General features: G+C 71.8%; 57 protein-coding genes and 3 pseudogenes (1 of these 60 cut by a window edge). 33 read left to right on the forward strand and 27 right to left on the reverse strand.

Annotation, left to right across the window (positions count from 1 at the left end; all coding sequences use genetic code 11):
* Positions 1–57 precede the first annotated feature (57 nt).
* Positions 58–606 carry a hypothetical protein gene (locus tag ACFYVJ_RS02840; protein WP_388885929.1) on the forward strand — a complete coding sequence of 183 codons (549 nt, stop codon included), beginning with the start codon at positions 58–60 and terminating at the stop codon, positions 604–606.
* A gap of 254 nt (positions 607–860) precedes the next feature.
* Here the strand turns inward: ACFYVJ_RS02840 and ACFYVJ_RS02845 are convergent, their stop codons facing one another.
* From ACFYVJ_RS02845 to ACFYVJ_RS02870, 6 genes are all read right to left on the reverse strand, one after another.
* On the reverse strand, positions 861–2,207 hold the full coding sequence (locus ACFYVJ_RS02845; protein ID WP_388885931.1) for a dicarboxylate/amino acid:cation symporter: 1,347 nt from the start codon (positions 2,205–2,207) through the stop codon (positions 861–863).
* A gap of 343 nt (positions 2,208–2,550) precedes the next feature.
* Positions 2,551–2,862 (reverse strand): DUF4229 domain-containing protein, encoded by a 312-nt coding sequence (locus ACFYVJ_RS02850; protein WP_388885933.1) that lies wholly within the window; start codon positions 2,860–2,862, stop codon positions 2,551–2,553.
* A gap of 122 nt (positions 2,863–2,984) precedes the next feature.
* Positions 2,985–3,512, reverse strand: coding sequence for a GNAT family N-acetyltransferase (locus ACFYVJ_RS02855; RefSeq protein WP_388885935.1), 528 nt, complete (start codon positions 3,510–3,512; stop codon positions 2,985–2,987).
* A 7-nt stretch (positions 3,513–3,519) separates the two neighbouring features.
* The gene (locus tag ACFYVJ_RS02860; protein WP_388885937.1) at positions 3,520–4,137 is read right to left on the reverse strand and encodes a hypothetical protein; all 618 of its coding nucleotides are present in this window, start codon (positions 4,135–4,137) and stop codon (positions 3,520–3,522) included.
* A gap of 63 nt (positions 4,138–4,200) precedes the next feature.
* Positions 4,201–4,653: an Lrp/AsnC family transcriptional regulator gene (locus ACFYVJ_RS02865; RefSeq protein WP_018840218.1), complete on the reverse strand. Its 453-nt coding sequence runs from the start codon at positions 4,651–4,653 to the stop codon at positions 4,201–4,203.
* Positions 4,654–4,759: 106 nt separating this feature from the next.
* Positions 4,760–5,509 carry a UbiX family flavin prenyltransferase gene (locus ACFYVJ_RS02870; protein ID WP_388885940.1) on the reverse strand — a complete coding sequence of 250 codons (750 nt, stop codon included), beginning with the start codon at positions 5,507–5,509 and terminating at the stop codon, positions 4,760–4,762.
* 168 nt (positions 5,510–5,677) lie between these two features.
* Here ACFYVJ_RS02870 and ACFYVJ_RS02875 point away from each other — a divergent pair, with 168 nt between their 5' ends.
* Genes ACFYVJ_RS02875 through ACFYVJ_RS02890 form a run of 4 tightly spaced genes read left to right on the forward strand, consistent with a single transcriptional unit; the run spans position 5,678 to position 7,438 of the window.
* Positions 5,678–6,250, forward strand: a complete 573-nt coding sequence (locus ACFYVJ_RS02875; RefSeq protein ID WP_388885943.1) for a rhomboid family intramembrane serine protease — start codon at positions 5,678–5,680, stop codon at positions 6,248–6,250.
* 42 nt (positions 6,251–6,292) lie between these two features.
* On the forward strand, positions 6,293–6,901 hold the full coding sequence (locus ACFYVJ_RS02880) for a DUF4870 domain-containing protein (protein WP_388885946.1): 609 nt from the start codon (positions 6,293–6,295) through the stop codon (positions 6,899–6,901).
* 37 nt (positions 6,902–6,938) lie between these two features.
* Positions 6,939–7,190 carry a type II toxin-antitoxin system Phd/YefM family antitoxin gene (locus tag ACFYVJ_RS02885; protein WP_388885948.1) on the forward strand — a complete coding sequence of 84 codons (252 nt, stop codon included), beginning with the start codon at positions 6,939–6,941 and terminating at the stop codon, positions 7,188–7,190.
* Complete coding sequence (locus ACFYVJ_RS02890; protein WP_388885951.1) at positions 7,187–7,438, forward strand: type II toxin-antitoxin system RelE/ParE family toxin; 252 nt, start codon at positions 7,187–7,189, stop codon at positions 7,436–7,438. The genes ACFYVJ_RS02885 and ACFYVJ_RS02890 overlap by 4 nt, the downstream gene beginning before the upstream one ends.
* A gap of 10 nt (positions 7,439–7,448) precedes the next feature.
* On the opposite strand, the gene mqnP is transcribed toward ACFYVJ_RS02890, so the two are convergent.
* Positions 7,449–8,369: a menaquinone biosynthesis prenyltransferase MqnP gene (mqnP, locus tag ACFYVJ_RS02895; protein ID WP_388885954.1), complete on the reverse strand. Its 921-nt coding sequence runs from the start codon at positions 8,367–8,369 to the stop codon at positions 7,449–7,451.
* Complete coding sequence (locus ACFYVJ_RS02900; RefSeq protein WP_388885957.1) at positions 8,366–9,811, reverse strand: menaquinone biosynthesis decarboxylase; 1,446 nt, start codon at positions 9,809–9,811, stop codon at positions 8,366–8,368. Before ACFYVJ_RS02900 ends, mqnP begins: the two co-directional genes overlap by 4 nt.
* A 189-nt stretch (positions 9,812–10,000) precedes the next feature.
* Here ACFYVJ_RS02900 and ACFYVJ_RS02905 point away from each other — a divergent pair, with 189 nt between their 5' ends.
* The 5 genes from ACFYVJ_RS02905 (at position 10,001) to ACFYVJ_RS02925 (ending at position 12,775) form a co-directional block, all read left to right on the forward strand.
* A complete protein-coding gene (locus ACFYVJ_RS02905; RefSeq protein WP_388885960.1) occupies positions 10,001–10,414 on the forward strand; it encodes a PLD nuclease N-terminal domain-containing protein in 414 nt (137 codons plus the stop codon).
* Positions 10,415–10,485: 71 nt separating this feature from the next.
* On the forward strand, positions 10,486–10,890 hold the full coding sequence (locus ACFYVJ_RS02910; protein ID WP_388885963.1) for a PLD nuclease N-terminal domain-containing protein: 405 nt from the start codon (positions 10,486–10,488) through the stop codon (positions 10,888–10,890).
* Positions 10,891–11,086: 196 nt separating this feature from the next.
* Complete coding sequence (locus ACFYVJ_RS02915) at positions 11,087–11,455, forward strand: hypothetical protein (protein WP_388885966.1); 369 nt, start codon at positions 11,087–11,089, stop codon at positions 11,453–11,455.
* Positions 11,452–11,877: a MerR family transcriptional regulator gene (locus ACFYVJ_RS02920; RefSeq protein WP_388885969.1), complete on the forward strand. Its 426-nt coding sequence runs from the start codon at positions 11,452–11,454 to the stop codon at positions 11,875–11,877. The genes ACFYVJ_RS02915 and ACFYVJ_RS02920 overlap by 4 nt, the downstream gene beginning before the upstream one ends.
* A 73-nt stretch (positions 11,878–11,950) precedes the next feature.
* On the forward strand, positions 11,951–12,775 hold the full coding sequence (locus tag ACFYVJ_RS02925; RefSeq protein WP_388885971.1) for an SAM-dependent methyltransferase: 825 nt from the start codon (positions 11,951–11,953) through the stop codon (positions 12,773–12,775).
* Between the two features lie 22 nt (positions 12,776–12,797).
* Here ACFYVJ_RS02925 and ACFYVJ_RS02930 read toward each other — a convergent pair whose 3' ends face one another.
* Both ACFYVJ_RS02930 and ACFYVJ_RS02935 read right to left on the reverse strand, forming a co-directional pair.
* Positions 12,798–13,604: a DUF5995 family protein gene (locus ACFYVJ_RS02930; protein ID WP_388885974.1), complete on the reverse strand. Its 807-nt coding sequence runs from the start codon at positions 13,602–13,604 to the stop codon at positions 12,798–12,800.
* A 322-nt stretch (positions 13,605–13,926) separates the two neighbouring features.
* On the reverse strand, positions 13,927–14,760 hold the full coding sequence (locus tag ACFYVJ_RS02935; protein ID WP_388885977.1) for an SDR family NAD(P)-dependent oxidoreductase: 834 nt from the start codon (positions 14,758–14,760) through the stop codon (positions 13,927–13,929).
* Between the two features lie 74 nt (positions 14,761–14,834).
* On the opposite strand from ACFYVJ_RS02935, the gene ACFYVJ_RS02940 reads away from it, so the two are divergent.
* The gene (locus ACFYVJ_RS02940) at positions 14,835–15,086 is read left to right on the forward strand and encodes a winged helix-turn-helix transcriptional regulator (protein ID WP_388885980.1); all 252 of its coding nucleotides are present in this window, start codon (positions 14,835–14,837) and stop codon (positions 15,084–15,086) included.
* Between the two features lie 121 nt (positions 15,087–15,207).
* Here ACFYVJ_RS02940 and ACFYVJ_RS02945 read toward each other — a convergent pair whose 3' ends face one another.
* From ACFYVJ_RS02945 to ACFYVJ_RS02955, 3 genes are all read right to left on the reverse strand, one after another.
* Positions 15,208–16,164, reverse strand: coding sequence for an endo alpha-1,4 polygalactosaminidase (locus tag ACFYVJ_RS02945; RefSeq protein ID WP_388885983.1), 957 nt, complete (start codon positions 16,162–16,164; stop codon positions 15,208–15,210).
* A gap of 72 nt (positions 16,165–16,236) precedes the next feature.
* A complete protein-coding gene (locus tag ACFYVJ_RS02950; RefSeq protein ID WP_388885986.1) occupies positions 16,237–19,299 on the reverse strand; it encodes a glycosyl hydrolase in 3,063 nt (1,020 codons plus the stop codon).
* A 17-nt stretch (positions 19,300–19,316) separates the two neighbouring features.
* The gene (locus tag ACFYVJ_RS02955) at positions 19,317–20,423 is read right to left on the reverse strand and encodes an abortive infection protein (RefSeq protein WP_388885989.1); all 1,107 of its coding nucleotides are present in this window, start codon (positions 20,421–20,423) and stop codon (positions 19,317–19,319) included.
* Positions 20,424–20,701: 278 nt separating this feature from the next.
* Between ACFYVJ_RS02955 and ACFYVJ_RS02960 the strand changes: the two genes are divergently transcribed.
* The 5 genes and pseudogenes from ACFYVJ_RS02960 to ACFYVJ_RS02980 all read left to right on the forward strand — a co-directional run bounded on the left by ACFYVJ_RS02960 (position 20,702) and on the right by ACFYVJ_RS02980 (position 26,149).
* Positions 20,702–22,813: an esterase-like activity of phytase family protein gene (locus ACFYVJ_RS02960; RefSeq protein ID WP_388885992.1), complete on the forward strand. Its 2,112-nt coding sequence runs from the start codon at positions 20,702–20,704 to the stop codon at positions 22,811–22,813.
* Positions 22,814–22,838: 25 nt separating this feature from the next.
* A complete protein-coding gene (locus tag ACFYVJ_RS02965; RefSeq protein ID WP_388885995.1) occupies positions 22,839–23,924 on the forward strand; it encodes an esterase-like activity of phytase family protein in 1,086 nt (361 codons plus the stop codon).
* Positions 23,925–24,430: 506 nt separating this feature from the next.
* Positions 24,431–24,685 (forward strand): annotated as a pseudogene (locus ACFYVJ_RS02970) (hypothetical protein); the annotation flags it as partial.
* Positions 24,686–24,711: 26 nt separating this feature from the next.
* The gene (locus ACFYVJ_RS02975) at positions 24,712–25,527 is read left to right on the forward strand and encodes a DUF317 domain-containing protein (protein WP_388886160.1); all 816 of its coding nucleotides are present in this window, start codon (positions 24,712–24,714) and stop codon (positions 25,525–25,527) included.
* 46 nt (positions 25,528–25,573) lie between these two features.
* Positions 25,574–26,149, forward strand: a complete 576-nt coding sequence (locus tag ACFYVJ_RS02980; RefSeq protein ID WP_388885997.1) for a hypothetical protein — start codon at positions 25,574–25,576, stop codon at positions 26,147–26,149.
* Between the two features lie 323 nt (positions 26,150–26,472).
* Here ACFYVJ_RS02980 and ACFYVJ_RS02985 read toward each other — a convergent pair whose 3' ends face one another.
* The 6 genes from ACFYVJ_RS02985 to ACFYVJ_RS03010 form a co-directional block, all read right to left on the reverse strand.
* Positions 26,473–26,787, reverse strand: a complete 315-nt coding sequence (locus ACFYVJ_RS02985) for a MazG-like family protein (protein WP_388885999.1) — start codon at positions 26,785–26,787, stop codon at positions 26,473–26,475.
* Between the two features lie 48 nt (positions 26,788–26,835).
* Positions 26,836–27,492 (reverse strand): dTMP kinase, encoded by a 657-nt coding sequence (gene tmk, locus ACFYVJ_RS02990; RefSeq protein ID WP_388886001.1) that lies wholly within the window; start codon positions 27,490–27,492, stop codon positions 26,836–26,838.
* Positions 27,489–28,997, reverse strand: coding sequence for a B12-binding domain-containing radical SAM protein (locus ACFYVJ_RS02995; RefSeq protein ID WP_388886003.1), 1,509 nt, complete (start codon positions 28,995–28,997; stop codon positions 27,489–27,491). Before ACFYVJ_RS02995 ends, tmk begins: the two co-directional genes overlap by 4 nt.
* On the reverse strand, positions 28,921–29,790 hold the full coding sequence (locus tag ACFYVJ_RS03000; protein ID WP_388886005.1) for a hypothetical protein: 870 nt from the start codon (positions 29,788–29,790) through the stop codon (positions 28,921–28,923). The genes ACFYVJ_RS02995 and ACFYVJ_RS03000 overlap by 77 nt, the downstream gene beginning before the upstream one ends.
* Positions 29,791–30,070: 280 nt before the next feature.
* Complete coding sequence (locus tag ACFYVJ_RS03005) at positions 30,071–30,616, reverse strand: GNAT family N-acetyltransferase (RefSeq protein ID WP_388886007.1); 546 nt, start codon at positions 30,614–30,616, stop codon at positions 30,071–30,073.
* Between the two features lie 20 nt (positions 30,617–30,636).
* The gene (locus tag ACFYVJ_RS03010) at positions 30,637–31,989 is read right to left on the reverse strand and encodes a hypothetical protein (protein WP_388886009.1); all 1,353 of its coding nucleotides are present in this window, start codon (positions 31,987–31,989) and stop codon (positions 30,637–30,639) included.
* A gap of 336 nt (positions 31,990–32,325) precedes the next feature.
* On the opposite strand from ACFYVJ_RS03010, the gene ACFYVJ_RS03015 reads away from it, so the two are divergent.
* From ACFYVJ_RS03015 to ACFYVJ_RS03025, 3 genes are read left to right on the forward strand one after another with little or no spacing between them, the layout of a single operon-like run.
* Positions 32,326–32,640: a hypothetical protein gene (locus tag ACFYVJ_RS03015; protein ID WP_388886011.1), complete on the forward strand. Its 315-nt coding sequence runs from the start codon at positions 32,326–32,328 to the stop codon at positions 32,638–32,640.
* Entirely contained in the window at positions 32,633–32,824 is a 192-nt protein-coding gene (locus ACFYVJ_RS03020) for a DUF5999 family protein (protein WP_388886013.1), read from the forward strand. Before ACFYVJ_RS03015 ends, ACFYVJ_RS03020 begins: the two co-directional genes overlap by 8 nt.
* Positions 32,821–33,531, forward strand: a complete 711-nt coding sequence (locus ACFYVJ_RS03025) for a hypothetical protein (RefSeq protein WP_388886015.1) — start codon at positions 32,821–32,823, stop codon at positions 33,529–33,531. The genes ACFYVJ_RS03020 and ACFYVJ_RS03025 overlap by 4 nt, the downstream gene beginning before the upstream one ends.
* 494 nt (positions 33,532–34,025) lie before the next feature.
* Here the strand turns inward: ACFYVJ_RS03025 and ACFYVJ_RS03030 are convergent, their stop codons facing one another.
* The 4 genes from ACFYVJ_RS03030 to ACFYVJ_RS03045 form a co-directional block, all read right to left on the reverse strand.
* Complete coding sequence (locus ACFYVJ_RS03030; RefSeq protein WP_388886017.1) at positions 34,026–35,216, reverse strand: relaxase/mobilization nuclease domain-containing protein; 1,191 nt, start codon at positions 35,214–35,216, stop codon at positions 34,026–34,028.
* Positions 35,216–35,737 carry a plasmid mobilization relaxosome protein MobC gene (gene mobC, locus ACFYVJ_RS03035; protein ID WP_388886019.1) on the reverse strand — a complete coding sequence of 174 codons (522 nt, stop codon included), beginning with the start codon at positions 35,735–35,737 and terminating at the stop codon, positions 35,216–35,218. The genes ACFYVJ_RS03030 and mobC overlap by 1 nt, the downstream gene beginning before the upstream one ends.
* A gap of 552 nt (positions 35,738–36,289) precedes the next feature.
* The gene (locus tag ACFYVJ_RS03040) at positions 36,290–37,510 is read right to left on the reverse strand and encodes a DUF3631 domain-containing protein (protein ID WP_388886021.1); all 1,221 of its coding nucleotides are present in this window, start codon (positions 37,508–37,510) and stop codon (positions 36,290–36,292) included.
* A gap of 654 nt (positions 37,511–38,164) precedes the next feature.
* Complete coding sequence (locus tag ACFYVJ_RS03045) at positions 38,165–38,416, reverse strand: helix-turn-helix transcriptional regulator (RefSeq protein ID WP_388886023.1); 252 nt, start codon at positions 38,414–38,416, stop codon at positions 38,165–38,167.
* A gap of 282 nt (positions 38,417–38,698) precedes the next feature.
* On the opposite strand from ACFYVJ_RS03045, the gene ACFYVJ_RS03050 reads away from it, so the two are divergent.
* The 3 genes from ACFYVJ_RS03050 to ACFYVJ_RS03060 are packed head-to-tail and all read left to right on the forward strand — an operon-like array spanning position 38,699 to position 40,543.
* On the forward strand, positions 38,699–39,217 hold the full coding sequence (locus tag ACFYVJ_RS03050; protein ID WP_388886025.1) for a helix-turn-helix domain-containing protein: 519 nt from the start codon (positions 38,699–38,701) through the stop codon (positions 39,215–39,217).
* Complete coding sequence (xerC, locus tag ACFYVJ_RS03055; protein WP_388886026.1) at positions 39,210–40,052, forward strand: tyrosine recombinase XerC; 843 nt, start codon at positions 39,210–39,212, stop codon at positions 40,050–40,052. Before ACFYVJ_RS03050 ends, xerC begins: the two co-directional genes overlap by 8 nt.
* Positions 39,941–40,543: a tyrosine-type recombinase/integrase gene (locus tag ACFYVJ_RS03060; RefSeq protein ID WP_388886162.1), complete on the forward strand. Its 603-nt coding sequence runs from the start codon at positions 39,941–39,943 to the stop codon at positions 40,541–40,543. Before xerC ends, ACFYVJ_RS03060 begins: the two co-directional genes overlap by 112 nt.
* 66 nt (positions 40,544–40,609) lie before the next feature.
* Here ACFYVJ_RS03060 and ACFYVJ_RS03065 read toward each other — a convergent pair whose 3' ends face one another.
* Entirely contained in the window at positions 40,610–41,170 is a 561-nt protein-coding gene (locus tag ACFYVJ_RS03065) for a hypothetical protein (protein ID WP_199784250.1), read from the reverse strand.
* A gap of 126 nt (positions 41,171–41,296) precedes the next feature.
* Here ACFYVJ_RS03065 and hemL point away from each other — a divergent pair, with 126 nt between their 5' ends.
* The 9 genes from hemL (at position 41,297) to ACFYVJ_RS03110 (ending at position 49,570) form a co-directional block, all read left to right on the forward strand.
* The gene (hemL, locus tag ACFYVJ_RS03070) at positions 41,297–42,667 is read left to right on the forward strand and encodes a glutamate-1-semialdehyde 2,1-aminomutase (protein WP_388886028.1); all 1,371 of its coding nucleotides are present in this window, start codon (positions 41,297–41,299) and stop codon (positions 42,665–42,667) included.
* 1 nt (position 42,668) lies between these two features.
* A complete protein-coding gene (locus tag ACFYVJ_RS03075) occupies positions 42,669–43,379 on the forward strand; it encodes a histidine phosphatase family protein (RefSeq protein ID WP_388886030.1) in 711 nt (236 codons plus the stop codon).
* A gap of 206 nt (positions 43,380–43,585) precedes the next feature.
* Entirely contained in the window at positions 43,586–44,185 is a 600-nt protein-coding gene (locus tag ACFYVJ_RS03080; protein WP_388886032.1) for a TlpA family protein disulfide reductase, read from the forward strand.
* Between the two features lie 9 nt (positions 44,186–44,194).
* Complete coding sequence (locus tag ACFYVJ_RS03085) at positions 44,195–44,950, forward strand: cytochrome c biogenesis CcdA family protein (RefSeq protein WP_388886033.1); 756 nt, start codon at positions 44,195–44,197, stop codon at positions 44,948–44,950.
* A 3-nt stretch (positions 44,951–44,953) separates the two neighbouring features.
* Positions 44,954–46,849, forward strand: coding sequence for a cytochrome c biogenesis protein ResB (locus ACFYVJ_RS03090; RefSeq protein WP_388886035.1), 1,896 nt, complete (start codon positions 44,954–44,956; stop codon positions 46,847–46,849).
* The gene (ccsB, locus tag ACFYVJ_RS03095) at positions 46,846–47,943 is read left to right on the forward strand and encodes a c-type cytochrome biogenesis protein CcsB (RefSeq protein ID WP_388886037.1); all 1,098 of its coding nucleotides are present in this window, start codon (positions 46,846–46,848) and stop codon (positions 47,941–47,943) included. Before ACFYVJ_RS03090 ends, ccsB begins: the two co-directional genes overlap by 4 nt.
* 83 nt (positions 47,944–48,026) lie before the next feature.
* On the forward strand, positions 48,027–48,386 hold the full coding sequence (locus ACFYVJ_RS03100) for a cupin domain-containing protein (RefSeq protein ID WP_388886039.1): 360 nt from the start codon (positions 48,027–48,029) through the stop codon (positions 48,384–48,386).
* Positions 48,387–48,391: 5 nt separating this feature from the next.
* Positions 48,392–48,685 carry a hypothetical protein gene (locus ACFYVJ_RS03105; protein ID WP_388886041.1) on the forward strand — a complete coding sequence of 98 codons (294 nt, stop codon included), beginning with the start codon at positions 48,392–48,394 and terminating at the stop codon, positions 48,683–48,685.
* Between the two features lie 93 nt (positions 48,686–48,778).
* The gene (locus tag ACFYVJ_RS03110) at positions 48,779–49,570 is read left to right on the forward strand and encodes a phytanoyl-CoA dioxygenase family protein (protein WP_388886042.1); all 792 of its coding nucleotides are present in this window, start codon (positions 48,779–48,781) and stop codon (positions 49,568–49,570) included.
* Here the strand turns inward: ACFYVJ_RS03110 and thrS are convergent, their stop codons facing one another.
* A complete protein-coding gene (thrS, locus tag ACFYVJ_RS03115; protein ID WP_388886044.1) occupies positions 49,571–50,830 on the reverse strand; it encodes a threonine--tRNA ligase in 1,260 nt (419 codons plus the stop codon).
* Between the two features lie 163 nt (positions 50,831–50,993).
* Positions 50,994–51,813: pseudogene (locus ACFYVJ_RS03120) on the reverse strand (GlxA family transcriptional regulator); the annotation flags it as partial.
* A 16-nt stretch (positions 51,814–51,829) separates the two neighbouring features.
* Here ACFYVJ_RS03120 and ACFYVJ_RS03125 point away from each other — a divergent pair.
* Positions 51,830–52,000: pseudogene (locus ACFYVJ_RS03125) on the forward strand (cupin); the annotation flags it as partial.
* A 9-nt stretch (positions 52,001–52,009) separates the two neighbouring features.
* On the opposite strand, the gene ACFYVJ_RS03130 reads toward ACFYVJ_RS03125, so the two are convergent.
* Complete coding sequence (locus ACFYVJ_RS03130) at positions 52,010–52,624, reverse strand: TIGR03086 family metal-binding protein (RefSeq protein WP_388886046.1); 615 nt, start codon at positions 52,622–52,624, stop codon at positions 52,010–52,012.
* Between the two features lie 64 nt (positions 52,625–52,688).
* Between ACFYVJ_RS03130 and ACFYVJ_RS03135 the strand changes: the two genes are divergently transcribed.
* A protein-coding gene (locus ACFYVJ_RS03135; RefSeq protein ID WP_388886047.1) for a DUF6597 domain-containing transcriptional factor crosses the window boundary here: on the forward strand, positions 52,689–53,453 show its 5' portion. 45 nt of this gene lie beyond the right edge of the window; only the first 765 of its 810 coding nucleotides appear in the window; the start codon lies at positions 52,689–52,691; its stop codon lies off the right edge, out of view.

Below are 53,453 nucleotides of genomic sequence, written 5' to 3' on the forward strand. Positions count from 1 at the left end.
AGGATTTCATCCCCCGAGCCACCGGCCAGTCCGGATGACAAGAACATCACATGGACGATGCGAGCCACACTGATTTCGGCACTGGTCGCTGCGCTTGCCCTCGTGTTCACCGGGGCGAGTACCTACTACGGCGCCCTGGTGGCCCGGGACCAGTTAGAACAGTCACGAAACGACGCGAAAGCCAAGGAAAAGAGCCAAGCGTCGAAGGTGTCGTACTGGTTGACCCGGGAAGGCGGAAAGAGCCGTTGGGTCATCAGCAACAGATCCCTCGACCCCGTTTACAGCGTCATCTTCTCCCCCACCCACAGCAAGTCCATTGGATTCCAGTCCCTGGAACCATGCACCAAAGTCACCTTCCCCTCACGAGCGCTATCCAAGAACGACGAAATGGGGAACTCCGATTTTCGGGGGATCATATTCACGGACACGGTCGGTGAATTATGGATCCGAACCTTCACTCAGGTCAAGAAAGCCAATGAGCCGGAACCCGGAGAAGTCGCCGACGGCGAAGCGGAAGTGAGATATTTTGTCGGCTTGGACACGATCCGCGATGAGGGGAATCAAGATTTCATCATCCCCCGGACTCCGTTGAAACAGTGTGGATAGCGAGGCATTTCACCCCGGACGAAATCCGCCGAATCATGCAGCCGGCGCCATAGGGCCGAACGAGAAATAATCAACGATGCAACGAAGTATGGGCGGCGACCTTGTACGACTCCAGCCGTTAGACAAAGGCTGCGTGTTATTCGTCTGCCTGCCAGCCGATGCTGTGGTCATCCACGAGCCGCAGGGCTGACGAGGGTGCGCATGCGGACGCCCGCAGCCCCGGGCTGCGGGCGTCGCGTTGGGAGCGGTGGCGGTCAGGCCACTGCTGTGACCGGGGTCTTGGACGGGGTGGGGTCTGCCGGGTCCGGGTCGTCGAGGTCGAAGCTGGTGGCGTTGTCGTACATGTCGCGGTCCAGGATCTTCTCCTGCGACGCGACCAGCACCGGGATCACCGCCTGACCCGCGACGTTCGTCGCCGTGCGGACCATGTCCAGGATCGGGTCGATCGCCAGCAGCAGGCCCACGCCCTCCAGGGGGAGGCCCAGGGTGGAGAGGGTCAGGGTGGTCATGATGGTGGCGCCCGTGAGGCCCGCGGTGGCGGCGGAGCCGATGACCGAGACGAAGGCGATCAGGATGTAGTCCTGGAGGCCCAGGCTGACGTCGAAGATCTCGGCGATGAAGATGGCCGCCAGGGCCGGGTAGATCGCGGCGCAGCCGTCCATCTTCGTCGTCGCGCCGAAGGGGACCGCGAAGGAGGTGTACTCCTTGGGGACGCCGAGGCGTTCGGTGACCTTCTTGGTGACCGGCATCGTGCCGACCGAGGAGCGGGAGACGAAGGCGAGCTGGATCGCAGGCCAGGCGCCGCGGAAGAACTGCAGGGGGTTGACCTTGGCGACCGTGGCCAGCAGCAGCGGGTAGACGCCGAAGAGGACCAGGGCGCAGCCGATGTAGACGTCGGCGGTGAAGGTCGCGTACTTGCTGATCAGGTTCCAGCCGTAGTCGGCGATCGCGAAGCCGATGAGGCCCACGGTGCCGAGGGGGGCGAGGCGGATGACCCACCACAGCGCCTTCTGCAGCAGCTCCAGAATCGTTTCGCTGAACGCGATGATCGGCTGGGCCTTCTCGCCGAGCTTCAGGGCGGCGACGCCGAGGGCGGCGGCCATGAAGACGATCTGCAGCACGTTCAGTTCGGTGAAGGGCGTGATGACGTCCGTCGGGATGATCCCGGTGAGGAAGTCGATCCACGAGCCGCTGTCCTCGGGGGCCGCGCCGTCCTTCGGGGAGAGGTCGGTGCCGGCGCCGGGGTTGGTGAGCAGGCCGATGGCCAGGCCGATGGCGACCGCGATCAGCGAGGTGGCGAAGAACCACAGCAGGGTACGGGTCGCGAGGCGGGCGGCGTTGTTGACGTTCCGCAGGTTGGTGATCGACACCAGGATGGCGAAGAACACCAGCGGGGCGACCGCCAGCTTGAGCAGTTGGACGAAGATGGTGCCGATCTGGTCCAGGGTGTCCTTCAGCCAGGCGACGTCGCCGGTACGGGCGGCCCAGCCGAGGAGCACGCCGAGGACGAGGCCGGCGAGGATCTGGGCCCAGAAGGGCACCTTGGGTATCCGGAAGCCGCTGCGCGGCTGCGCGGTGGGGGCGGGGGTGGGTGTGGACACGGGCGTCTCCGTGACTGGGCGCGCCGGGCCGCCTCGTCCGGGCACGGTGGTGCCGGGACCGGGACGACGGGCGCGCGTCTGCTACTTGGGGAATGTGGTGCGTGACCGGTCAGAGCGCGGGGACTAGCGGCTCTGACATGCCGCCGACAGGCAGCGGCACAGATCGACGTGCAGGCGCGCCACGAGCAGAGGGCTCGTAGGCATGCGTAGCGCAGGCACCGTCGTCGTCATGACGAGAAGACTAACACTCCTGCTTTGACATTCCCATAGTGCGGCTTTGGGGGTGACGGTGACGCCCCTCACGTTCCCCTGCGCCGCGCCTACGCCGTCCTCGCGCCGCGCCCTACGCGGTGCCGCGGGCCTCGTCGTCCGCCTCGTCCTCGCGGCTGCGGTTCGCCGCCAGCCGCTCCTTCGACTTCTGCACCCGGCCCACGATCTGCTCCGACATCTCGTCCCGCTGCCGGCGCAGCAGGATGAAGCTCAGCGGTGCGGAGACGACGATCGACAGCAGCATGACCCACAGGTAGTTCGAGTCGCCCAGGCCCGCCGGGAGCGCGCCGACCCGGACCAGGACGGCCAGGATCACGAACGACGCGGCGAAGACGCCGAGGCGCATGGCGGTGTAGCGGACGGCGGGGTTCGGTTTGGGGGTCACGGCTGACAACTTCTCTCTGCTCTCTGCTCCGTCGGTCAGGGTGGTGCTGTGTGCGGGTGGTGCTCCGTGCGGGATGCGCGCGAGGTGCGCGCGGGTCGTACGGGACGCGCGTGCGGTCGTACTCAAGTATGCAGCGGCAGCCACATCGTGATGTCGTCGCGGTAGTCGTCCTCCGCGACCCGTATCGCGTCGGGTACGCGGCCGACCTCCTTGTAGCCGCAGGACGCGTAGAACGTGTCGACCCCCGTCCCGCCCCGGCACGTCAGCCGGATCCCCCGCATCCCCGGCAGCCCGCGCGCCGCGTCCGCCGCGGCGGCCATCAGGCGGCGGCCCTCGCCCGTGCCCTGCCGGCCGGGGTGGACCATCACGGTGTAGAGCCAGCACCAATGCCGCATCAGGCGGTGGGTGTTGAGCGTCAGGAAGGCGGTGGCGGCCGGGCGGCCCGCCGCGTCGAGGGCGGCGATCAGATGGGTGCGGCCCTCCGCCATGGCCGCGAGGTGCCTGACCAGCTCCGGGCGGATGTCCGCGGGCGTCACCGGGGGTACGAAGCCCACAGCGCCGCCCGCGTTGCTGACGTCGGCCCAGAGCGTGCATATGCCGTCCCGCAGGGCAGGGGTGACCGGCGGGTCCAGCTCGTAGCGCAGGGTCATCGCGGCCTCAGAAGCGCATCGGCTGCGGCGCCTCGCGCCGCTCCGGGTCCGGTCCCGCGTGCTCGCGGACGGCGTCGTAGCGCGCGTCGCGCTCGACCGGGTGCAGGCCCGCGTCCTGGATCAGCTCGACGAGTTCCGCGACCGGGAGGATCCCGGCCGCGCCCGGGGCCGGGGCGAAGTCGTCCGCGCCGTGCTGGAGCGCGAGCTGCGCCGTCTGCGTGCCGTACGCGGTCCACGCGGCCCGTACGTGCGGCACGTTGTCCAGCAGCAGCCGCGCCACCGCGAACGTCTTCAGCGCCGCCGCGCCCGTGACCCGCCCCGCCGCCAGCGGCGCGACGGCCAGCAGGCCGGCGCCTGCGTCCTGCCGGTCGCGGAGCGCCAGGAGCGCGTCGACGGTCTGCCCGGGGTCCTCCTCGCCGTACGGGACCTCCGCCACCGGCTCCGCGGCGTCCGCGGCCGCCGCGAAGTACCCGCGCTCCCCGTGCCGCCGCGTCCGCGCCTCGTGCGCGAGCCCGCCGAGCCACGCCAGGTCACCGCACCCGTACAGCGCGACACCGTCCGCCCGGCTCAGCCGTGCGCCCGCGCGCGCCTTCTCCGCCAGCTCGCGCCTGAGCCCTGCGTCCACGCGCCGCCTCCCAGCCCGTAAGTCACGTTCCTGCGCATCTGCGCGTATCCGAGCCTACGCGGCCTACTCCTCCGCGATCTCGCCCACCCTGCTCTCCCACATCGTGGACAGCACCACGGTGGTCGCCGTGTGCGAGACGCCCTTGATCCGCGACATCCGCCGGACCGTCTTGCCCAGCCCGTCCACGTCCGGCGCCCGCACCTTGAGCATGAACGAGTCCGCCCCGGCGATGAAGAAGCAGTCCTCGATCTCCGGCAGGTCCCGCAGCCGGTCCGCGACGTCGTCGTGGTCCACCGCCTCGGAGAGCGAGATCCCGACGAGCGCGGTGACGCCGCGGCCCAGCAGGGCGGCGTCGACGGTGGCGCGGTAGCCGGTGATCACCCCGGCGGCCTCCAGGCGGTTGATCCGGTCCGTGACGCTGGGTCCTGAGAGCCCCACGAGCCGGCCCAGCTCGGCGTACGAGGCCCGGCCGTTCTCCCGCAGTGCCTGGATGAGCTGCCTGTCGACGGCGTCCATGTGCGATCTCAAGCCTTCCGTGCTGCGGTGCCGGCTGCCCCGGCTGTCTGCTGCGTGCTGCGTGCTGCGTGCTGCGTGCTGCGTGCTGTCTACGGTGTCAGCGGTATCAGCGAGAGCGCCCCAGCTCCCCTTCCCATCTGCGATAGAGCTTGTGCGCCACGCCCGCGGCGTCGAGGGCGCGGCCGGCGACGAAGTCCACTAGGTCCTGGATGCCGGTGGCCCCGGCGTAGAAGGCGGGTGCGGCCGGGAGGACCACGGCGCCCGCCTCGTCCAGGGCGACCATCTGCCGCAGCGTCGGACCGGGCAGCGGCGTCTCCCGTACGACGACGACGAGCGGCCTGCCCTCCTTCAGCGTCACGCTCGCCGCGCGCTGGAGGAGGTCCTTGGAGAGCCCGAGCGCGATGCCGGCCACCGCGGCGGTCGACGCCGGGACGACGATCATGCCCTTCGCGGCGTACGAACCGGAGGAGGGGCCGGCCGCCAGATCGCCGGCCGCCCAGTGCCGTACGGCGGACAGGTCCATCGCCGGGTCGAAGGCGTCCGGGCTGCCGTCGGCGCCGGCGGCGAGCCAGCGCCGCAGGTCGTCGCGCCAGTGCGCGTCGCGGAACGGGCCGCCCGTCTCGTCCAGCAGCGTCAGCCGCGCGGCCCTGCTGACGACGAGGTCGACCGCCTCCCCGGCCTGCAGCAGCGCGCGCAGCACGGCGGCGGCGTAGGGGGTGCCGGAGGCGCCGGAGACGCCGACGACCCAGGGCCGGCGCCGGTCGCGGCCCGGCTGCCCGGCGTGCGGCTCGGCGTGCGGCTCCCCGGACGGCGGCCCGTCCGGGTCCTCGTACGGCGTCTGGTGCGGCGGCTCCACCCGGCGAGCCTATCCGGCGCCGGGAACCGCGACGCAGGCCGCCTGCGTTTCCCCCAGGGAGGACACACTGGTCCGAAGGGGGCTCGGGTGATGTACGAACCTTACGGGCGCGGCACCCCCGCCGCGCGACCCGCACGGGCGGCCCGGCCGCCGCGCGGGCGAATATACGTGAAGCGCGCCGCGGTGGTCATGCTCGCCTGGGTGGCGCTGCTGTGGGTGCTGGAGGCGGTCGACCAGGCCGGCGGCAACAAGCTGGACACGTACGCGATCACGCCGCGCGACTTCGGCGAGCTGCGGGACGTGATCCCGGCGTCGTTCATGCACTTCGGCTGGGACCACCTGTCGGCGAACACGGGGCCGCTGCTGGTGCTGGGCTTCATAGCGGCGATGCGCGGGATCGGGCGGTTCGTGGGCGTGGTCGCGGTGATCATGCTGGTGAGCGGGCTCGGGGTGTGGCTGGTCTCGCCCACGGGCACGGCCACGGCGGGCGCGTCGGGCGTCGTCTTCGGCCTCTTCGGCTACGTGGCGGTGCGCGGCTTCGTCGACCGGCGGATGTCCGACGTGCTGATCGGCATCGTGGTCGCCCTGGTCTACGGCTCGATGGTGTGGGGCGCGCTGCCGACGGACCAGGTCCTGGAGCAGTCGATCTCCTGGCAGGCCCACCTCTTCGGCCTCCTGGGCGGCGTCCTGGCGGCCTTCTACTTCAGCGACCGCAGGAGGGGTGCGCTTCAGGCGGGCTAGGGTCTGCGTCCGCAGCGGACGATCGCCTGGGGGATGGGACGCATGACCGAGCAGGACCGGAACGACGACCGGGCGGCCGGACAGCCGCCCGGAGACCCGGCCGGGCAGCAGCCACCGCTGTTGCCGCCGTACGCACCGCCGGGTGCCCCGACGCCGTACGCACCGCAGGGCGCCCCCGTCCCCTCCCCGCGTCCGGGCCCCGCCGTCCCGTACCCGCCGCAGCTCTACCCGCACGGCCCGCCCGGCAAGCCGCCGCCCGACGCGGCGATGTGGGCGCACCTTTCCGCCCTGCTCATCTTCATCGCCGGTACCGGCGCCTGCTGCATCGGCTTCCTGGTCGCCTGGATCGGGCCGCTCAACATCCGCGGCAAGTCCGGGGACCCGTTCGTCCGCCACCACGGCACCGAGGGCCTGAACTGGGGCATCACCCAGATCGTCGCGGTCGTCGTCTTCGGCGCGCTGACGGGCGGAAGCATCTACCTGGCCGAGGAACAGGGCTGGCCGGAGTGGGTGCCGGCGGTGCCGATGACGGCGTGGGGGGTGCACCTGGCGACGTCCTTCGCCTTCGCGATCGTCGGCTGCAGGCGGGCCAAGAACGGTGTGCTGTGGTCGTACCCGCGACCGGTCGCGCTCCCGTTCACCAAGCCCTGAGGGCAGACAAGACATATATCTTCTGTACAGTTGATGCATGAGTGAGACGCTGCCCATCGCGCAAGCACGCAGCCGGTTCGGCGCGCTCGTTCGCCGTGCCGCTCTCGGCCGCGAGCGCACCATCATCACCGACCACGGTGAGCCGGCCGCGATGATCGTCGGCATAGGGGACATCGAGGACCTGGAAGACGCCCTTGCCGTCGCGCAGTACGAAGCCCGCAAGGCCCGCGGCGAGGACACGTACGTGCCGCACGACGAGGTACGCAGGCGACTGGGACTCGGCGGGTGAGCCACGAAGTCGTCTGGGAGACCGATGCCGTGAACGCGGCCGCCGGCTTCCTCGACGACGACCCCGCCGGGCTGCGGGCGCTCGTCGACGGCATCGACACGCTCGCCACGGAGCAGCGCCCGAAGAACTCGGCTCCCTGGGGCACCGACAAGCGCCGCCTGCGGGTCGGCCGCTACCGGGCGATCTACCGGATCGACGACGGCAGGGTCACCGTGCTGGTACTCCACGTCGGCCGCCGGGCGGCATGACCCCGCCGGGTCAGAGGCTCAGGTCACGGACGAAGAGGTCGGCGGCGGCGCAGCAGAAGAGGATGATGCCGATCACGCCGTTGAGGGTGAAGAACGCGCGGTTCAGGCGGCTCAGGTCGTCCGGGCGGACGATGCTGTGCTCGTACGCGAACACGCCCGCCACCACCGCCAGGCCGACCCAGAACAGCGCGCCCGCGTCCGTCGCCAGGGCGTACCAGACGAACAGCGCCATCGTCACGACGTGCGCCACCCGCGCCCCGTACAGCGCGCCGGCGATGCCGAAGCGGGCCGGGACCGAGCGGATGCCCTGGGCGCGGTCGGTGTCGACGTCCTGGCAGGCGTAGATCAGGTCGAAGCCGCCGATCCACACGCCCACCGCGAGCCCCAGCAGCACCGCCGGCCACGACCACTCCCCCGTGACCGCCAGCCACGCGCCGATCGGGCCGATCGACTGGGCCAGGCCGAGGATCGCGTGCGGGTACGTGGTGAACCGCTTGCCGTACGGATAGACCACCATCGGCACCGCCGCGACCGGCGCCAGCACCAGGCACAGCGGGTTCAGCAGCGCCGCGGCGCCCAGGAAGATCGCCAGCGCGATCAGCGCGCCCGTCCACGCCGAGCGTACGGAGACCGCGCCGGTGACCAGTTCGCGGTGGGCGGTGCGCGGGTTGCGGCCGTCGATCTCGCGGTCGATGATCCGGTTCGCGGCCATCGCGAAGGTCCGCAGCGCCACCATCGCGACGGTGACGAGCAGCAGCGTCCCCCACTCGATCGCCCCGTCGCCGTCGACCAGCATGGCCGTCAGCGCGGCGATGTACGCGAACGGCAGCGCGAAGATCGAGTGCTCGATCATCACCAGCCGCAAGAACGCCCGTACCCCGCTGCCCGACCGGGCGGGGCCGGGACCGACGACGCTCCCCGCGGCCGTCACAGGCCGTACTCCCGCCACCGGGCGTCGACCTTCGCCGCCGTGTCCGGATCGGAGACGACCATCTCCGGCCAGCCGCGGGTGTAGCCCTCCTCGGGCAGCTTCGCGGTGGCGTCGATGCCCGCCTTGCCGCCCCAGAACTGCTGGTACGAGGCGTGGTCGAGGTGGTCGACCGGGCCTTCGACGACGGACAGGTCGCGGGTGTAGTCGGTGTTGCCGAGCGCCCGCCAGGCGACCTCGTGGAGATCGTGCACGTCGCAGTCGGCGTCGACCACGATGATCAGCTTGGTCAGCGACATCATGTGCGCGCCCCAGATCGCGGACATGACCTTCTGCGCGTGCTTCGGGTACTTCTTGTCGATCGAGACGATCGCGCAGTTGTGGAAGCCGCCCGCCTCCGGCAGGTGGTAGTCCACGATGTCCGGCACGATCACCTTCAGCAGCGGCAGGAAGAACCGCTCGGTGGCCCGGCCCAGCGGCCCGTCCTCGGTCGGCGGGCGGCCGACGACGATGGACTGCAGCAGCGGGCGGCGGCGCATGGTGACGGCGTCGATGGTCAGCGCGGGGAACGGCTCCTGCGGGGTGTAGAAGCCGGTGTGGTCGCCGAACGGGCCCTCGGGTAGCTCCTTGCCGGGCTCCAGCCAGCCTTCGAGCACCACCTCGGCGTGCGCGGGGACCTGGAGCGGCACGGTCTTGCAGTCGACCATCTCGACGCGCTTGCCGCCGATGAAGCCGGCGAGCATGTACTCGTCCATGTCGCCGGGCAGCGGCGCGGTCGCCGCGTACGTCACGGCCGGCGGGCAGCCGAAGGCGATGGCCACGGGCAGCTTCTCGCCCCGGCGGGCGGCGACCTGGTAGTGGTTGCGGCTGTCCTTGTGGATCTGCCAGTGCATGCCGATGGTGCGGCGGTCGTGGCGCTGGAGGCGGTAGAGGCCGAGGTTGCGGACGCCGGTCTCGGGGTCCTTGGTGTGGGTGAGGCCCAGGTTGTAGAAGGACCCGCCGTCCTGGGGCCAGGTGAAGAGCGCGGGGATCGTGTCGAGGTCGACGTCGTCGCCGGTGAGCACGACCTCCTGGACCGGGCCGTCCTTCGCCTTCCGCGGCGGTACGTGCGCCATGGTGCCGAGCTTGCCGAACGCCTCGCGTACGCCCGTGAAGCCCTGCGGCAGTTCGGGCTTGAGCAGCCCGCCGATGCGCTCGCCGATCTCCGCGTACGAGCCGAGGCCGAGGGCTTTGAGGAGCCGGCGGTCGGTGCCGTAGACGTTCATCGCCAGCGGCATGGCGGAGCCCTTGACGTTCTCGAAGAGCAGCGCGGGTCCGCCGGCCTTGTTCACGCGGTCGGTGATCTCGCCGACTTCGAGGTACGGATCGACCTCGGCCGTGATGCGCTTGAGGTCGCCGTCGCGCTCCAGAGCCCGCAGCAGCGAGCGGAGATCGTCGTAAGCCATGCGCCCCAGTATCCGCCAGGCCCCGGGCGCGATCCGCGAAGGGGGTACGGGGCGGGGCGCGGGCGGGGTCGCGGGGGTGTCTCCGGCACGGATTACCCTGGACGGACCGCGCGGTCCGTACGGGAGCCGCACCGAACCCGGCGAGGAGACCGCCGCGCCGCCGCTGCACCGCACGTCGAAGGGCCCCACATGCTCAGGTATCTGCCGTTTCTCCTGGTCCTGGCGGTGTGGATCTATGCGTTCATCGACTGTCTGAACACCCCGGAGAAGGACGTACGGAACCTGCCCAAGCTGGTCTGGGTGGCGATCATCGTGCTCTTCGGCTCGGTGCTCTTCGGCCCGCTGGCGTGGTTCATCGGCGGCCGGCCGCGGGGCCGTCCCGTGATCGCCGGCGAGGGCGCGGGCGGCGGCGGACGCCGGCCGGGCCGGGGCGGCTGGGTGGCCCCTGACGACAACCCGGACTTCCTCCGCTCGCTGGGCGAGGACCGGCCGAAGGACGAGCCGCGCGAGGAGCCGCCGCTGGAGCCGGAGGACGAGCGCGGCCGCGAGCGGGACGAGGAAGGCCCGGAAGGACGCCAGGGGCCCGACGAGGACCGGCGCTGAGACGTTAACCTGACGCGGAGACGCAGCGGGGGCCGAGGCCGTAGCCCCGCGACATTCAGGGGGTTTGCCGCGTGCTCCGCTACCTGCCGTTGTTCGTCCTCCTCGGCGTGGTGATCTACGCGCTGATCGACTGCGCGACCACGAAGAAGGAAGACGCCAAGCACCTCCCCAAGATCGCCTGGATCATCCTCATCGTCCTGTTCCCGCTGCTGGGTTCGATCGGCTGGCTGATCGCCGGGCGCAACCGCCGCCGCTCGCCGGGCGGCGGCTCGGGCGGGGGCGGCGGCACCGGCGGGGGGCGGCGCTCGACGTGGGTCGCGCCGGACGACAACCCGGAGTTCCTGAAGAAACTCGGCGACGAGAACGCGAAGGGCGACGAGGGCAAGACCGGCGAAGGGGACGACGGAGACGGCGGGAACGACGAGGGCGACGGCGACGCTGACGGCAAGCGGGACGGCGACCCGCGCACGAAGTGATCCCCGCCTCCCCCGAGCCCCCGGGGCGATCCGGCGTCGGTCCCCGGCTCTCCTCCCGGGTCGGTTTCCGAACCTCAGTGCACGGACCGCGTGCCGCGGACTCGTCGGTCGTCCGCGCTTGCAACCGGTACCCGGGTACAGGGTTACCGTCGAGAGCGTCCCCGCCCGCGGGGACGTGACGACGGGAGTGAGCGCCATGAGTGACCTTGCGTGGGTGCCGCGGTCCTGCACGCTGCCCACCGCGGAGCGGCCCCTGCGGGTGGCCGAGTGGGACGCACTGTTCGCGGCGGGGCCGGTCTCGCTGTCCCGGCCGGAGCCGCTGCGGCTGCGGCTGGTGCTGGCGGACGGTCCCGGAGTCGCGGAGCGGGTACGCGAGCTGGCGGCGCGGGAGGGCGGCTGCTGCTCGTTCTTCACCTTCACCACCGGCCCGGGCGCGGGCGGCACCGCCGGTCGCGGCGGAGGGCGCACGGCCGGGACGCTGTGGCTGGACGTCGCCGTGGACCCGGCGCACGCGGCCGTCCTCGACGCCCTCGCCGCACGGATCGACGCGGTGGCGGCACGGTGAGCGGGGCCCTGCGCAGCGGGCAGGTCGCCGCCGCGGCCGGCGTGCACGTGCAGACGCTGCGCTACTACGAGCGCCGCGGCCTGCTCCCCGCGCCCGCGCGCAGCAACGGCGGCCACCGGCTGTACGGCGAGGACGCGGTGACCGCGCTCCGCGTGATCAAGGCGGCCCAGCGGCTCGGGTTCACGCTGGCCGAGGTCGCCGACCTGCTGGCCGCCGGACGGCGCCGCCGCGGCGGGACCGCCGCGGGGCTCGGGGACCGGGCGGCGGCGAAGCTCGCGGAGGTCGACGCGAGGATCGCCGGCCTGACCACGGTCCGTACCGCCCTCGCCGCCGCCATGGAAGCGGGCTGCGACGACCTCGCCGCCTGCGCCGCCTCCCCCCGCTGCCCCCTCCCCTTCACCGCCGCCGACGCGGACCGCTGACGCGCCCCGGCACGGCGCCCGGGCCCGCGCCGCGCACAATGGGGCGGCAGGTTCGGGCGGCGAAGGGCGGAAGATGGTCGCGGGTCGGAAGTCGGTCTGGCCGGTGGACGCCTCCGTGGCGCACAACGCGCGGGTGTGGAACCACTGGCTCGGCGGCAGGGACAACTACGCCGTGGACCGGCAGGTGGGCGATCACGTGGCGGGCCTCTTCCCGGTGATACGTGACGTGGCCCGCGCCGACCGGGAGTTCCTGGGGCGCGCGGTGCGGTACCTCGCGGGCGAGGCGGGGATACGGCAGTTCCTCGACGTCGGCACCGGGCTGCCGACCGCGGAGAACACCCACGAGGTGGCCCAGCGGGTGGCGCCCGCGGCCCGGATCGTCTACGTCGACAACGACCCCCTCGTCCTCACCCACGCCCGCGCCCTGCTGACCGGCAGCCGGGAGGGCGCTACCGCGTACGTCGCCGCCGACGCCCACGACCCCGAGGCGATCCTGCTCGGCGCGAAGCGCACCCTGGACTTCGAGCAGCCGGTGGCGGTCATGATGCTGGGGATCCTCAACTTCGTCCTGGACACCGGCGAGGCGCGCAGGGTCGTACGCCGGCTGATGGCCGCCGTACCGCCCGGCAGCTACCTCGCGCTCACCCACCCCACGGTGGAACTGGGCGGCGAGGGCAACGCGGCGGCGATGCGCTTCTGGAACGAGCACGCCACCCCGCCGATCACCGCCCGCAACCGGACCGAGGTCGCGAGCTTCCTCGACGACCTGGACCCGCTCTCCCCCGGCCTGGTCTCCTGCACCCACTGGCGCCCGTCCCCGGACGAGACGGCCGGCACCGCCGGCACCGCCGGGCTCCCGGAGGTACCGCAGTTCGGCGCCCTGGCCCGCAAGGTCTGACCCCCGGGCCCGGGCGCCGCGGTCAACGCGCCGTCGGCGCCGGTGCCGTTGCCGTTGCCGTTGCCGTTGCCGGCGGGTCCATGGCCCGGTCCAGGTGGGCGATGTTCGCCGGTACGTCGCCGCTCTCCGTGCTGCGGATCAGTTGCAGGGCCGGCTGGACGAGGCCGCCCGGGCGGGCGATCAGGCGGGCGAGCACGGCGGCCCGGATGTCGAGGCGGTCGATCGTGGCGGAGCGCTGCTCTTCGTCCTGGCCGGCGAGGAGGACGGCGTTGTGCCACGCCTCCTCCCGGGACTGGCGGACGCTGAAGTCGAGGATCTGCTCGTCCGTTCGGGCGCCGACCTCGTCCAGCAGCGACAGCAGCGGCGACAGCGCGCCGACCGAGTCCTCCACGGCCAGGACCACGCTCGCGAGGATGTCGTTGATCAGGAGGAAGTCGCGCCGCAGCGACCGGATGTCCTCGCCGGGAGAGGTCCGCGCGGCGGCGACGGCGAGGTCGAGGTTGATGTGCGCGTTCACCCCGAGGATCAGGTGCTGGACGATGACCGTGCGGTCGTCGGCCAGCAGCCCGAACGTCTCCCGCCAGCAGCGCGGGCCGCCGCGGTCGCGGCGCCAGGCGTCGTACGCCTCGAAGTAGCGGTTGCCGAAGAGCGTGTCGAAGCGGTCCATCCGGGCCCCGTCGTCGAACCGCCCCTCGCGGATGGCCCCGCGGACCTCGACCGTCACCTGCCGGTACAGCGCCGCGAAGTACCCGGCCCGGTCACCGTCCCGCCGGGCGTCCCGTACGATCCCCGCCAGCCCGTCCACGACCTCGTCGATGTTCTCCGCCACCGCGACCCACTCCCCTCCGCGAACCCCTCGTCCGGCCACGAACCGTCCTATCACCGCCCGCCGGGGAGGGGCCCCGGGCCGCAGGTGAGGAGCGTCCGGCGTGCGTCAGGTGGTGGCGCACGCCCTCCGCGGGGCGGGGCGGGAGGGGCAGACGGTGCGGAAGAGCCGGAGCCGGCGGCCGGGTCGCCGCCTGCGGTTCGGGACGCCGCCGCGTCCCCTCCGGCGAATTCCTCGCGCGCCGGGTCGGCGGCCCCTCGCCGCGGTTGCTGCCAGGCGCCGTCCCCGTCGAGACGCTCCGGCACCGCGTCCACGAACCCGGCTGTCAGCGGAGCGACCGCAGCAGGTCCTCCGTGTACGCCGCCAGGCGCTCGGCGTCCGCGGGGCGGAGGGTCTTGAGGGACGGGTCGACCTGCCTGCCCCTGTCGACGGCCGTATGCGCATCGGGGGGCGGGTGGTCGATCCAGTCGACGATCGGCCGGACGGACTCGGCCACGGGGCGGGCGAAGAACCGGGCGAGGAACCTGAGGGAGCCGCGGATCAGGGGGATGTCGTGGCTGTCGATGCCGCTGCGGGTGAAACCGGGGTGGTAGGCGACGTAGCGCGTTCTGGTCGTGGCGCCGTCCGCGAAGGCGACGCCGAGCAGGTCGTTGGCCCGGCCGGCCTGGAGCTGGGCGCGTACGGGACCGTAGCGCCGGGTCATCTGGGGGTCGTCCCAGCGGATTCCGCCCGCGGTGTTGCCGACGCCCGCGACGTTGACGACGACGGGGGCGGGGGCCGCGTCGAGGAGCGGGAGCAGGCGGTGGCTGAGCAGGTAGCGGCTCAGGTAGTAGAGGGCGAAGGTGGACTCCAGGCCGTCGGCCGTCTCCTTCCGCCTGCGGCTGACCCGGTTGGCGAAGAGGGCGAGCGCGTCGACCGCCTCGTACTCCGCGGCGATGCCGGCGACGACCCGCTCGACCTCGGCGATCGAGGACAGGTCCGCGCGTACGAAGCGCAGGTGCGGGTCGGCGGCGTGCGCGAGCAGGGCACGTCCCTTGTCCTCGCTGCTGCCGATGACGGTGACGCGGTCGCCGCGGGCGAGCCGTTCCAGGGCGACCGCGCGGCCCATGCCGTCGGTACCGCCGCTGATGATCACGGTCTTCTTCGGTGTGCCCGGCACGGTGTGCTCCCTAGGATCGGCATCGACCGACCCATCGTGAACGGCAGCGCCACAGGCGGAAAGAAGGCAGTTTGATGTCCGGTACGCACACGGATGTGCCCTCGGTACTCGCCTATGAGCTGCCCCGCCCGGTGCCGGCCGGCGAACTCGCCGCGTGCCCGGTCGGGGACGTGCTCCGGCGCGTGGGCGACAAGTGGAGCATGCTGCTGGTGATCCTGCTCGGCGGCCGTCCGCACCGGTACAACGAGCTGCACCGCGCCGTCGAAGGCATCAGCCATGCCGCCGCACGGGACACTCCCGCGACGCCGGGCGGCACCACGGCCTGAAGCCGCCGGCGGGCGGCGGACCACGCGCCGGCCTTCCGGCGGCCGCGGGCGACGGGACGGGACGGGACGGGCAGACCGTCGCCGAGGAGCCCGCGGGACGTACGCGGCGCCTTCCGGCCGGTCATCGGCATTGCACCCGGTGCTCGCCGGTCGGCGGCGCCGTCTTGATCAGGCCGTCGAAGTTCTCGGCGCGGTGGGCGCGGCAGCCGGTGCGGCGGTCCACCCCGGGTGCGTAGTCCACGGCGAAGACGGCCTTGCCCGCCTCGACGAACGGGCGGAGCCGGGCGCATTCGCCGTACTGCGCGCACTCCTCGGGCAGCGCCCAGTCGAAGTGGTCGACGAGTTCGGCGACGGCACCGGGCTGGTCGTGGCCGTTCTTCATGCCGACCGACAGGCCGCGGGCGTGGGCCTGTTCCGCGACCTCGCGGTACCAGGAGACCTGGTCGTCGCGGGTGATGGGGAACCCGGGGCGGTTGCCCAGCGGGTTGTTCTGGTCGGGCTCGACGCCGTCGCAGCCCATGCGGGCGGCGAGGTCGAGGCGGGCCCAGATGATCTCGGCGAACGCCTCGCGCCGCCCCTCGCGGATGTCGAGCCAGCGCTCGCCCTCCCAGCCGGTGTTCCAGCCGATGACCGAGCCGTCCTCGGGGGGTTCGCCGTCGTCCGGGATGGCGGCGACGGCGGGGCGGTGGCCGGGGAAGCGGGCCGCGTCGGGGCGGTAGTGCTCGTAGGCGCCGGTGTCGAGGTAGCAGATGACGACGGTGCCGCGGGCCTGGAGCTTCCCGATGGTGCCGGCCAGGGCGCCGCGGGGGACCTTGACGACGTCGCCGCCGGGGTAGCGCAGTTCGGAGCCGGCCGGGGCCAGCTCGAACAGGTCGAGGTCGTACATCGCCCGGTGCTCGTCCAGGTCGTACGGCGCGTCGATCTGCCAGTCCCAGTCGGCCGCCTCGCCGGGCCGCGGCTGCCACCGGTCTTCGTCCCGGCCGTCCGGCCGGGTCATGCAGGCGGTGGCGAGTACGGCGACGACGGCGAAGGTGAGCACGCGCCGCGCCGTGGACGCGAGCGCGGGAAGGTCTGTCATGCCGGTACACACGCCGGCCGCGGCCGGGCCGTTCCCGCCGCGGCCCGGCGGCGGACCGCCGGGTGGCGGTCCTCACGCCTCGACGTCACGCTCGGCGTACGGGACGAGGCGCACCGGCCCGATCAGTCCGTACGGCTGCGTCTTCACGGGGCGGTTGAGGAAGCGGGAGTAGCCGGGCACGCCCTGCTCGGCGAGCGCGGTCAGCCGGTTCTTGAGGGTCGTGGCGACCTCGATCTCCAGCACGTTCCGGCCCCGCCGCAGGTGGGGCCCGACGTCCGTACGGGGCGGCGCCACACACGCCGGGTGGACGCGCCGCCCGTTGACGCGGATACGGACGCCGCCCTCGACCCGGCCGAGTTCGAGGTAGGCGCCGCGGCCCTGCCCGGTCCAGCGTTCGTCCAGCTCGAACTCCGTGCGGTAGGTGCCGGTCCCGGACGTGTCCCGGAGCCGGGGGATCCGCCGCCAGTCCACCAGCCGGTCGAGGCGGAGCACGTGGCGCTCCTCCCCGTCCGGTACGGCGCCCTCCACCCGCAGGTGCCAGCCCGCCGGCTCCAGCGGGGGCGGCAGCGCCCCGACGTCGACGGCGACCGTGCGCCCGTCGCCGAGCCTGGCGGACACGGTGCCCGGTGTGGTCGCGCGCAGCCGCAGCCCGCCCGCGCGGACGGCGACCGACTCCGCCGTGGTGGACTCGGCGTGCGCCCCGGCCGGGCGCTCGAAGCCGATCACCGTGCTCTCGCCCGGCGCCAGTTCGACCGGCACCTCGACCCGCTCCCCGGCGACCCGGAACCGGCCGGCGGGTCGTATCTCGCCGGTCCACAGGTCCCAGACGTCGGGAGCCCGGGCGCCGGCTGCGAACGAGGCCGTGAAGCGCGCGGTCACGCCGCCGGCGAGGCGGAGGGTCTCGTCGAGGGCGCCGGAGATGTTGCACAGGAACCAGTAGTCGCCGGCGGGGGTCCGCCGGTGCACGCCGTGCACCTGCGGGTGCGGACCTTCGTACGTCACGTCGGGGCGGACGCCGAGCCGCCCGAGCGCCGCGGGGACGCCGGCCTCGTCGCGTACCAGCAGGACGCGCGGCGAGTGCCGGAGTTCCGCCACCGCCCGGCGGACCGCCGCGTCCTCACGTGCGGCGTCGAGATAGCTCACGCCGCGCTCGGGGAAGCGGCCGACGAACACGATCGGCAGGCCCGCGCGCGCGAACGACACCAGCCGCCGGGCCACGGACGCGGACATGGCGTCGCTGCCGTCGACCACGCCCTGGTGCCGGGACGCGGCCGGTTCGACGACCAGGGCGCGGTAGCCCGGCTCCCGTACGAGCAGCCGCCCGTTGCGTACCGAGGTCCGCGGGTGGGCAAGGGTGCCGGGGTCGATGATGTCGAAGGTGTGGCCGGCCCCGGTCAGGGCGGCGTCCAGCAGCGGCTCGCCGCGCTCGTCCGTGTGCGGGTCGGCGACCCGGCCGTACCCCTGGACATCGCGGTGGACGGCGAGGTCGGTGACCGGGCGGCCCGCACGGAGCACCGTCTGAGCCCGGGCGAAGTAGTCGGCGAGCGGCCGGAGATGACGCCACATCGGGAGCGCGGGCGTGAAACCCTCGCCGAACCCGTAGTCCCGTCCGGAGACGTCGTGCTCGGACGACCACGGCCACCACGACGGCCAGCCGGCCCCGTGCGCGTCCTTGTACGGATACCCGTGGAGGACCAGTTCGTTCGCCCCGCCGGCGAAGCCCTTGTCGGCGAGGTACTTCAGCGCCTCCGGGGTGATCATGTAGTCGCCGTGGGTGACGTCGCCGATCTCCAGCGAGGCGATCCCGTGTCCGGCCAGCCGGCCGCCGGAGGTGATCGTCCGGGTGAAGCCGACGGGGCCGTCGAACGGGTCGGCGTCCGGGGCCGCGTACGCCTTGTTGACCGCGACCACGTCCATGCTCAGCATGTGCCCGCGGCCCTGGAAGTCCAGGCCGTGGCCGCGGGCCCAGGCACGCGCGGGGCGTACGTGGTGGTCCACCCACAGCTCCGTCAGCGTCTCGTTGTAGTCGTGCCGGATGCGGCGGCCGGCGCTGCCGGAGAAGTCGTAGACCTGCTCGGCGGCCTCCGTGTCGTCGGAGTGCCAGTCGACCACGGCCAGCGCCGGGAGGAAGGCCGTCAGGTCGTATCCCCTGCGGGCCCGGAACTCCACCGGGAACCGGCCCGTCCACAGCAGGCCGGGGAACCCGAACTCCAGCGAGTCCTCGTGGAAGCGGTCGGCCACCTCGGCGGCGAGCGGCCCCAGGCGGTCGAGGAGGCGCCGGTCGAGATCGGCGGTCGCCGCCCTGGTCGCGTCCGGGTCGAGCTGGTCCAGGATCAGCGGGTCGCGCGGGCCCGTGCTGTCGTTCGACCGCTGGCCCGTGGGCGTCTGCCAGAACCCGAACACGACCCATCGCCCCTCGGGCACCGCCCAGTCCACCCTGCCCCGCCCGTCCAGGGTGGGCGTCAGGTCGGTGGTACGCCCCGGGTCGAGCACCGCCGCCGCCTCCAGCCGGGCGGCGACGACGGCGACGAGCCGCGCACCGCCGCCCATGTCCGCGCCGCCGGGCCGGGGCGGGGCGCCCCTGAACCTGGCGGGGCCCGCCACCTCCCGGTGGCCGAATACCAACTGCTGCTGCGCCAGGGCGGCGTGCTCGCCCGACGCGGCCGGGCTGTTCCACGGCCAGCCCGAGCTGACCTGGAAGTCGATGCGGAAGTCGTGGTCCCGCGCCGCCCGCAGCGCTGTCTCGATCCGGCGCGCCCAGTGCCGCGTACCCCACAGGAACCGCTCGGGCGGCCGGAGGTCGCCGGCCGGGTGGGCGAGCCCCGGCGTCTCGAAGAGCTGCGCCCCGCCGAAGCCGGCGGCCACCATCTCCCGAACCTCGGCGCGAAGTTCGGCGTCCACGACGGCCGGACCCGGCCACCACCAGGTGAACCGCGGGCGCAGCCGCGGGCCCGGGTCCCGGAAGGCCGTGGCCAGGTCCCCGTCCGCGCCGGCGGCCGCGTGCCCTCCGGTGGCCGCGGCACCCGCGGGCAGTGCCAGGGCCCCGCCGAGGGCACCAAAGCCGCCGACGAAGGCGCGCCGCCCGACCCCGGAGGCTCGCGGGCCGATCGCCCGACGCTCTCGATTGCCGTCCATCCGTTCCTCCTCCGCGGTCAGCGATAGTGGCGAGCGATGGCGTGGAACGCCTTCTTGGGCGCGAAGTGGCCCGTGGTGCCGTAGGCGAGTTCGTGGCCGGCGGGGAAGACCTTGACGACCGAGAAGCCGGCCATGTCGTAGTCGCGGCGGGGGTCGGGCGAGTACGGAGAGCCGCTGCTGATGAACTCGTAGACGAAGGCGCCGTGGACGCCCTCGGTCTCGTAGATGCCGAGCAGTTCGTCCACGTAGTCCGCCTGGACCTGCTCGTCGCGGACCGGGTCGCCCACGATCCGGCCGGTTTCGAGGTCGATGACGTCGAAGCCCATGCCGCCCTTGTCCTCGGCGCCCCGGTAGGCGCAGCAGCCGAACTCGGTGATGACGACGGGCTTGCCGTGCCGGTGGAGGCGGCGGACCTGCTCGGCGTAGGTCGCGGTGTTGCCGGCGTTCCGGTAGAGGTCGACGCCCAGGACGTCGAAACCGCGCCAGTCGACGTCCTCGCCGGCCTCGGAGGTATACGTGACCCGGCCGCCGAAGACCGGCCGGACCGTGTCCAGGGCGTCGGCCAGGAAGGCGTTGAGGCGGCGGTTGTACGTCGCCGCCTCGGCCGGGCCCGCCTCGGCGAACCTGGTGCCACGCTCGAACCAGTCGTCGCCGGGGACCAGGCCGTGGAGGAAGGAGGTCAGCTCGCAGCCGACGGAGAGGCCGACGCCGGGATGGCCGGCGCGCAGGTCCTCGGCGGCCCGGGCCACGCCGGCGACGAACTCCAGTGTGGTGCGGGCGTCTTCGTCGAAGGCCCGGGGCTCGAACCACACGTGCAGGCCCTCGTCGGCCGCCATCGCCGCGGTCCCGGTCAGCCGGCCGAGGTCCGAGCCGAGCAGCAGGATCGCGTTCGCGTGCAGCCGGTCCCTGACGGCCCGGATCTCGCGACGTACGTACTCCGGCCGCCATAACTCGCGCTCGGTGTCGAAGTTCACCCCCTTCAGCGCCAGCCCCCCGCGGTGGCGGCCGGGCCCGCCACCGCCTCCGCCGCTCCCGTCGGAGCACGCCGCGGCGGCCAGGGCCGCCGCCCCCGCGAGAAACGCCCGGCGACCGGTCTTCAGAGCTGCGTGAGTGTCGTCCGTCATGACGGCGAAGGTACGGATGCACCGCAGGCACCGTCGTCAGCCCCGGAGTTGATCCGGGTACCCCGGCAGGGCGAGGCTATTTCCGCCCAAAGGATGAGATGCACCCGGGCCACGGACCGCGCGTCCGGGGGTCCCGCACGGGTGACGGACGCCTCGCCCGATCGGGTCGGCCTCCCCCGACCGCCGCCTGTGTGTGACCGGTCCGGCACACCCTGTCACCCGGCGGCGCTACGGTACCGGTCAGGGAGTGAACGTCCGCCGGCCGGCAGGGAGATCCCATGCACATCAAGATCACGGCACAGGGCGGGCCGGAGGGCGACGAGGAGCTGCGCTCCTTACGCAGGCACCTGGAGGACGACCCGGCCATCCCGCTGACCCCGTCCATGGGGCTCAGCCTGGAGGCCATCGAGTTCGTCACCGGAAGCTCCTTCGACCTCGCCAACCTGGTCCTGGCGCTGTCCGCCTGGCGGGCCTCGCGGCCGGTGAGTTCGACCCTGGAGGTGCGGCAGGACGAACACACCGTACGGCTCTCCCCGCAGGCCCTCGCCAACCCCCAGACGACCGACGCGGCCCTGCGCCCCCGCCTGCCGCTGCCCCACCTCTCGTACGCCGTGCTGATCGGTGTCGCCGACCACGTCCCCGAGAGCGGCCTCCGGCCCCTCCCGGCGGTGGACCGCGGCTGCCTGGAACTGCGGGACGTGCTGGGCGACTCCCGGATCTGGGGCCTGCCGACCAGCCGGTGCCGGCTCGTCCGTCCGCAGAACCGCGAGCAGCTCCTGGACCCGGTGTCCGACGCCGCACGGCAGGCGTCGGACTGCCTGGTCGTCTACTGGGCGGGCCACGGCCTGACCCACGACGGCGCGCTCCATCTGGCACTGCCTGACAGCCGCGAGGACGACGTCCCGGGCACCGCGGTCCCGTTCACCGACCTGCTCCGCCGGCTCGGCGCCGCCCCCGACCCGCCGTCCCGGACGATCGTCATCCTGGACTGCTGCCAGGGCAGCGTCGCCTTCGACGCCGTACGGAGGGAGGTCGAAGCCGCCGAGCTGCACGATATCTACGTGCTGGCGGCCTCGCCCCCCGGCGGAGACGCGGTCGGCACCTCCGGCACCGGTCTCACCGCCTTCACCCAGGCCCTGGTCGAAACGGTCCGGGCCGGCATCGGCGACCACCAGGACTTCCTGACGCCGAACGACATCGCCGCCGAGCTGCGCCGCGTCGTTCCCGGCCGAGGCGGCCCCGAGCCCCACACGCTGGACCCGCACGCGGTCGGCAGCCGGCCCTTCGTCCGGAACCTGCGGGCCAAGCCGCGCGCCGCGTACCTCTCCTGGCCGCGCCGGCACTCCAGGGCCCTGACCGCCACGGCGGTCGCCCTCGCCCTGCTCACCGGCGCGGCGGTCTGGAAGGGCTCCTCCGGCACCGGCACCACGGGACCCTGCTCGGAACAGGTCGGTCTGCTGGGCTACTCCGACGCCCTGGACACCATCGCGGAACCCACGCCGGTGCAGGGGCTCTCGGCCCTCGCGGTCACCGGGGACCGCACCGTCCTGGCGCTGGGCGACAACCGCCCTCCCCGCCTCCACTCCCTCACCCTCGACGACGCGCGGCTCGTCCCCGCGGTCGGGGACGCCACGATCCTGCACCCCAGGGACGACAATCTCTCCGCCGCCGACATCGACGGCGAGGGGATGGCGGTGGACGGGAAGAACGTCCTGATCAGCTCGGAGGCGGGGCCGTCGATCCGGTCGTACCGGCTGAGCGACGGGATGCAGAACGGGGAGATCGCCCTGCCCGAGGGCTTCGCGGACTCCAGCCCCGCGCGGCGGCTGGAATCCCTGAGCCTGACCGAGGACCGCACCCAGTTGTACGCGGGCATGGAAGGCCCCCTGCACATCGACGGCGAGTCGGCGGGCCGCAGCCAGGTACGGATCCTGCGCTACACCCGCTCTCCGGGCGGAGAGTTCGGCAAGAAGCCCCGGCAGTACGCGTACGAGACCGAATACGGGCTCTTCCTCACCGAGTTGGTCGCCCTGAGCGGCGACCGGCTGCTCGCCCTGGAGCGCGGCTACATGCCGGAGGGCAACTCGGTGCACCTGTTCCTGTTGTCGCTGGCGCAGAAGCCGGACATCAGCGGGACGAGGTCGCTCTCCGACATCACCGAGGACTCCTGGGTGGAGAAGAAGCCGCTGGCCAATCTGGTGAACTGCCCCACCGCGGGCGCACCTCACAAGCAGCCACAGCTCAATCCCCTGCTGGACAACATCGAGGGCATGGCCCTGGGCGAGCACCTGCCGGACGGCCGCCGCGCCCTCTACCTGGTCAGTGACAACAACGGAAACACGAAGAACCAGACGACCAGGTTCTACAAACTGAGCGTGGACCTGTCCTGACGTCCCGACACTCCCGGAGGACCTGATGAACGGATGGTGGCGGGCCGGGCTTCCCGCGCTGCTGCTGACGGTGTCGTCGCCGGCCGCCCTGGCGGCCCCCGCGGAGCCCGCCGCGCCGCCGGCGGACCGGCCGGCCGCCTGCTCGCCGCGTACGTCGCTGACCGGCTTCTCCGACGCCCTCGACAAGACCACGTTCGAAGGGACCCGGGTCGCGGGGCTCTCCGCGCTCAGCGCCCGGGCGGGCTCGCCGGTCCTGGCGCTGGCCGACAACACCGACGCCGACGAGGCAAGGCTCTACCGACTGGCCGTGCGCGCCGCTCCGGGGCACGTCCACGCGGCGGTACGGGACGTCACCGTCCTGCGCCGCCCGGACGGCACCCCGTACACCGGGACCGACTTCGACGGAGAGGGTCTGGTCACCGAACCCTCGGGCACGGTGCTCGCCTCCTCGGAACGCGAGCCCTCCATCCGCCGCTTCCGCCTGTCCGACGGCCGGCAGACGGCAGAACTGCCGGTGCCGCTGCGCTTCCGGGTCGCCCCGGCCGGGCAGGCCCCGGCCAACGAGACCTTCGAGTCACTGACCACCGCGCCGGACGGCCGCACCCTCTACGCCGGCCTGGAAGGCCCGCTCGACGCCGACGGCCACGACGAGGCGGACCGCGGCCTGCTGCGCATCCTGCGCTACGCCGGCACGCCGGGCGGCGACTACGCCCCGCAGGCCCAGCACGCCTACCGGACCGACCCGGGTCTCGGCCTGGCCGAACTGGCCACGCTGGACCGCACCCATCTGCTGGCCCTGGAACGCGGCTACACGGCGGGAGTCGGCAACACCGTCCGCATCTACCGGGTTTCGCTCCACGGGGCACCCGACGTCACCGGCCTCCCGTCGCTCACCGGGGCCGGCGCCGGGGTCTTCCTCACCAAGCGGCTCCTGGTCGACCTGGCCGACTGCCCACCGTCCGGCGCCACATCGCCGCAGCCGCAGCCCAACCCGCTGCTGGACAACGTGGAAGGCATGACCCTGACCGGCAACCGCACCCTGCTGCTGGTCTCGGACGACAACGCCTCAGCCCGGCAGGTAACCCGCCTCTACACCCTCCGCCTGAAGTAACCACGCCGACCCCGCCCCCGGCGCGCCCCGTTCTCCGCGCCCTGGCGGGCCGACCACCGCCCGGCGGGACCTAGGGCCAGACCAGGCAGTACGGCTGGTGGCCGGCCTCGTGGAGGCGGTCGGCGAACTCCTGCCATTCGTGGAGCCAGTGATCACAGCGGAGCGCTGACCTGTGACGATGCACCGATATTGCCGGTGACCAGCCGAAACCACCTTCAGTAGTCGAGGCTGGTCACCGGCAATTTCGGCTCCCATGTGCCCTGGATGTGCCCTCGCTGGGGGCAGAGGGGTTTGCGCGACTCCGGGTGGCTCTCCCTTCTATCGCGGCTGCAGCACGCTGGACTCGGCGGGCAGTACTCCTCCGAAGGCCCCGAGCCAGGTGCACACCGAGTCCCGGCCCGCTCAGCTCGTCGCGCTCCGCAAGACCCCGCTCGTCACCCCGCCTCGAAGCCGCGGACGGGGCCGGAGATCAGATATTGCATTTTCGCCGCCGGCAGACACGGAAGATCGCGCAGCGACTGGTCAGTGAGCCGGGCGCATGCCAACATCGACTACCTCGAAGAAACCCCAGGCCAGCGATCCCGCGCATCGCTCGTGTAGGCGATGCCGCCGTTGACGAGCCCGATCAGGCGGTCGTCTACCTCGCCGAAGGCCGGGACGAGGACAGCCAGCTCGAACATCTGCCGCCGGAGAGCGCGGTGGCCCTGGCCTGGCAAAACTCCGTCCAAGAACCCCCGCGGCGTCCCCGCCGCACCACCGGCCGCTGGACCGCGGCCGGAACCCCCTTCTGGAGGCGCCCCTGTATCCCGGCTTCCCGCTCGACCCTTCCGCTCCCCTTGGTACTCCGTGCGCATACTGGGTCGGTCCCCGTCATCTGGCCGGTGACGACGGCCGCCTCTACGACACCGTCGCCGACGCCTTCGGCAGCCTGGGCTGGACGAGCTTGACCATAGTCCGGGGGCGGCAGGAGCCCGACGAGGAGCCGGAGGACCGCCAGATCCTGCGCAGCACGGTCCTGCACATCAGCCCGGACTCCCGCTGCTGGGCGCAGTGGGTACTGGCGGACGAGCCTTTCCACCTGGGGGACTTGCCGATCGCCTGGCAGGTCTCCGCCCGTACGGACACCAGCAGCCCCGCCGAGTGGTCCGCCTACTTCACCACCGGCGTACCCGGCGAGGCGGTGGCCGACTTCCTCACCGCCCTCAACGCCCGCCCTCACCCCGCCGTCCCGCACGTCCGCCCCGAATTGGTCCTCGACGCGGTCACCGCCCACGGATGGCTCCGCGACGCCGATCAGGGCGCGGGGGCGACCGATCCCACGTTCATCTCGCACGTCAGCCTCGGGGGGATACCGCCCCTCATCCAGGACGCAGACCCGCGCACCCTGACCGCCAGCCCCGACGAGCCGGGACCCGACGGATGGCAGGCATGGGCCCAACCCGCAGCCACCGCACCCTGCCTCTGGGCGGTGTCCTTCTCCGCGAGCGTCCCCCACGACCTCGTCGCAGCATTCGCCCCCTCCCTCAGCTCGACTGCATCGGTCCTGCGGCGGATCGTTCCCGAGGCGACCCGCGAGCGACTCCGGTGGACACCCGCCGGCTAAGAACTCCTCACGGAATGACTTCAGACGTCATTAGTAGGCTCCCACCATGACGCTCACGTACTGGGAACGGCACCGCTTCGATGATCCGGCGGTGGCGGCCGACCGGGGCGAACTGCTCAAGTCGGCGGACCAGAACCCGGACCCGTACGCTGCCTTTCTCAGGCTGCTGCGATCCGGGCAGCGGGATGCTTGCACGGCGCTGGAGTACTTCCACTACCAGGACAGGCAAGCCCGGTGGGGGTTCGGCAACCCACTGGACGAGTACGCCGGGGAGGTGCTGGACCGTGCCCGGTGGGTGCTGCGCGGGACGCCGCTGCCGGAAGCGCGAGGGGAGGACCGGGCCAGCGCGCTGTGGGCGATCCAGAACCATGCGGAGGCTGCGGACGCCCCACTGATCACCGCCGCGCTGCGCGCCATTGACGGCGACGTTGTCGACGATGGTGCCGTGTCCGCCGCGGGCAGTGCCTCTACGCCTGCGAGGTCCCTGAGGACCCTGAACTTGTCGCCCAACTGGGCGCGATGGCCCTGGATGAGGACCGCCCCCTGCGAGTCCGCGTGGCGTGCGCGGGGGCGCTGGCCTCGGCGGGGTCTGACCAAGCCGCCGACCTCGCGGTACGGCTAACCAGCCTTCCGGAACTTGAACTCCAGATGGCTGGAGCCCTCGTCCTCACCGCCCACCTCGACACGTATCGCCCCCTGTTGGAACGCCTGCTTGTTGCCTGGCCCTCCAACGTCCCCCAGGCGGAAGACATCCGCGATGCCTTGGAGGAGGACGAGGACGACGCATGACGTGCTCATAAGACTTCGCCGGTCATGGGCCGGCATGCCACGCAAAGAGGCCCGCCGCCTCGGACCACCCCGCGGGCGGATTGCCGCGACTATCCGCGAATCATGCCCTGGGCAGCGATGGTGCGGCACCAGCCGCCTACGCGGGGCCTGAGTCGCTCAGCGGTTCAAGGAACGCTCCGCGACGTGGTGGAGGCGTTCGGCGAAGATCTTCTCGGCTTCCGGGGTGATGGTCCGTAGGGCGACCATGCTGGTGAAGATGACGTCGCAGAGTTCGGCCTGGACGTCGTCCCAGGTGTGGCTGTTGCCCTTGCGGGGGTTGGAGCCGGTTACCCCGTGGATGGCCTCGGCGACCTCGCCGGCCTCCTCGCTGATCTTCAGTACGCGCAGGAGGCGGGCCATCTCGGGTGAGACACCGCTTTCCGCGTCGAGCCACTCGACAAGCCGGTCGATGGTCTCCCAGGTGTCGCGCATGGGGGGTGCTCCGTGTTCTGTCCGGGGTGTCGCGTGGGGACCCTGCGGTCATGGGGCCGCTTCGTGGCCATCGGGTCTGGTGCGTGAGGTGACGCTACCGGGATGTGTGGAGAGTGCGGTGGCGATTCGAGAAGCCACCTTCGAAGGGGTGGTGTTGCTGGTGTCCACGGTGAGGACGCGGACGCCCAGGCTGGTGAGTATCTGCTCGGCCCGTGCGTACAGCTTGACCTCTCGACCTGGTGCGTCGGGGTCGTGTTCGAAGCGGTGGTGTGCCCCTCGTGCGGCGAGACGCCGGGCGATCGTGGCGGGGTCTGTGGTGAGCAGCACGGCGAGGTCTGGCAGCACGATGTCGGCGTTCAAGGCAAGCAGGAAGGGCTCGGGGACGCCGTCGAGACGCTGCACGACGAGGGTTGAGCCCAGGTACCGGTCGCACAGGACGGTGTCGCCGGCGTCGAGGTGGGGCTGTATTTCCGTCCTGATGTGGTGGTAGCGGTCGGCGGCGACGAGGCAGGCCAGGGCGTGCCCGTGGATGTGGTCGGCCTGGGTCCGGGTGAACTGGCCGAGAGGGCTGGTGGAGGGCTCGGTCGTGGTGTGTATCCGGTGGCCGCGTTCGCGCAGGTCCTCGGCGAGAGCGGTCAGCGTGGTCGACTTCCCTACTCCGCCGGGCCCATCGAGGGTGACGAAGTAGCCGCGCTGCTGATTCATGCCGCGGCCCCGGTGCGGGCGTGCTGTGCGCGGGTGAGGGTCGCGAGCGTCGCGCGCAGCTCGTGCAGGGGGACGTCGCCGAACTGGATGCCGACGCTGAAGTTGAACTCGTCTCGCTGACGCATGGACTCGTCGGCACCCTGGTCGGTGAGGTCGACGTCGCCGTACGCGAGGAGGGCATCGGGGTCATGGCCGTCGGCGGTGAGTTGCTGCCACACCGGCGTGCCGGGGTAGGGGCGGAACTCGAAGACCGAGGCGCGGAAGCCGCCCGGGTTCCGGTCGGCGACTTCCCAGAGGTTGTGGATGTGGCGGACTGTGGCGTCAAGGTCGTTCTGCCGCTCGCCGGGGTAGCCGAGGATGAAGTAGCCCTTGACGTTGATGCCGCGTTCCAGCAGGCGGCGCGCGACGTTCGCGGTCATCTCGGCCGTGATGCGCTTGTCCATCGCCCGCAGGATGCGGTCGCTGCCGGACTCGATGCCCAGGGCCACCTCGCGCAGCCCGTTACGGGCCAGGGTGTCGAGCATGGCGTCGTCGGCGCGGGCCAGGACGTTGATGCGACCGGTCGCGTCCCACACATACCGGTCACCGATCCGGTGCGTGGTGAACGCCTTCATGGCGGAGCGGATGACGCGTGCGGCACCGAGGAACAGGTCGTCCACGAAGCGGAAGGCGGTCGCTCCATGGTCGGCGTGGAGGGTCTCCAACTCGGCGATGATGGTCTCGGGATTGCGGGTGCGGATCTTGATGTCGGGGTTCGCGGAGACGGCGGCGCCGCAGAATCCGCAGTCGTACGGGCAGCCGCGGCTGCCCACGATGTTCGCCTCCACTCGGCCGTCGTCGGCGCGGTAGGGGTCTTGGGTGAGGTACCGGCGGTCGACGAACGGCAGTGCGTCGATGTCGGGGGCGAGGTGCCCGCCGGCGGTGCCGGGGCGGGGAAGGCCCGACGCCGGCGTGCCGAGCAGGTGGTCGCGCCACATGACCCCGGGCAGTTCGGCGCGGCGGCGCTCGTCGTCGAGGAGGGCGGCGACGCGGGTTTCGCCCTCGCCCAGGACCAAGGCGTTCAGCCGGGCCATGCGCGGGTCGGCGAGGATGCGCTGCGGCATGGCCTTGGCCTGGTGCCCACCTGCCATGAGCAGGATGTCGTCGGCGAGCCCGGCGGCGATGTGGGCGGAGAGCTCATAGGTGGGGGCGAGCAGGTTCATGCCGACCCATCGAGGGCGGGCGGCATTGATGATCTCGACGGCCCGGTCGATGCCGAGACCGTGCGCCTCGGCATCCAGGACGCCGACGTTGAAGCCGGCCCGCGCGGCGTATGTGGCGATGTACGCCATCCCCAGGACCGGCAGGGTGTAGTCGTTCACCCGCGGGCGTTGCGCGTAGTCGCGCAGGGGGGCGTTGACGAACAGCGCATCGAGGCTGCGTAAGTCGTCAGCTCCCGTGATCAGCGCGGGTTTCGGGGCGGTTGTCGGGTGGTGCAGCGTGCTCGTGCTGGTCTGTTCGGGCATGGCTCCCCCAGGTGAGAGCGAACAGGGTCAGGGCATGGAGCTGCGTGCGGTTGGCGTCGGCGAATTGGCGCCACTGTGTGGCGAAGGTGCGGTCGGTTTCTGGAAAGGGGAACTCGGGCGCCGCACGGCGCGCCCACGTCCGTACGGCGAGGTCACCGTGCGGGTAGACCGAGAAATCGCCCGTGTGGTCGGCGGCGGCGGCCGAGGCGGTCCACGGGCCGATGCGCGGCACCTCGTCGAGGGCCTTCACGAGGTCCTCGGGCGCGAGCTGGGCCCATGAGGCTCCGTGCTTGGTATAGGCGGTTGCCGCGGCACGCAGTGCCGTGCGGTGGAAGGCGGTGCCCCCTTCGGCGAACGCCTCGTCGGGCAGGCCGAGAACCGTCTCCGGGCTCGGGGCCAGCGCGAGCGGGCCGAAGGCGGTAGCGATCGTGCGACCGTGATCGGCACACCAGCGGCGGTAGAGCTTCCTGGCCTGTTCGGCGCGCACAACCTGGCGGAGGATCGCAGTCGTGACGGCGTCCCACAACGACGGATTCGTCAGCCGCTGCACGGTGCCGAGCGTCGCGAACCGCCGAACCACCGGCGCAGCCTCCGGAGAAGGCGGCAGCTCCTGCGGCGCGGTGCACGGCGCCGACGGGGCGACCGTCCCCTCGGCACCAACAGGGTGCAGGAGCAGCCCGGCAGCAGGTCGCCACTCGGCGAGCCACGGCACGCCCTGGTGCGTGACGAGGCGCACGGGCTCGTCCGAGGGTCCGGTCAGCCAGCCGGGGTGGTCGGTGGTCAGAGAGGTCATCACGATCGCGTCTCCTGGGTACGGTGCGTGTGGCGCCCGGAATGGGAGATGCCATCGTTTCCTCTCAGTCCGCAGCGACGGAGGAGACATGACGATTCTTGTGTGAAATGAATCCTCCGAGCATCACCGTCCCAGACCGTCCGGCCTTCGGCTGGTACTCCTCGTCGGTGCCGATCGCACCGTCTTCGTTCGCGGAACTGGTGGTTCAGCAACGAAGCTCGAACTCTGTGGTCGTGACGAACCGTCCGTTAGCGATCAAATTGTGCCGGGCTTGGCTGTTCTAGCCCATCCACTCGCGGTCGAGGATCGCGTGGATGATCGAGTCACGCCACTGCCCGTTCTTCTTGATGTGCTCGCGGATGCGTCCTTCTTCGATCATCCCGGCCTTGAGCATTGTTCTCGCGGATGCTTCGTTCAGCGGTGAACGGGCGCCCCAGATGCGATGCAGGCCGAGGTCGTCGAAGCCGAAGGCGAGCACGAGGCGGACCGTCTCCTCGCCGTAGCCGATGCCCCAACGGTCAGGTCGCAGAGCAAATCCGAAGGTGGCGCCTCCGGGTTGGTGGGGATCCATGGCCAGGCGTACGAAGCCAACCAACTTGCCGCCGCCACGTTCGACCACAGCCAGGGCGTACTCTTCGCGCGGTGTGGCTGTGGCCGTTGACTTCGCCCTGGCCACCACCTGCCCGACCTCGTCCCGGCTGCGAGGCGGAAAGCTCAGATGGGCGGTGGCTTCGTCACTGCCATAGATCGCCAGGACGGCGTCGACGTCTTCGTCGGCGATCTCGCGAAGAGCCAGCCGGGGCCCGCGACCTTTGACCGGATACATGCCCGGACTGTACTTGGCCGTCAACGGGGCAGGGCGAGGGTCGGATGGCTGCTGAAGGCGACGATCTGCTCGCGTAGGTCCCGGGCCGTCACGGCGTTGCGGATCGGATCGGTGGTGAGAGCCGTGCGTACGCGCTGGGCCGAGCTGATGATGCCGTGGTTCCGCTGGCCGGGTGGTAGGGCGAGAACCGGTTGGACGGCGTCTGCGGCTCCTTCCACGTCGCCGGAGTAGAGGCGGGCGAGGGCCAGGTTCGACTGGGAGCCGGCCTCGTCGCCGAACGCCCAGTGCGGGTTCTCGTGGTCGCTGAAGCCCTGCACGGCGTCTTCGGCCCGTTGGATCAGCTCGGTGCCGCCGTTGCCGAGAAGTACGTTCGACTCGACCTCGTAGTACCGGTGCTTGATCTCCGGGTAGTAGTAGATCCCGCCGAGGTCATCCAGGTCGTCGGGCGTCGTTGCCTCGCGTAGCTCGGCGGCTCGACGGTTGGCAGCCTGGACCGTGTCGTAGTCGCCAAGGGCGGCGCTTGCTCGTGCTTCGAGGCCAGCGAGCCAGATGCATACGCTGCCGGGGAAGTCCGGGGCCGTGGCGGTGCCCTGGCAGGCGTAGTGCAGAGCGTCCTCCGGCCGGTCGGCCCAGTACGAGATCAGGGACTGCAAGCCGCGAACCCAGGCGCTCATCGCGCTGTGCTCGGCCTGGTTGGCACAGACAGACGCTGCTCTGGCATGGCTCATGGCCGAGTGCGGATCGCCGAGGTCGTGGCACGCCTTGGCCAGCATCCCCGAGGTGAGGGCCGACATCAGATAGAGATCGCGGATCTGGGACGGCCGGGCTTGGCCGCTCTCGATCAGGCGGAAGGCCGAGTCCTGGAGATGCACGAGGTCATCGAGGATTTCGGACAGGGGAACGCGGACGTAGATCCCGGTGATTCGCCGGATCTCTTCTTGGAGGTAGCTCAGGGTCTCCGGGCCTACCTCGTTCTGTTCCGCGCCCATGGCGAACGTTATTGCGCGCCTTGAGGCCATAGCTGCGTTCCGTCCCATTCTCTGCAAGTCCGCGTCGGGGGTGACGTGGAGTCGTTCGTGCTGAACCTTGACTGGCGCTGCGGTCCCGGGCCCCGCCTCCACTTGCGCTTCAGCGAGGAGCTGGGTGATCGGCCGTTGGAAGAGCCTGGCGAGTACACGGCGCGCCTCGTTCTGCGGCGTCACCTTTCCTAAGTACCAGCGCTCAAAGGTCTTGACCGAGATCGTGAGGGTGGCCAGTGAGGCATCCCCTGTTTCTCGGGCCAGGCTTCGCGCCGCCTTTGAGTACTCGTGGAGAAAGGCGCCGTATTCCCCCCAACCTCGTTGGTCGATGAGGACCCGGAGGAGTGTGGCCATTGTGCGTCCTCCTCTGCCAAGTGCCAGCGGTCATAACGACCGTACGACTCCGATGCCCCTGAACGCGGTTGTTCAGGCGTCCTTGGTGACTCTGACCCAACTCTGACGTGAGTCTGCCCTTGGAGGGCGCCCCCATCCGCCACAGTGACGCCAGTCTGACGGTGGATCTGACCTCCGGTCTGGCACCACCATCGGCAGCTCAACATCACTGAGTACTCGACACATCGCATACCGCAATCAGATGGCGCGGCACGAACCGAGTAGTGCATCCACGACCAGCACTCGTGAGCGCCCGCCCCCGACACCCAGACCGACCGCGCACAGGCGGAGATCACGATGGCAGCTAGAGACCTGGAGATGGGTCACCAACCCCACCCGCTGCTGCACTGCTTGGTCATCGACACCGAGCATGGCGGACGTGTCGGCGTTCTGCGGGCCGTGGCACCCGACGTGGACGACATCCGTCTGGAGCCGATCTTCAGGGTGCCGGAGGCGCCGCCGGTCGCGTGGCTCCAGGAGGAGCGGGGCGGTAAGGAGTGGACGACCCCCCTCACCGCGATCGGAGAAGTACCCGGTGCCCACACCACCCCGGGGACACCACGCGAACACAGCGTGGACGCGGGCGGCAGGGAGGGCGCTGATCGTGTGTAGCCATCAACCGCGCTGCCCGGGTGCGGAGTCGCCTGGCCGTGACGCGGCTAAGCGCGTGAGGCGCGACTGGTCGCTGGGCTTCAGCCTCCTGTGCAACGGCGTGCTGATCTTCGATGACACCGGCGAGTTGCTTCCCGACGGTCGCGTGATCAGCCCGCGCCGCCCGGCCCGGGGGGCGTTATGACGCCGCGGGAGCCGCACTACCAGCACGTCCTGCGGGTGCCGGCGATTGCACCGTGGACGGGCGAAACCCCGCTCTCGGCGCAGTTGACGCGGAGGTGGCTTCCGGCCCTCGGCGGCGAGGGGATCGGGTACGTGGACGAGCAGCCGGCCGACCGGCATCGGGGTCTGCTGTGGAAGCGGGTGCCGGAGGCGGAGGGCAAGGGGCGTGCGCAGCTCGGTCTCGTGCACGGTCCGCGCCAGCGTCGGGCGATGAACGAGAAGCTGTGCCAGGTCTGCTTCGCCCCGGCCGCAGCGAGCGTGGGTGAACCGCTGCTGTTCATCGCCGCCGGGGACACACCCAATACGGCCGGGGAGCGCATGACCCAGCCCCCGGTCCACAAGGAGTGCGCTGAGGATGCCGTGCGCGACTGCCCGCATCTGGGCGATGTCTACTCCGCGGCGCTGGTGGAGCGCACGTCGAGCTGGGGTGTCGCGGGCCTCATCTATCACCCGGAGACTCTGAAGCCTCTTCCCGTCCAGCGGGGGAACGGCCTCACCCTGGTCCCCTACACCAGCCCCGCTGCACGGCTGCGGTGGACCCTGGCGGCCCAGGAGGTCATCACCGTCCACCGCTGCACGCCGGTGCGCCTGGACGAACTCCCCACCGAGAGCGAGACCGCGGGCGCCCGCCGCTTAGGGCCCGGGACGGGAGCTGCCCGGTGCCCGTAGTCGACGCCCTGGTTGTACTCGCCGCCGCGTCACGGAGGTCCCGTTTCCGGCGTGTGCCAGCGTTCCCGCCGCACCGGTACCGGTGTTGTAGACCCCGCCCTGCTGGGCGTTGAAGCCCCTGCTGCCCGCCGGATGCCGGACCTTCACCTTCCCGGAGAGGACCCATCCCCCGGGGTCCGTGGTCCTTCCCGGCGGGCAGCAGGTCACCACCGCGGCGCGGTGGATTCCCCAACCGCTGTACTAGTTACGTCTTTGGGAGTTCCGTTTCTCATGTCCCCTGCCTTCCCGATCCTGGTCTGCCATTCCGCGGGATCAGCGCATGACGACCTCGCACGGCAGGTCGCCCGGATCGCCTCCGAAGTCGCTCCGGCCGTCGAAGACGTCACCGCGCTACGGCTTCCCCCGTATGTCGAGGTCCTTCTCGTTACCCGGCGGGGCTGGATCCGACGCACGCGCAAGTACGCCGAGCGGATCGTCCGCGAGGACCTGGCGGCCTACGGGCCGGACCGTGCTGCGCTGAAGTGGCTCAACCGCAGGCTCAAGACGGACGCGACCAGGTGGCTGGAGGTGCGGAGTTCGGCGGCTTGGGCGTAGTCGAAGCGGATGGCCGAGCGGGTGGCGCGTTCGAAGGTCTGGGCGGCGGCGAAGAGTTCGCGGCGGGCGGGGCCGGTGGTGAGGGCGGGCAGGATATCCAGCAGCTCGCCGGCGGCGGCCAGCTCGCCTTGGGCGGCGGACAGGCTGCCGCCCTCGTGCAGGGTGCGGTGGGCGTTACGGAGTGCTGTGGTTGTGTGGCGCCAGCGCTCGTCGGGTCGGGCTCGGTGGGTGGTGGGGGTGTCGGAGGGCTGGCTGGTAAGGCGGGCGCGGATCTTCGGCAGGGAAAGATCCGGGGCGAGTTTGCCGCCCGGGAACCAGATCGGGTCGCCGGCGGCGTTGGTGTCGTCGGCGAGGGCGACTTTGTAGCCGAGGGTGTCCCCGGAGGGGGCGATGCGCTTGTCGACGAGGACGTCGGCCCCGGCCAGCAGAGCGAAGAAGTGGTCTTCGTCCTGGGCGTGGGCGGCGGCGGTGCGGACGGTGGCACGCAGCTTCTCCCGTGGTGTGACGGGGCTGCCGGTGCGGCGGGTGGCTTTCTCGGTTTCGGCGCGGGTGGGGCGTTTGGCGGCGGTGCGGTTGCCGCGGTCGTAGGCACGTAGCCCCCACTCGGTCTCTATCGTCGCCAGTTCGGCGTCGGCGCGGTGGTAGTCGTTCCAGTGGCGGGGGCGGCGCAGGTCCCCGCGCATCTTGGTGGCGACGATGTGGATGTGGTCCGGTGCGTGGCGGGCGGCGATCCAGCGGCAGCCGTCCGGGTCGCCGGTCGGGGCGATGCCGGTGGCGTGCACGATGCGGCGGGCGACCTGGGCCCACTGCTCGTCGGTGAGGACCGGGTCTTCGGGCGCGGTCCGGATCGCGCAGTGCCACACGTGGCCCTTCGGTGCGCGGTCGCCGGCCTGTTTCACCCGCAGATCAAGGGCCTGCACCAACTGGCCGAGGGCTTGCTGGGGGTTGTCGGTGCGGCCGGGGTCGGGGACCAGCTCGTCCCAGGCGACGACGAGGTGCGGGTCGGTGTGGTCGTGGCCGCGGCCAGTCTTGTACAGATAGGCGATCGTGTTGCGGGTGCTGTGGCCCGGCTTCATGATCTTCGCGATCATCAGCGCGCCCGGCCGGTGGCGGCCCGGTGGGCCGAGGAGTCCACGGACTCCAGAACTTCCTGGATGAGCGTGATGGCCTGCACTGCGGCGGCCAGCACAGCCGTGTCCGTGGGGTGAGTGGGGCCGCGGGAGTTCAGTCGCTTGGCGATCTGGTTGACGTTCTTGCCGACTCGGGAGATGGCGGTGCGCAGGGCCGCGAGTTCATCGATCAGGTCATCGGTGGCAGTGCGCTGACCGACGAGCGGGATGGAGTGGTCGACCACGGCCATGGTGGCATCCGCCATCAGATGAGCGACCGCGATGTTCAGCTCCCTGGCCCGCGTCTTGATCTGGGCTTCCTCGGCACGGCTGAAGCGGACCGTCAACCGCCGGGTGCGCTGACGGGTATCGCGGCGCCGGCGGCGAGCAGCGCGGTGCACGGCAGCGGCGATGGCGGCACGGATCGGCAACGGCCCGGCGGACTCGCCGCTCGTCCCGCTCTGGTCCGGCTCCCCCCGGAGCCGGACCACTTCCTCCGCCACCCCCGGGGCGGAAACACCCCCGCTGGGGCCGGCCTTGGACGGTCCAGGGGGATACCTTGCTGCGCGGTTGGCAGGCGGGTCGCCGGTGTCGGAGCGGCGGCCGGCGGTCTGATCGGGGCCGGGCATGGTTGCCGTCCTTTCTCGTGCGGGTCGGGTGCTATCCGTCCCATGCGTTGCAGGGCTGGTCAGCACAGGTACGGATACGGGGACCGGGACGGATGAGTCCGTCCCGTCGAACCAGTCCGTCCCAGCGCTGAGCTGCGCGGGGACGGATGGGACGCATCCGGCCGTCCCGGGACGGACTATCGGCGGCGGAACCGGACGTGGTGCCAGGCGGTGGAACCGCCACCACACTCGGGACCGGGGACCGGGGACCGGGGACCGGGGACCGGGGACCGAGCAGCGGGGACCGGGGACCGAGCAGCGGGGACCGGGGACCGAGCAGCGGGGACCGGGGACCGGGACGGATGTGTGCGTCCCGTCGAGCCCATCCGTCCCGGCGTTGACCTGCGGTGGGACGGATGGGACGCATCCGGCGGTCCCCGGGACGGACTATCGGCGGCGCGCGGGACCGGGCGTAGGGCCGGGTGGCGGGACCGCCACCGTGTTCGGGACCGGGACCGGCGCGGGGACCGTGCTCGGGGACCGGGACGCGGTCGCGGCCGGGGCCGCGGTTGGGGACGGTCCCGCGTGGTGGGGTGGGGTGGGTTCGGGTTGGGGTTCGGGTTCGGGTTCGGGTTCGGGGCAGTAGCGGTCCCAGGCGTCGGTGAACTTGCTGCGGGGGTATCCCTTGGCCTGGGTGCCTTCGGGGAAGCGGATGTTGACCGGGGTGATACCGAAATCGCGCAGCAGGTTACTCAGGTGGTAGGCGTTCAGCCCACCAGTCGCGTGGTCGGCCCAAGGGGCTTCCGCGTCCTGGCACAGGGTGGCGAGCAGGTCGCGGGTGCGCAGCGCGGTGGGGTTGCCAGCGTCGGCGAAGGCGCGGCGGATGTCGCGCAGCAGCCGGGTCTTCAGGCTGGCTTCCTCGTCCTGGCCGGCCTCGTGCGCGGTCATCGCGACGCATGCCGTGCGGGCCAGGGTGGGCCAGTGGCCGCCGGCGAGGTCGGCCACCAGCACCAGCGGCTCCCAGGTGTCCGCGGCGCGGTCGGCCACCGGCATCGCCGGGGTCATCTCGGCGGCCTGCTCGGTCAGCGGGGTCAGCCACGCGGTCAGCCGCTCGCGCAGGTCGTTGAGGAGCCGGCTGTCGCGGGGTACGCGGAAGTCGGCGATCTCCTCGCCTTTGTGGCGGCGCTGCATCCGGATGAAGATGGCGCGGTCCATGATGGTGTCCGGCAGGTCGCCGATCCCCGCGAGTGCGGCCATGGCGAAGGTGGGAAACGGGGTCGGCTGGTGTTCAGGGCCGGTGATCCGCCAGGCCGGGCGGTTGCGCTGGTGCCCGGCGTTGAGCAGCCCGCGCAGTTCCTCGTTCTTCTCCGCCACCTTCGCGCCGAAGATCGTGTCCGCCTCGTCCACCAGCAGCGTCGGCGGCTCCATACCGATGACCCGGAAGATGACCGCCGGGCTGGTGTTCACCGTGATCATCGGTCTGTTGACCGTCTCGGCAAGGATGTCCAGCAGACGGGACTTCCCGCACTTCTTCGTCGGCCCCACGATCGCCATCCTCGGCGCATGCTGCAACACCGGCTGAAGGTGGCTGGCCGCCACCCACAACGTGACCGCGGTCAACGCCTCCTCATTCGGCAGCACCACGTACCGGGCAATCGCCGACCGCAACTCGCCCAGCACCTCCGCCCCGTCAACGACACCCCGACCAGCCGAAGCAGTCGATTCAGACGAGGAGGCCGACCCGGTCAGGTCAGCGGAGGACAGGCCACCGGAACCCTCGGAGACATCCGCCCTCCCGTGCCCATCGGTCCCTGGCGGTGCTGCGGTCGGGTCGCTGACCGCGGGGTCAGCCGCCCGGTCCGCCGCGGTCGGCTGACCGGATGCCCTGCCTCGGTCGGAAGTCGTGGTGCGGTCTGCGGATGTGGACTGACCGGAACTCGCGGGTTCGGCCTGGGGGTTCTGTTCGCGTGCCGTGGCCGTCCGGGCGGCATTGCGCTCGGCGCGCGCGACCAGCTCAGCAGCACGGGTATCACGGCGTTGCTCCCGGTGCGAGACGGGTGCGGAGGGCTGCGGTCCCTGTCGTTCCTGGCTGGCGCGGGCCGCAGCAACGAGGTGATCACCTGTCTCTTGGCCGGTGCCGGCGGATTGTGGTGGTTCGGTGGGAGGGGTCGGGGCTGTACCCTCACTCACGGACATTCCTCACCCGGTGCGGGCCAGGCAGCCACCCGGCCCACACCGCTTGGTAGATCGCTTACAGGGCGGTTTCTTGAGGTGTCTTCGGCCCCTGGTGTTGGCGCACCGGGGGCCACCTCGTCTTGGCGGTCAGGCCGCGTCGTGGTCCGTCGTCCGGGAATCCAGCCACACCTCCACCTCCTCCCAGCGGTAGCGCAGGTGACGGCCGACCTTGGTCGCCTTCGGACCGATCCCCCGGTGATTCCAGGAGTACAAAGTCCCCAGCGGAACACCGAGGTAGGCCGACAACTCCTCCGGGGAGGCCAGCGGCCGGCGCTCCGAGCTGGACGACGGCGTACGGGACGAGGCCGCGGCGGACCCACTGGCACGGGATGAACGCATCCAACACTCTCCATCATGACGAGACGGTGGCCGCGCAGCACCGGACGGTGCCACACGATCGGGAACCCATCCAGCGACATTGTGGCCGAAACCATGTAACACGACCAAACGACACCGGGCGTTGAACTCGACCCATCAATTGTCAGCAAGAACGCCGGTTTGCCTAACCGACGATCGCCGTCTATGTTCCCCGCCGCACACCGCCGACCACCCCGGCCCCACACCTCGAAGCCGTACACTGGGACTTGCCTGAGACCCGCCCCCCAGGCCAACATCGCGGTCATGGCAACCCGCCCCGTGGAGATCGGCCCCACCGGCCGTCAGACCGCCACCAACATCGAACGCATCCGCACCCTCCTCGGCATCTCCCAGCGCCAACTCGCCGAGCGCCTGACCGACTTGGGCCGCCCCATCCCCTCCACCGCACTCAGCAAGATCGAACGCGGCGACCGCCGCTGCGACGTCGACGACCTCGCCGCCCTCGCCGCCGCCCTCGGCGTCTCACCAACCACCCTCCTGCTCCCCCCGGTCGCCGACGACACCACCACCACCGTCACCGGCGCCGGTCAAGTCACCACCCGCCACGCCTGGGACTGGGCCGACGGCATCCACCCCCTCCTCCCCCGCGAGAACGACAGCGCCCTCGACCACGCCACCCGCACCCGCCCCGAAGGCCGCCGCGCCGACCACCTCGTCACGAACGGAGGCAACCCCCCGGGCCCGAATCCGCTCGGCCACCTGACCAAGACCGAACTCATCCACCTGCTGGACGACCTCAAGGAGGCCCTGCTCGATGGCTGACGTCTACGACCGATGGCACAAATCCCACCCCAAGCCCGACGACCCCCAATGCCCCGAGCACAAGAGCCGCACCCGCCGCCTGGTACCCACCAGCGAACACGGCACCGGCAAACGCTGGCAGGTCCGCTACCGCGACCTCAACGGCACCCAGCGCAAAGAGAACTACGAAATCAAAGCCAAGGCTGACGCCCGCGCGGCCGAGGTCGAGAACGACTTGCAGCGCGGCGTCTACGTCGACCCCTCGGCCGGGAAGATCACCCTCGCCAAGTACGCCGAGCAATGGCTCGCGGCCGTAACAGCGGGACCGACGACGTACGAGCGGTACGAGCGGGAAATCCGGAACCACATCGTTCCGCACCTCGGCGGGCACGAGGTCCGCAACCTGACCCGACCGTCGAGCATCCAGGGCTGGATCAAGAAGGTACAGGCCGCCGGGCTACAGGCGTCCAGCATCGGCTGCGTCCACGACGTCCTGGTGGGCATGCTGGACGCGGCCGTCGAGGACGGTCTCCTGGCTCGGAACCCGTGCCGGTCCAGTTCCGTGAAGCTGCCGAAGCACGCGAAGAAGCCGGTGGTGCCGTGGACGCTCGACCGGGTTCAAGCGGTGATCTCCGGTCTCCCCGACCGTTTCACGGCCGGCGGCTCGCTGGGCTTCGGCTGCGGACTCGTCAGGGAGAGATCTTCGGCGTCGCCGAAGGCGACATCGACTTCCCCCGCAAGCTCATCCACGTCAGACGCCAGATACGGCTGGTACGCAGCAAGAAGGTGTTCGCTCTGCCGAAGGGCGATCGGATTCGCTCCGTGCCGTTGCCTGACGAGCTGGCCAAGGTGCTGAAGCGGCACCTGAAGAAGTTCCCCGCGACCGACATCGCCTTGCCCTGGGCCACGCCGGACGGTGAGCCGCAGACGCACCGGCTGATCTTCACGGATACCAAGGGCAACGCCTACAACCGGAGCGTCTTCAACCAAGGCGACTGGAAGCGCGCGCTCGTCGTCGCCGGAGTCATCCCGCCCCGCGAGCGCGGAGTGAAGTACATGGCCGCCGCGCCCGACGACGGCATGCATGCCCTCCGGCACACGTACGCCTCGGTGCTCCTCGACGCCGGGGAGAGCATCAAGGCGCTCTCCGAGTACCTCGGGCACTCCGATCCCGGCTTCACGCTGCGGACGTACACCCACCTCATGCCGCAGAGCGAGGCCCGCACCCGTCAGGCGATCGACACCGTCCTGGGTGCCGGCGTCGGCAAGGGCAGGGCGGACACGACAGAGGGCACATCCCCCGAAGATCACTCCGGCGTGTGCCCTCAATGTGCCCTGGCGGCCTGATCACCGCCTTTGCGAGACCTCTGAGTCCGCTCCTGCAACCGAGACCGTAACCCACTAAAGCGCAGGTCAGGGCCACACTAGACAGTACGGCTGATGCCCCGCCTCGTGGAGCCTGTCGGCGAACTCCTGCCACTCGTGGAGCATCCGGTAGACGTCGAAGGCGTCGCGAGGGCCGCCGCGGTCGGGGACCGTGGACCAGATGAAGGCGGCGGCGCCGACCTCCTCCTCGCCGATGCCGCGGAGGGGGTCGACCACCGTCATGGGGAGGCGGACCACCGCGTAGTCGGGGTGGAGGACGACGAGTTCCAGGGGCGGGACCTTGTGCAGCGGTATGCCCTCGATGCCGGTGAGGACCATCGCGGACATCGTCTCGGGCTTCACCTTGGCGAAGAGCCCGCCCTGGCCGAGTTCGTCGCCGCCGAGTTCCTCGGGGCGCATGGAGATCGGCACGCGGGCGGCCGTCGCGCCGTCGGGCGCGCCGAAGTACTTGTACGTCACGCCGCCCGACCGGCCGTCGTTCCTGTTCACGCCCTCGCCGCCGTGGTTCACCCGGCGATGGCGTCCTGACCTGGCGCGCCGGGGCCCTCGGTCATCGGTCCCTTCGCCCAGTTCGCCACCGCGATGCATATCTCCACCCGACTGCTCTCAGATGTGCACTGCCCCCGCCGCGCAACCCGATCATCGTCTCAGCTACATCCCCAGCGGCGGGCCCGCGAAACACCCCGACGCGGGTCGCCTTGCGACTCTGAGACCATGGCTTGCGTGACTTATCCGTACCAGGCTCCAGTCTCGCAGAAGCTCTACGACCGTGCGGCCGCCGTGACGCCCGGCGGCGTGAACTCTCCGGTGCGTGCGTTCCGCGCCGTGGGCGGTACGCCCCGGTTCATGGTGTCGGGGAAGGGTCCGTACCTGACGGACGCCGACGGTCGCGAGTACGTCGACCTCGTCTGCTCGTGGGGACCGATGATCCTCGGCCATGCGCACCCCGAGGTGACCGCCGCGGTACAGGAGGCCGTCGCGCGCGGGACGTCGTTCGGCACCCCCGGGACCGGCGAGGTGGCGCTCGCGGAGGAGATCGTGTCCCGGGTCACCCCTGCTGAGCAGGTACGACTCGTCTCCTCCGGTACCGAGGCGACGATGTCGGCGATCCGGCTGGCGCGCGGGTTCACCGGGCGGGCGAAGGTCGTGAAGTTCGCCGGCTGCTACCACGGGCACGTCGACGCGCTGCTCGCCGCGGCCGGCTCCGGGGTCGCCACGCTCGGGCTGCCGGATACCCCCGGGGTCACCGGCGCGCAGGCCGGCGAGACCCTCGTACTGCCGTATAACGATTTGGCAGCCGTCCGCGCGGCGTTCGAAGAGCACCCCGGCGACATCGCCTGCGTGATCACCGAGGCGTCCCCCGGGAACATGGGCACGGTGCCGCCGCTGCCCGGTTTCAACCAGGGGCTGAAGGACCTGTGCGCCGAGCACGGCGCGCTCTACGTGTCCGACGAGGTGATGACCGGCTTCCGTACCTCCAGGGCCGGCTGGTACGGCGTCGACGGTGTGACCCCGGACCTGATGACCTTCGGCAAGGTCATGGGCGGCGGCTTCCCCGCCGCCGCGTTCGGCGGCCGGGCGGACGTCATGGCGCGACTCGCGCCGGCCGGGCCGGTGTACCAGGCGGGCACGCTCTCCGGGAACCCCGTCGCCACCGCCGCCGGGCTCGCGCAGCTCCGGCTCCTGGACGACGCGGCGTACGACACGCTGGACGCCGTCTCCCGGCAGCTCCGCGGGCTCGCCACCGAGGCGCTGGCCAAGGAGGGCGTGCCGCACCGGGTGCAGACGGCGAGCAACATGTTCTCCGTCTTCTTCACCGACTCGGACTCCCCCGTCGTCGACTACGAGGGCGCGAAGGCGCAGCGTACGGAGCAGTTCACGGCCTTCTTCCACGCCATGCTCGCCGAGGGCGTGTACCTGCCGCCGTCCGCCTTCGAGTGCTGGTTCGTCTCCACCGCCCTGGACGGGGACGCGATGGAGCGGATCGCCCGCGCGCTGCCCGTCGCGGCCCGCGCGGCGGCCGAAGCGGGCGCGGAAGCCGGGGGCGGGTCGGCGGCCGGCGAGCAGGACGTCCAAAATGGCTGACATGCGCGGTAAAGATGAAGAGAATCTCACCGTCGTGCACGTCGTACGCCACGGTGAGGTCCACAACCCCGACGGCGTCCTCTACGGCCGCAACCCCGGCTACCACCTCTCCGACCTGGGCCGGCGGATGGCCGAGCGCGTCGCGGAGCACCTCGCCGCGCGCGACGTGCGGTACGTCGTCGCCTCCCCGCTGGAGCGCGCGCAGGAGACCGCCGCGCCGGTCGCGAAGGCGCACGGCCTGGAGGTCGCCACCGACGACCGGCTCATCGAGGCGGCCAACGTCTTCGAGGGCAAGTCGTTCGGCGTCGGGGACGGCGCGCTGCGCAAGCCGGCGAACTGGAAGTACTTCAGCAACCCCTTCCGCCCCTCCTGGGGCGAGCCGTACATCGAGCAGGTCGTACGGATGACGGGCGCGCTCCAGTCCGCCCGCGAGGCCGCCCGCGGCCACGAAGCCGTCTGCGTCAGCCACCAACTGCCCATCTGGATCCTGCGCAGCTTCGCCGAGGGCCGGCGGCTGTGGCACGACCCGCGGTCGCGGCAGTGCACGCTGGCGTCGCTGACGACGTTCACGTTCGACGGCGACGACATCGTCTCCGTGGGCTACAGCGAACCCGCCCGCGACCTGGTGCCGCCGCACCTCCTCGCGGGGGCGCAGCGCAAGTTCGGCCGGGGCGCCATCCGCGGCGCGGCGGCCAACGCCCCGCGGGCGTAGCGCACGGGGCGGCCGCACAAGGCTGCCCGTCCGGGCCCGTGCGCGGTCCTGCGGACCCCCTGCCGGCGCAGGACCGCGGCCCCGCGGCCCCGCGGCCGCGCGGGACCGACGGCCCCGCGGACCGGCTGAGCAGCCCCTCCGTCCCGCCGCGCGGCGCTAGAGGGGGGTGGAGAAGATCCCTGTCCGGGCCATGCGAAACTTTTCACATGATTTCTGCGAGGAGGCTCCACCGCCGGACCCTCGCGGCCGCCGCCGCGGCCGCCGCCGGCGCGCTGGCGCTGACCGCGTGCGGCGAGGACGCGACGTCGTCCGGTGGCAACACCCAGTTCGTCAGCGGCACCGGCCAGCTCACCGTGGTGAAGGCGACCGAGCGCCTCGCCGCGCCGGACATCTCCGGCGAGACCACCGACGGCGAGGAGCTCGCGCTCGCCGACTACCGCGGCAAGGTCGTCGTCCTCAACGTGTGGGGCTCCTGGTGCGCCCCCTGCCGCGCCGAGGCGCCGAACCTGCGCAAGGTCTCCGAGGACACCGCCGACCGCGGCGTACAGTTCGTCGGCATCAACACCCGCGACCTCGACGTGGCCAACGCCCAGGCGTTCGACCGCTCCTTCAAGATCGAATACCCGAGCCTGTACGACCCGTCAGGGAAGCTGATCCTGAAGTTCCCCGAGAACAGCCTCTCGCCGCAGGCGATCCCCTCCACGCTCATCCTCGACCGCGAGGGGAAGATCGCCGTACGGGCCCTCAAGCCGCTCTCCGAGAAGGAGCTGCGCAAGGCGCTCGAACCGGTCATCGAGGAGAAGTGACGTAACGCCATGGAGCCGAACCAGACCGTGCTGACCGGGGCCCTGCTGCTGGCCCTGCCGGTCGCGGTGCTCGGCGGCCTGGTGTCCTTCTTCTCCCCGTGCGTGCTGCCGCTCGTCCCCGGCTATCTCAGCTACGTCACCGGGGTCAGCGGCACCGACCTGGAGAACGCCCGCCGCGGCCGGATGGCCGCGGGCGCGGGGCTCTTCGTCCTCGGCTTCACCGCGGTCTTCGTCTCGACGGGCGCGTTCTTCGGCAGCGTCGGCAACAACCTGCTGGAGCACCGGGAGACGATCTCGAAGGTCGTCGGCGCGCTGACGATACTGCTCGGGCTGATGTTCATGGGGATACTGGGCCGCACCCTCGGCGGGCTCACCCAGCGGGAGTTCCGGATCCACAAGCGGCCCGCGGTGGGACTCGCCGGGGCGCCGATGCTCGGCATGGTCTTCGGCATCGGCTGGACGCCGTGCATCGGGCCGACGCTGATGTCGGTGCTCGCGCTCTCCACGCAGGAGGCCAGCGCCGGCCGCGGCGCGCTGCTCACGGTCGCGTACTGCCTGGGCCTGGGGCTGCCGTTCATCGTCGCCGCCATCGCCTTCCGGCGTGCGCTCGGGGCGTTCGCCTGGGTCAAGCGGCACTACGTGTGGGTCATGCGAATCGGCGGCGGCATGCTCGTCGTGACCGGCATCCTGCTACTCACGGGCGCCTGGGACCGCATCATCAACGAGATGCAGGTCTGGACGTCGAACTACACGGTGGGGATCTGAGCCATGACCACGACCGACGAGCGCGAGCTGACGGCCGCCGCGTCCCAGTTGTCCACGGCACCGGTCGACGACTCACCGCAGAGCCCGGTGCCGGGCGGCTCGTTCGGGCGCGAGCTGGTGGCGTGGGCGCGCTGGTTCTGGCGGCAGCTCACCTCGATGCGGGTGGCGCTGATACTGCTGTTCCTGCTGTCGCTCGGCGCCATCCCCGGCTCGCTGATCCCGCAGAACTCGGTCGACGAGATCGCGGTCGGCCAGTTCCGCGAGCGGCACGAGACGCTGGGCCCGCTCTACGACAAGCTCCAGCTCTTCGACGTCTACAGCTCGGTGTGGTTCTCGGCGATCTACATCCTGCTGTTCATCTCGCTGGCCGGCTGCATCATCCCGCGCTCCTGGCAGTTCGTGGGCCAGCTCCGCGCCCGCCCGCCGCGTGCCCCGCGGAACCTCACGCGGCTGCCCGCGTACACGACGTGGGAGACCGAGGCCGACGCGGCCGAGGTGCGCGCGGCCGGGGAGCGGATCCTGCGGCGGCGCCGGTTCCGCTACGCCGTGGCGCCGGCCGGCGACGAGGGCGCGATCGCCGCCGAGAAGGGCTATCTGCGCGAGGCCGGCAACCTGCTGTTCCACATCGCGCTCTTCGTCCTCCTCGTCGCCTTCGCCACCGGGAACCTCTTCCGCGTCGAGGGCGGCAAGCTGATCGTCGAGGGCGACGGGTTCGCCAACACCCTCACGCAGTACGACGACTTCCAGGACTCCGCGTTCGGCGCCGACCTCGACTCGTTCGGCTTCACGCTGGACGACTTCACGGCGACGTTCGAGAAAGACGGGCCGCAGCGCGGCACGGCGCGCGAGTTCTACGCCGATCTGACCTGGTGGAAGGGTGCCGACGGCGAGCAGCACAAGGATCGCGTCGAGGTCAACCACCCGCTCCAGATCGACGACACCAAGATCTTCCTCATCGGCCACGGCTACGCGCCCGTCGTCACGGTCCGCGACGGCCAGGGCGACGTGGCGTTCAGCGGCCCGGTCGCGTTCCTGCCGCAGGACGGCAACCACACCTCCACCGGTGCGATCAAGGTCCCGGACTACCGGGACGAGAACGGTGAGAAGACCCAGATCGCCTTCCAGGGCTTCTTCACCCCGACGTTCGGCGGCTACAGCAAGGAGGGGATGGTCTCGCAGTTCCCGGGGCCCGAGTACCCCGCGCTGTTCCTCAACGCCTACCGCGGCGACCTCGGCGTGGACGCCGGCGTGCCGCAGAACGTGTACCAGCTCGACACCGAGCGGCTGAAGCAGTTCAAGCAGAAGAACGGCGAGCCGCTGCGGAAGTCGCTGCGGCCCGGCGACACGTTCACGCTGCCGAACGGGGCGGGGTCGCTGAAGTTCGAGCGGCTGGAGCGCTGGGCCAGCTTCCAGATCTCCCAGCAGCCCGGCAACTACTGGGCGCTGGGCGGGTCCATCCTCGCCATCGTCGGCCTCGCCGGGTCGCTGTTCATCCAGCGCCGGCGGGTGTGGCTGCGTACGGCGCCGGGGGCGGACGGCCGTACGGTCGTGGAGCTGGCGGGGCTGGGGCGCAGCGAGAGCGCGCGGCTGCCGGAGGAACTGGCGGACCTGGCGGTGGCGCTGCAGACGGACGGGGCACCCGCGGTGGCCACCGCGGACGACGCCGACGGCGACGGCGGCGGCGGCAAGGACACCGGCGAGGCCGCGGCCGGGGACAAGTCCGGCGCGGCCGGGGGTGGGTCCGCGGCGGCGGGTGCGAAGTCCGTAGAGTCCGAAGCCGGGCCCGCAGCCGGCCCGGCAGCCAAGCCCGCAGCCACGACGTCAGAAGAGACCGAGTCAGACGAACCCGACGAGCCCGAAGGGCCCGAAGCCAAGCCCGATGAAGGAGCGCGCGCGTGAACATCGCTGCCGCGACCGACCAGAACCTGGCGGACATCAGCAACGTCCTCATCTACTCGGCGATGGCCGTCTACGCCCTCGCCTTCTTCGCGCATGTCGGGGAGTGGGTCTTCGGCAGCCGTAGCCGCGTGGCCACGACCGCCGCCGCGCTCACCCCGCGGCAGGCGGCCGGCGCGGACGCGCCCGCCGTGACCGTCACGGTCAAGAAGCGCGGCGGCGGCACCGCCGTGCTGGAGCGCCCGAAGGTCGTCACCCGCGGCTCCTCCGGCACCCCGGCCGTGCCCGACGGCCCCGGTGCGGCGGGCGGCGACGAGCAGGGCGACGTCTACGGCCGCGTCGCCGTCGCCCTCACGGTGCTGGCCTTCGCGCTGCACGCCGCCGGGGTGCTGACGCGCGCCCTGTCGGTGCAGCGGGCGCCGTGGGGCAACATGTACGAGTTCTCCACGACCTTCTCCATGGTCGCGGTGGCCGCGTACCTCGGCTTCCTGGCGGCCCGCAAGAACATCCGCTGGATGGGCCTGCCGCTGGTCACCACGGTCCTGCTCGACCTGGGCCTGGCCGTGTCGGTGCTCTACACCGACAGCGACCAGTTGGTGCCGGCGCTCGACTCGTACTGGCTGTGGATCCACGTCTCGCTCGCCATCGCCTGCGGGGCGCTGTTCTACCTCGGCATGGTCGCGACGGTCCTCTACCTCTTCCGCGACCGCTACGAGGCGAAGCTCGCGGACCCGAAGGGCCCGCAGCCCGGTTCGTTCGCGCGCTCGGTGCTGAGCCGGATGCCGGCGGCGGCGTCGCTGGACAAGTTCGCCTACCGGGTGAACGCGGCGGTCTTCCCGTTCTGGACCTTCACCATCGTGGCGGGCGCGATCTGGGCGGAGAGCGCCTGGGGCCGCTACTGGGGCTGGGACCCCAAGGAGGTCTGGTCCTTCATCACGTGGGTCGCGTACGCCTGTTACCTGCACGCCCGCGCCACCGCCGGGTGGAAGGGCCGCAAGGCCGCGTACCTGGCGATCGTCGCGTTCCTCTGCTTCCTCTTCAATTACTACGGCGTCAACATGTTCGTCGACGGCCTGCACTCGTACTCCGGCATCTAGGACCCGTCCCGCGATACCTCCCTCTGTTTGCCGCCCTCGGCGCACGAAGCGCACACTGGAAGGGCAAGAAGGGAGGTATCGCGATGCTGGAAGTGAAGACCATCGAGAAGCCGGACGAACGACGCGACTTCCCGCGCGGTCACCTCGAAGCGGTGCACATGACCGGCCTGGACTTCGCGGTCGCGACTTTCGAGCCCGGCTGGCGCTGGTCGGAGTCGGTCAAACCCCTGGCGGGTACCGAAACCTGCATGGTGCACCACAACGGTTACGTCGTTCAGGGCCGCATGCACATCCTCATGGACAGCGGCCAGGAATCCGAGGTGCAGGCCGGCGACGTCTTCGTCTGCCCGCCCGGCCACGACGCCTGGGTCGTGGGTGACGAACAGGTCATCCTCTACGACTTCGCCGGCGCCATGGCGACGGAGTACGCGAAGGGAAGCTGAGGACGATGACGTTCGTGCAGCTCATCGAGTACGAGTCGGACAACCCCGAGGAACTGGGCCAGGCCATGGATGAATGGATGGCGGCCACCGAGGGGAAGCGCACGATGTCGCGGGAAATCCACGCACGGGACCGGGAAAGCAGCCGGCATTTCGTGGACATCGTCGAATTCCCGTCGTATGAACAGGCGATGGTCAACAACGACCTGCCGGAAACGCAGCGCATCGCGGGGCGGCTCCGCGAGCTGTGCACTTCCGAGCCCAGGTTCGTCGACCTGGACGTCGTGGACGACCGTTCCTGACAAGGGCACACGCCCGCACACGACCTGACGGCGCGCGCGCCGGCCTGGGAAGGCCCTCTGTTCCCGGACGTCCCCCGCGGTCATCCTGGGGCCATGGTCACCTCCAACGGCTACGTCCTCGACGAGTCCCTGCGCCGCCTGGGCGAGTTGCGGCCCGTGCCGGACGCCGAGCGGGGTGACCGCGAGGCGCTGTGGACGCGGCTGCGGCGGGAGGGGTATCTGTGGCTGCGGGGGGTGCTCGACCCCGGCGGCGTACGGGAGTTCCGGCGCTTCTACTTCGCGCACGTGGACCCCGAACTGCCCCGGGGCGAGCAGCGCGCCGCGCTCTTCGGGCGGGTCGTGCCCGGGGCGGAGTACGCGGCGTTCTGCCGGCAGCCCGCGGTGCGGGACTGGTACGCCTGGTTCCTGGGCGGCGAGCCGTTCCTGCACCGGCGCAGGATCCTGCGCCACACCCGGCCCGGCGAGGCCGGAATCGGCACCGCCACGCAGGCGCACTACGACCTCGTCTATCTCCGCGACGGTACGGACCGGGTGCTCAGCTCGTGGATCCCGCTCGGCGACTGCCCCGTGGAGCTGGGCGGGCTGGTGTATCTGGAGCGCAGCCACGTACGGGTCCTCGCGGCGGAGGCGGCGGGCACGCTGAAGCGCCCGGCCGCCTCGATCACCGCCGACCTGCCGGCGCTGGCGGAGGAGTACGACGCGCGCTGGCTCCTCGCGGACTACGCGGCCGGTGACATGGTCGTCCACTCCGCGCACATGGTGCACGCGTCGCTGGACAACACCGCCGCCACGTACCGGCTGTCGACCGACATCCGCTACCAGCGCGCCGACGAGCCCATCGACTGGCGCTGGCAGGAGCACTGGCACGACCTCGACGGGCTCTGATCAGGCGGCGGCCTCCCCCAGGTCCGGCCACAGCTCCGGGCGCCGCGCCGCCACCGCCGCCGCCATCCGCGCCACCGCCTCCGCCGCGGGCAGCGGCGCGGGCCGCCGCCCGTCGCGCAGCCGCAGCGCCGCCGCCCCGCCGGCCGCCTCCCGGGCCCCGACCACCACCTGGTACGGGGCCAGCCGGGCACCCCGTACCCGCGCGCCCAGGGTGCCCCGCTCGGGCCCCACCAGCTCCGCCCGCAGCCCCGCGGCCACGCACCGCCGCAGCAGCGCCTCCGCGGGCGCCAGCTCCGCCTCGCCCACCGGCAGCACCACCGCCTGCACCGGCGCCAGCCACGGCGGGAACGCCCCCTGGTGCACCTCCACGAGCTGCGCCACCGCCCGCTCCGCGCTGCCGACGACGGAGCGGTGCACCATCACCGGGCGGTGCCGCCCGCCGTCCGCGCCCACGTACGCGAGGCCGAAGCGTGCCGGCTGGTGGAAGTCGACCTGCACGGTGGACAGGGTCGCCTCGCGGCCGGCCGCGTCCAGCACCTGCACGTCGATCTTCGGCCCGTAGAAGGCCGCCTCGCCCTCCTCGGACCCGTAGTCGATCCCGGCCGCGGCCAGCGCCTGCTCCAGCAGCGCGCCCGCCCGCCGCCACAGCTCCGGGTCGCGCACGTACTTCGCGCCGGGGCCCGGCAGGGAGAGCCGGTAGCGGGCGGCTTCCAGGCCCATCGCCGCGTACGCCTCGCGGATGAGCCGCAGCGCGGCAAGCGCCTCGTCGGCGACCTGCTCCAGGGTGCAGAAGACGTGCGCGTCGTTGAGCTGGATGGCGCGTACGCGGGTGAGGCCGCCGAGGACGCCGGACAGCTCGGCGCGGTACATGCCGCCCAGTTCGGCGATGCGCAGCGGGAGTTCGCGGTAGCTGCGCTCGCGGGAGCGGTAGATGAGGGCGTGGTGGGGGCAGAGGCTGGGGCGGAGCACGACTTCCTCACCGTCCGGGCCGCCTTCGGGGCCGCCGCCGAGGCGCATGGGCGGGAACATGTCGTCGCGGTAGTGCTCCCAGTGCCCCGACAGCTCGTACAGCTCGCGCTTGGCGAGCACGGGTGAGTAGACGCGCTGGTAGCCGGCGCGCTGCTCGACGCCGGCGACGTACTCCTCCAGCGCCTGCCGCACGGCGGCGCCCGCGGGCAGCCAGTACGGGAGTCCGGCGCCGATGAGGGGGTCGGTGCCGAAGAGGCCGAGTTCGCGGCCGAGGCGGCGGTGGTCTTTCACGGTGGGGCTCCTCGCGGGTCGGTGGGGGCGGTGGCCGCCCGCGGGGGTGGTGCACGCCGAAGCCCCGGGGCGGTGGCCCCGGGGCTTCGGCTGGGTCGTGGGTCAGCGCGCCGGGACGGTGTCCGGCGTCGTCGTCTGCACAGCGCGCTTCATGCGGAGGAGGTTAGCAGGGCCGGGCGGCGGGCCCGGAACCCTTTTCCGGTACGGGCACGGGCGCACGCCCGGAGCCGGAGCCGGGGCCGGGCCCGGAGCCGCCGCCGGGGCCCGCTCCGGCCGCCGGGCCGAGGCGGGCGCGGTACGCCGACGGGCTCAGCCCCGTACGCCGCCGCACCTGCGTCCCCAGGTTCGCCGCCGTGCCCAGCCCGCTCGTCCGCGCCACCACCTCCAGCCGGTGCTCCCCGCGCTCGATCAGCCGGCACGCCAGCGCCACCCGCTCCCCCGTCAGCCACGCCAGCGGCGTGGTGCCCAGCTCGTGGACGAAGCGCCGGTGCAGCGTGGCTGGGCTGACGGCGGCGTACCGGGCCAGGTCGGCGACGGCCAGCGGCCGGTCGAGCCGCTCCGCCGCCCAGGCGAGCACCGGGGCGAGCGAGGCGTCCGGCACCGCGGGCACCGGGCGCTCGATGAACTGCCGCTGGCCGCCGTCGCGGTGGGCGGCGAAGACGAGCCGGCGGCTGCCGTGGTTGGCCACTTCGGCGCCGTGGTCGCGGCGGATCAGGTGCAGCCCCAGGTCCAGGGCGGCGGCGCTGCCGGCCGCGGTGAGCACGTCGCCGTCGTCGACGAAGAGCACGTCGCGGCGGACCCGTACGGCCGGGTGGCGGGCGGCGAAGCGGTCGGCCCAGTGCCAGTGGATCGCCGCCGGACGGCCTCCCCCACCGGCTACGCCCTTACTGGCGGGGGTACCCCCATTGCCGCACCCCGGCGGCGGCCAGCGCGTACGCGCCGGTGCAGAAGCTGACGAGCCGGGCCCCGCGCGCGGCGGCGCGGCCGGCCCAGCGCCCGCTGCCCAGGGGTGCCGTGTTCACCGTGCCGCGCGGCGTCGAGCACCGGCCCGTGGCCGCGCCCGGCACGGCGATCATGATGTTCGAGCCGGCCGGCACGGTGAACGTCGGCGACCGCCACGAGACGGTCCCGGCGCACATCCCGGCCACGACCGGCTTCGAGCTGGCGTAGCGCCCCGGGTCAGGCGGCCGGGTGCCGCGGGTCGCGGCCCGTCGCGGCCAGGGCGCGGTCGAACGCCGGGGCGTCCCGCGGTACGGGCACGGCGTCGGCGAAGCCGTCGTACTGCCGGTACATCTCGCCGTGGTCCTCCGCGACCCGCAGCACCAGCGCCGCCATCCCCGCCGACGCCCGGAACTCCTGCCCGGTCGCCCGCGCCACGTCCCAGCCGTGCACCGCCATCTCCTTGACGATCACCGCCGCCACCTCCCGCGCGGGCATCGACAGGAAGCCCAGGTCGACGTCCCCCTCCCAGGCCGCGGGCGCCGCCCAGGCGGCGAGGGCCAGGTCGAGCTGCGCCGCGTACGCGTCCGCCCAGCCGGGCTCGGCGGCGAAGTCGCGCTTCGGCAGTTCCTCGGGGAGCGGGGTGCGGTGGGCGCGGTGCTCCAGGCCGTGGGAGGTGAAGCAGACCCAGTGGTTGACGAGGGCGCGCACGTCCCAGTCCGCGCAGGGCGTGGGTGCCGCCAACTGCTCCTGCCGCACGCCCCCGGCCACCCGCGCGGCCTCGGCGGCGCACTCCTTCATCAGGGCGTACACATCGGCGTTCTCGCTCGCCTCTCGGCTGTTCTCGCTGCTCATACGGGCGAACGTACGGCCAGCGGCGCGGCCGGTCTTGAACAAACGCGACAGCTACGCTGCGCGTATGGCCGGCTCCGGATTCGACGACGCGCACGGCGTCCTGCACCCCGGCGAGCACGCCCGGCTCGCCTCACTCGACCGCCGCAGGCCGGGCGCGGCGCTGGCGCCGTTCGTCGACTGGTTCTGGCACGTGCGCTGGCAGTTGCCGGGCGCGGCCACGTACGACACGAAGGTGCTCACGCACCCGAACCTGCACCTGGTCTTCGAGGAGCCCGAGCCGCTGGTGTACGGGGTGCAGCGCGACCTGTTCGTGCGCCGGCTGGCGGGTGGCGGGCAGGTGCTCGGGGTGCGGTTCCGGCCGGGCGGCTTCCGGGCGCTGACGACGGGTCCCGTGGCGGAGCTGGTCGACCGGCGGGTGCCGGCGGCGGAGCTGCTCGGGCCGGGAGCGGCGGAGGTGAGCCGGGCGGTGCTGCGGACGGAGGGCCTGGCGGAGATGTGCGCCGTGGCGGAGGACTTCCTGCGGCCGCTGCTGCCGGCCGCGCCGGAACCGGCCGCCGAGGAGGCGGCGGCCGTGGTGGCGCGGATCGCGGCGGAGCCGGGGCTGCTGCGGGTGGACCAGGTCGCGGCGGGGGCGGGGATGTCCGTACGGCGGCTGCAGCGGCTGTTCGCCGAGTACGTCGGGGCGAGCCCGAAGTGGGTGCTGCGGCGGGCCCGGCTCCAGGAAGCGGCGGCGCGGGCGGACGCGGGGGCGGCGCTGGACCTCGCGGCGCTGGCGGCAGACCTCGGCTACGCGGACCAGGCCCACCTGACCCGGGACTTCACGGCGACG

The sequence above is a fragment of the Streptomyces sp. NPDC004134 genome (assembly GCF_042874195.1).
Taxonomy (GTDB): Bacteria; Actinomycetota; Actinomycetes; order Streptomycetales; family Streptomycetaceae; genus Streptomyces.

What these genes read in the sequence shown, in the direction of transcription:
- ACFYVJ_RS02840 (WP_388885929.1), top strand. Translation starts at nt 58, where the DNA reads ATGCGAGCCACACTGATTTCGGCACTGGTCGCTGCGCTTGCCCTCGTG.
- ACFYVJ_RS02855 (WP_388885935.1), bottom strand. Translation starts at nt 3,512, where the DNA reads ATGACCCTGCGCTACGAGCTGGACCCGCCGGTCACCCCTGCCCTGCGG.
- ACFYVJ_RS02865 (WP_018840218.1), bottom strand. Translation starts at nt 4,653, where the DNA reads ATGGACGCCGTCGACAGGCAGCTCATCCAGGCACTGCGGGAGAACGGC.
- ACFYVJ_RS02880 (WP_388885946.1), top strand. Translation starts at nt 6,293, where the DNA reads ATGACCGAGCAGGACCGGAACGACGACCGGGCGGCCGGACAGCCGCCC.
- ACFYVJ_RS02885 (WP_388885948.1), top strand. Translation starts at nt 6,939, where the DNA reads ATGAGTGAGACGCTGCCCATCGCGCAAGCACGCAGCCGGTTCGGCGCG.
- ACFYVJ_RS02900 (WP_388885957.1), bottom strand. Translation starts at nt 9,811, where the DNA reads ATGGCTTACGACGATCTCCGCTCGCTGCTGCGGGCTCTGGAGCGCGAC.
- ACFYVJ_RS02905 (WP_388885960.1), top strand. Translation starts at nt 10,001, where the DNA reads ATGCTCAGGTATCTGCCGTTTCTCCTGGTCCTGGCGGTGTGGATCTAT.
- ACFYVJ_RS02915 (WP_388885966.1), top strand. Translation starts at nt 11,087, where the DNA reads ATGAGTGACCTTGCGTGGGTGCCGCGGTCCTGCACGCTGCCCACCGCG.
- ACFYVJ_RS02925 (WP_388885971.1), top strand. Translation starts at nt 11,951, where the DNA reads ATGGTCGCGGGTCGGAAGTCGGTCTGGCCGGTGGACGCCTCCGTGGCG.
- ACFYVJ_RS02940 (WP_388885980.1), top strand. Translation starts at nt 14,835, where the DNA reads ATGTCCGGTACGCACACGGATGTGCCCTCGGTACTCGCCTATGAGCTG.
- ACFYVJ_RS02945 (WP_388885983.1), bottom strand. Translation starts at nt 16,164, where the DNA reads ATGACAGACCTTCCCGCGCTCGCGTCCACGGCGCGGCGCGTGCTCACC.
- ACFYVJ_RS02950 (WP_388885986.1), bottom strand. Translation starts at nt 19,299, where the DNA reads ATGGACGGCAATCGAGAGCGTCGGGCGATCGGCCCGCGAGCCTCCGGG.
- ACFYVJ_RS02955 (WP_388885989.1), bottom strand. Translation starts at nt 20,423, where the DNA reads ATGACGGACGACACTCACGCAGCTCTGAAGACCGGTCGCCGGGCGTTT.
- ACFYVJ_RS02960 (WP_388885992.1), top strand. Translation starts at nt 20,702, where the DNA reads ATGCACATCAAGATCACGGCACAGGGCGGGCCGGAGGGCGACGAGGAG.
- ACFYVJ_RS02965 (WP_388885995.1), top strand. Translation starts at nt 22,839, where the DNA reads ATGAACGGATGGTGGCGGGCCGGGCTTCCCGCGCTGCTGCTGACGGTG.
- ACFYVJ_RS02980 (WP_388885997.1), top strand. Translation starts at nt 25,574, where the DNA reads ATGACGCTCACGTACTGGGAACGGCACCGCTTCGATGATCCGGCGGTG.
- ACFYVJ_RS02985 (WP_388885999.1), bottom strand. Translation starts at nt 26,787, where the DNA reads ATGCGCGACACCTGGGAGACCATCGACCGGCTTGTCGAGTGGCTCGAC.
- tmk (WP_388886001.1), bottom strand. Translation starts at nt 27,492, where the DNA reads ATGAATCAGCAGCGCGGCTACTTCGTCACCCTCGATGGGCCCGGCGGA.
- ACFYVJ_RS02995 (WP_388886003.1), bottom strand. Translation starts at nt 28,997, where the DNA reads ATGCCCGAACAGACCAGCACGAGCACGCTGCACCACCCGACAACCGCC.
- ACFYVJ_RS03000 (WP_388886005.1), bottom strand. Translation starts at nt 29,790, where the DNA reads ATGACCTCTCTGACCACCGACCACCCCGGCTGGCTGACCGGACCCTCG.
- ACFYVJ_RS03005 (WP_388886007.1), bottom strand. Translation starts at nt 30,616, where the DNA reads ATGTATCCGGTCAAAGGTCGCGGGCCCCGGCTGGCTCTTCGCGAGATC.
- ACFYVJ_RS03010 (WP_388886009.1), bottom strand. Translation starts at nt 31,989, where the DNA reads ATGGCCACACTCCTCCGGGTCCTCATCGACCAACGAGGTTGGGGGGAA.
- ACFYVJ_RS03015 (WP_388886011.1), top strand. Translation starts at nt 32,326, where the DNA reads ATGGCAGCTAGAGACCTGGAGATGGGTCACCAACCCCACCCGCTGCTG.
- ACFYVJ_RS03025 (WP_388886015.1), top strand. Translation starts at nt 32,821, where the DNA reads ATGACGCCGCGGGAGCCGCACTACCAGCACGTCCTGCGGGTGCCGGCG.
- ACFYVJ_RS03030 (WP_388886017.1), bottom strand. Translation starts at nt 35,216, where the DNA reads ATGATCGCGAAGATCATGAAGCCGGGCCACAGCACCCGCAACACGATC.
- ACFYVJ_RS03045 (WP_388886023.1), bottom strand. Translation starts at nt 38,416, where the DNA reads ATGCGTTCATCCCGTGCCAGTGGGTCCGCCGCGGCCTCGTCCCGTACG.
- ACFYVJ_RS03050 (WP_388886025.1), top strand. Translation starts at nt 38,699, where the DNA reads ATGGCAACCCGCCCCGTGGAGATCGGCCCCACCGGCCGTCAGACCGCC.
- xerC (WP_388886026.1), top strand. Translation starts at nt 39,210, where the DNA reads ATGGCTGACGTCTACGACCGATGGCACAAATCCCACCCCAAGCCCGAC.
- ACFYVJ_RS03065 (WP_199784250.1), bottom strand. Translation starts at nt 41,170, where the DNA reads ATGCATCGCGGTGGCGAACTGGGCGAAGGGACCGATGACCGAGGGCCC.
- hemL (WP_388886028.1), top strand. Translation starts at nt 41,297, where the DNA reads ATGGCTTGCGTGACTTATCCGTACCAGGCTCCAGTCTCGCAGAAGCTC.
- ACFYVJ_RS03075 (WP_388886030.1), top strand. Translation starts at nt 42,669, where the DNA reads ATGCGCGGTAAAGATGAAGAGAATCTCACCGTCGTGCACGTCGTACGC.
- ACFYVJ_RS03080 (WP_388886032.1), top strand. Translation starts at nt 43,586, where the DNA reads ATGATTTCTGCGAGGAGGCTCCACCGCCGGACCCTCGCGGCCGCCGCC.
- ACFYVJ_RS03085 (WP_388886033.1), top strand. Translation starts at nt 44,195, where the DNA reads ATGGAGCCGAACCAGACCGTGCTGACCGGGGCCCTGCTGCTGGCCCTG.
- ACFYVJ_RS03090 (WP_388886035.1), top strand. Translation starts at nt 44,954, where the DNA reads ATGACCACGACCGACGAGCGCGAGCTGACGGCCGCCGCGTCCCAGTTG.
- ACFYVJ_RS03100 (WP_388886039.1), top strand. Translation starts at nt 48,027, where the DNA reads ATGCTGGAAGTGAAGACCATCGAGAAGCCGGACGAACGACGCGACTTC.
- ACFYVJ_RS03105 (WP_388886041.1), top strand. Translation starts at nt 48,392, where the DNA reads ATGACGTTCGTGCAGCTCATCGAGTACGAGTCGGACAACCCCGAGGAA.
- ACFYVJ_RS03110 (WP_388886042.1), top strand. Translation starts at nt 48,779, where the DNA reads ATGGTCACCTCCAACGGCTACGTCCTCGACGAGTCCCTGCGCCGCCTG.
- ACFYVJ_RS03130 (WP_388886046.1), bottom strand. Translation starts at nt 52,624, where the DNA reads ATGAGCAGCGAGAACAGCCGAGAGGCGAGCGAGAACGCCGATGTGTAC.